This is a genomic window from Collimonas sp., assembly GCF_035566555.1.
Taxonomy (GTDB): Bacteria; Pseudomonadota; Gammaproteobacteria; order Burkholderiales; family Burkholderiaceae_D; genus Collimonas.
Map to the genome: position 1 here is coordinate 1 of NZ_DATMRB010000124.1, position 48,075 is coordinate 48,075.

A 48,075-nucleotide genomic window follows, 5' to 3' on the forward strand; every position below is an offset into this window, starting at 1 on the left:
TAGCCACCGACTGGAGCAAAGAGCCGGACGCCGACCAGAAAATCACGCAGTTGAACCAGACGCTGGTCGCGGTCAGTCCCTTGTATTCGCAAATCCTGCTGGCGGTCCAGAAGAAGCTCAACCTGCTGCCGCCAAGCGCGGGCATGGCTGGCATTTACACCATGATCGATAATACCCGCGGCGTCTGGAAAGCGCCAGCCAACGTCAGCCTGAATGGCGTGGTGTCGCCGGCGGTGAACATCACCCATGACGACCAGGAAGACCTGAACGTCACCACCCAGGGGAAATCCATCAACGCCATCCGTTCCTTCATCGGCGAAGGCGTGCTGGTATGGGGCGCGCGCACGCTCGACGGCAACAGCCTGGACTGGCGCTATATCAACGTGCGGCGCACCATGATCATGATCGAGGAATCGGTCAAGCAGGCCAGCAAGGCGTATGTGTTCGAGCCGAATGTCGCCAACACCTGGGTCACGGTGAAGAGCATGATCCGCAATTTCCTGACCAGCGTCTGGAAGCGCGGCGGCCTTGCCGGCGCCAGCCCTGACGACGCTTTCAGCGTGTTTGTCGGACTTGGCGAGACCATGACGGCGGACGATATCCTGGAAGGCTTGCTGAAAGTGTCGGTGCTGGTGGCGGTCAGCCGGCCGGCCGAATTCATCGAGATCACGTTCGAGCAGCAGATGCAGAAATCCTGATGCGCCGCACTGGCACGCAGCATTGCCGGCATCGATGTTTTCGTAACCTTTACAAAATAGACGAGGTTTAATATGGCAGATGATGGATCAAAACAATCAACCACGGTCTGGCCGCTTCCCAAGTTTTACTTCCAGGTGAAGTGGGATTCCCAGGTCATGTCGTTCCAGGAAGTCAGCGGCCTGGACGTGCAGTCGGAAGAAATCAAGTACCGGCATGGCGACAGCCCGGAATTTTCCGTGATCAAGATGCCCGGCATGAAAAAGGTCGGCAACGTGACCATGAAAAAGGGTACCTTCAAGTCCGATAACAAGTTCTGGGACTGGTTCAACCAGATCAAGATGAATACCATCAAACGCCTGCCGGTGACCATCAGCCTGCTGGACGAAACCGGTGCGCCGACCATGGTCTGGACCCTGACCAACGCCTGGCCGACCAAGATTACCGGCACCGATCTCAAGGCCGAAGGCAATGAAGTGGCGATTGAAACCATCGAGATCGTCCACGAAGGGCTGACGATTGCCAATTCATGACGGCTGCAGCTTCAGCGCAACCGGCAATGTGACTCAGAGCGGATAGCTAAGCATGTCGATCCCCAATCTGTTTTCGGATGGCTATCCACCGCCGGCCTTTTATTTCAAGGTGCTGTTCGGGGCCACCCTGGGGCTGACCGACACCTCTTTCCAGGAGGTGTCGGGCATCGGTGCGGAAATTCAAACCGAAACCCTGGTCGAGGGCGGCGAGAACCGCTACGTGCATACCTTGCCGAAAGGCGTCAAGCATCCCATGCTCGAACTCAAGCGCGGCATCGCGCCGATGACCTCGCCGCTGGTGATCTGGTGCCGCTCGGTATTTGAAATGGATTTCATGCTGCCGATCGTGGCGCAGCCGATCACCGTGCAGCTGATGAATGCAGAGAAACTGCCGGTGCGGGCCTGGTCTTTCGCCAATGCCTATCCGGTGAAGTGGGAAGTGGAAAGTTTCGGCTCGACCAAGAACGAGGTCGTGATCGAAAAAATTGTGCTGAGTTATACCTATTCAAACAGGCTGGTATAGAAAAAATGTCCATCGAAATCAGGCAGTTGAATATCAAATCGAATATTGTCCAGGATACGCCAGGCCAGGCGCCGCCATCGACAGCCGGTGGCGCTGGCGCGCAGTTGCTCAGCGATGCAGCGAGAAGCGAGATCCTGGCCGAATGCAAGACCATGCTGGCTGACTTGCTGAGCCGCGGCCGGGAGCGCTAGATGCCGATCAGCACCGGCCTCAAGAAGAAGCTCAGCATCTATCCATGCAACGTCAGCGCCGGCACCATCAGCGTCGACAAGAGCAAGACGCCGTTCGAGGCGATGATCAATCCGGCCAGCTACAAGCATCAGCTGAAAATCGACTACAGCACCAAGAAGAGCCTGGGACAATCCAGCGCCGAACCGAAGTTCAGCGCCATCTCGCCGGAAGTCCTGAGCCTGCCGGAACTGGTGCTGGACGGCACCGGCGTGGTCGCATTGATCGGCATGGAAAGCGTGCAGACCCTGGTCGAGCGGCTGCTGTCGGTGATCTACGTCTACGAGGGCGACAAGCACGAACCCAACCATGTGCGCCTGTTGTGGGGCAGTTTCATTTTCTTCGGGCGCGCCGAATCGATTTCCATCGATTACACCCTGTTCAAGCCCAGCGGCGAGCCCTTGCGCGCCAAGGTGCAAATGAGCTTTGTCGGCTGGATGAGCAAGGAAGAAGATACCTTGAGGGCGAACACCAGCTCGCCCGACCTCAGCCACCTGGTCGAAGTCAAGGTGGGCGATACGCTGCCCTTGCTTTGCAGCCGCATCTATAACGATTCGTCGTATTACCGGGAAGTTGCACGCATCAACAACCTGACCAATTTCCGCAACCTCGAGCCCGGCATGCAGCTGCGCTTTCCACCACTGGTATGAACCATGGCTGATTCCCCAAATCTCAACAGCAGCGCCGTCCTCAAGCTGACGATCAGCAGCAATGGCACGGCGCTTGCCGACACCATCAAGGTCATCGCCGTCACTGTCAGCAAGGCGGTCAACCGGATTTCGACGGCGCGCATCACGGTGCGTGACGGCGACATGCCGCAGGACGAATTCCCGGTCAGCGACCTCGATGTGCTGGTGCCGGGCGCGGACATCAAGATCAGCGCGGGCTATGGCAGCGCCGCCAATGTCATCTTTGAAGGCGTGGTGGTCAGGCACGGCATCCATATAGTCGGCAATAACGAGGCGCAGCTGCAGATCGAATGCAAGCACAAGGCGATGGCGCTGACGGTCGGCCGGAAAAACGCCAATTACGTCGATCTCAAGGATAGCGACATCATCAGCAAGCTGATCGCCGCCAGCGGCGTCAGCGCCGATGTCGCCAGCTCCGACACCCAGCACAAGGAGCTGGTGCAGTATTACTGCAGCGACTGGGACTTCCTGGTGACGCGCGCCGAGGCCAACGGCTTCCTGGTGATCCTGGAAGACACCAGCGTGGTAGTCAAGGCGCCGCAAACCGATGCCGCCGCCGTCTTGAAGCTGACCTACGGCGTCGACCTGATGGAATTCCATGCGGATATCGATGCGCGCACGCAATTGAGCTCGGTGCAGGGCGTGTCCTGGGATCCGGGCACCCAGGCAGTGGTTGAGCAGCAGGCCGCCCCGCAAGCCATGAACCCGCAGGGCAACCTGGATGCCGCCACCCTGGCCAAGGTAGTCGACCTGTCGTCCTATCGCATGCAGACCACGGCGCCCCTGGAGAGCGGCGAACTGAAGTCATGGATCGCCGCGCGCCAGATGAAGGCTGGCCTGGCGCGGATCCAGGGCAGCATGAAATTCCAGGGCAGCGCGCTGGCGAAGCCGGGCTGCATGCTGGAACTGGCCGGCGTCGGCAAGCGTTTCAGCGGCCAGGTGTTCGCCAGCGCCGTCAGCCACGATATCGCGCAGGGCAACTGGATCACGGAAGTCGATTTCGGCATGGCGCCGGAATGGTTCAGCCAGCAGGACGGCACGGCGGCGGCGCTGGCTGCCGGCTTGACGCCGGGCGTCAGCGGGCTGCAGATCGGTATCGTCAAGAAGCTCGACGAGGACCCCGAGGGCCAGTACAAGATCCAGGTATCGATTCCGGTGCTGCAGGCCGAAACCGACGGCGTATGGGCCAGGCTGGCCAATTTCTACGGCTCGACCGGGGTCGGCGCCTTCTTCATTCCGGAAATCGGCGACGAAGTGGTGATCGGCTATCTCAACAGCGACCCCTCGCATCCGGTGGTGCTGGGCAGCCTGTACAGCAGCCAGCGCAAGCCGCCCTATGAGCTGACGGCGGATAACTTCATCAAGGCCATCGTCACCAAGGGCTTGCTGAAAATCGAATTCGACGATGACAAGAAGGTCATCACCATCATTACGCCGCAGAAAAATAGCATCGTCCTGAGCGACGACGGCAAATCGATCTGCCTGACCGACCAGAACAGCAACAAGATAGAGATGAATCCTGACGGCATCCTGCTCGACAGTCCGAAAGATATCGTCATCAACGCCAAGGGCAAGGTCAGCATCACCGCGGTGGCCAATATCGAAAGCAGCGCCACGGGCGATATCAAGAACGAAGCGCTGAACATCAACAATAACGCCAAGGTCGGCTTCGTGGCCAAAGGCTCTGCCACTGCCGAACTGTCGGCCGCAGGCCAGACCACGGTGAAGGGAGCGATGGTGATGATCAATTGAGCGCCGCCCTTAATCTCGCATTTTCTTCGCTTCAGGAGCCATCATGCCGTTAGCCGCGCGAATGACCGACATGCATGTCTGCCCGATGCAGACGCCCGCTGTGCCGACGCCTATCCCGCACGTCGGCGGGCCGATCATCGGCCCCTGCGTGCCGACCGTCCTGATCGGCAAATTGCCGGCGGCGGTCGTCACCGACAGCTGCGTTTGCGTCGGGCCGCCGGATACCATCGTCAAGGGCTCGGCCACGGTATTCATCGGCAAGATGCCGGCGGCCAGGGTCGGCGACAGCTGTGCTCATGGCGGCAGCATCGTGATGGGATGTCCGACCGTGATGATCGGCGGCTGACGATGGGCCTGGATAAATCTTTCCTGGGGACCGGCTGGAGCTTTCCGCCGACGTTCGGCAAGAGCAATAGCGCTTATCAGGCTGGCGGCAGCGTCGCCATGGTGGAAGCCGAGCAGGATATCCACGAGAGCCTGACCATCTTGCTGTCGACCACGCCGGGTGAGCGCATCATGCAGCCGACCTACGGCTGCGGCCTCAAGGCGCATGTGTTCGACGAGCTCAATGAAAGCGTCGTCACCGAGATCAAGGATGCGATCGAACGCGCGATCCTGTTCTTCGAGCCGAGGATCACGCTCAATGCGATCCGTGTCGATGACCTCGACATGCTGGGCGGTCAGTTGAATATCCATGTTGATTACACCATCAGGGGCACCAATACCCGCAGCAACATGGTGTATCCGTTCTATTTCCTGGAAGGCAGCAATGTGCCGAACAAATAGGGGCGGCCGTACCGGTGCGCCGGACGGCGGCTTTGCCAGGACTGCCCGTCAATGAAGAATCTGATCATCAGGGATGGCACCAGCCAGCAGATGCGCGTGCTTGCGGCGTTGCAGGACGGCTATTTCAATCTCGATGAGATGCATTTTTCCGATCTGCTGGCGATGGCGACCGAATTTGCCGGCCTGGTCAAGTTTTACAACCTGGAGAATCAGGAAGAGGGCGACTGGACGCCATATTTTTGCGCCGACGAAACCATCGTGATCAGCCGCATATTGTCGACTGACCTGGCGGCCGCCGGCACCCGCTTCGAGCACTGGTGGGGCCAGACCTTCGAGCATGGCAGCGGCGTCGGCGACCGCGGATGGCGCGTGCAGGACTTGCCGGTCAGCCCGCTGGCGAACCTGATCAATGGCTGGTTTATCGCCCTGGAAAGCGTCAGCAACGACAGCGGACAGAAGTTGCGCTCGCTGATTGCGGAAGTGATCGAACAGCTGTGCTCCGACAAATCCAGCCTGACGCATTTCCTGGTGCGTGCGGCAACTGCGGGAGACGGCGTCGGCGGCATCGCCTTGCATCCGCTCTGGTCAAGCAGTGGCAGGCAGGCATCCGCAGCGCCGGAGAAGATCAGCAAGGCGACGGTGCGTTCCAATTTCTATGCCTTCGTCAAGGCGATTGAAATGATCAAGAAGGATGCCTTGCAGCGTCTGCCGGATTCGCTGACGAGCCAGCATCACGATCCTGCGATCGGCTTGCTGATTGCCTTTATCCGCCAGTTCCAGAAGCTGAAAGGCAAACTCAACCGCTTCACCCGCAACTACCTGGATTTCTATTACGACAAGGTGCTCAGGTGCGCGCCGCTGGCGCCGCTGGCGGACAAGACCTGCCTGATCGTCGAGATCAATGCCCCGGGCCGCGAGGTCAGGATTCCGCGCAACACCGAATTCCTTGCCGGCCTCGATGCCGACAAGCGCGACATCATCTATGTCTCCGACGACGAACTGATCGCCAGCGATGCCAGAGTCGCCGCTCTGCAGACTGTTTTCTTCGACCATAACCGCTACAGTTCGCCGGAAAACCGCCTGTTTGACGATTTGCCGCCACCGCCGCAGGCGACCGCGCCAGGGCAGCCGCAGGCCAGCGGCCAGGGACCTAGCTGGCCGACCAGCGCCTGGCTTAATCCGATCGCGCTGGTGGCCGGCAGTGATTACGATAATCCCGACAAGCTGCGCGCGCAGCCATTGTTCGGTGCGCAAAAACATGCCAACGAAACCTGTGTCTTCGCCGATGCCCGCCTGGGCTTCATCCTGTCGAGCAAGGTGTTGCTGCTGAAAGAAGGGCAGCGCAATATCAGCGTGACCCTGCAGTTCGAAAGCGGCGTCCTGGAGCAGCGTATCGCGGCCCTGGCTGCAGTGATGGGAGACGACAGCAGCCAAGCCAGCGCGGAGCTGCAAGAGATCTATTGCCAGGATGTGTTTCTCAAGGTGTTCCGCCACATGTTCCGGGTGGCGTACACCGGCGAGCAAGGCTGGATCGAAGTGCCGGACTATATTCCTTCACATCCCGACGCCAAGGCCAGCGCCGGCGGCTACTGGCTGAATATCGAATTCGAACTGGCGCCGGAAGCGGCGGCGGTGACGACCTATGATCCGCTGCTGCACGGCGAGCGCTACGACAGCGCGGCGCCGCTGCTGCGCTTCGTGCTCAACCCCGGCGCCTACCTCTACCCCTATGGCATGCTGCGCAAACTGCCGCTGGCCGGCGCTGTCATTGAGGTCGACGTCAAAGGCTGCCGCGACCTGGTGCTGCACAATAATATCGGCCAGCTGAGCGCGGCCGCGCCGTTCGCGCCGTTCGGTCCTTTGCCGAAGATCGGCAGCTATCTGATTGTCGGCGGCGCCGAGATAGCGGGGAAGCAGCTGAGCAGCTTTGGCGTCGATATCGAGTGGGCGGATCTGCCGACGGTCAGCGGCGGCTTCAATACTTATTATCGCGGCTATGAGCGCGCAGTCGAGAATAGCGATTTCGTGGTCAGCGCCGCCGTGCTCAGCAATGGCGCGTGGGGGCCTGCGGATGCCCGGGGGCAGCCGCTGATGCCGCTGTTTCACACCATGGTGCGGCCCGGGCAGGGCGAAAAGATCGGCAGCTACATCCGCCTGGGTTGCGACAGCATCGCTCGTTACTTCCATCCAGCCGAAGCTGCGCCGGGGGCAGCGCCGCTGGAGTACAGCAGCAGCGCCAAGAACGGCTTTTTCAAATTTACGCTGGCGGCGCCGGCGTTTGCTTTCGGCCACGAAGAGTACCCCAACGTACTGGCGTCGACCCTGATTTTCAATTCCAGGATCAAGCGCGCCGGCCGCCAGCGCGCGGTCCCCAATCCGCCCTATACGCCGCAAATCAATGCGATAGCGGTACGCTACAAGGCGCGCGCCAGCATCCGGCTGGACCGCAATCCGGTCGACGGCCCCACACGCGACGACAAATTCATCCATCTGTATCCGTCCGGCTGGGAAGTGCTCGGCCCGGCCAGTTCGCCGGCGCCGACCCTGCTGCCGCAGTTCGACTATAGCGGCAACCTGTACATCGGCATCGAGGCGGTCCGGCTGAATGGAAAGATCACGCTGTTTTTCCATCTGCGCGAGGATTCCTTGCCATTGAAAAGGCCGGCCGAGCTGCATTGGTGCTACCTGTCGGGGAATACCTGGAAGGCGCTGTACAAGAATAATATCGTGGCGGACGGCACCGAGCATTTCATGACGTCCGGCATCGTCACGTTGAACATCCCATCCGACATCGGCGGCGACAATACGGTCATGCCGCCCGGCCTTTACTGGCTCAGGCTGAGCGCCGACACCGATCTCGACAAATTCTGCAGCGTCTACTCGGTGCACGCGCAGGCGGTGCAGGTCAGCCGCCATCACGATGTCGCCGCCGCGGTGCCGGTCATCCTGCCTGCCGCCAGCATCAAGCGCAGCAAGCAAGCGATTCCCGGCGTGGTCAAGATCACGCAGGTGATCGCTTCCGTCAGTGGCCGTCCGGCGGAGCGGCGCGAACAGCTGCGCACCCGCATCAGCGAGCGGCTGCGCCACAAGAACCGGGCGGTGTCGGCGGCCGACTACGAATTGCTGATCCTGCAGCAGTTCCCGGATGTCTACAAGGTCAAATGCTTCGCCAACATGGCCACCGACCTCGGTCCTGAGCAATGCGTGCGTCCGGGGCGGGTGCTGATCGTGCCGTTGCCCTATCTGTCGGCCGTCGGCCGGGCGCACCAGGCCAGCATGCTGAACGGGAACGTGGTGCGCGAGATACAGGAGTTCGTCGAGACCCTGGCGTCGCCATGGACCACGATTTCGGTGGAAAACCCGGTCTACGAGCATATCCAGGTGCGTTGCACGGTGAAGCTCAAGGACGGCCTCAGCGGCGGCTATTACATCAACCGGCTGAACCAGGATATTTCCGATTTTCTGACGCCATGGAACGATGCCTGCGGCTACAGCGCGCACTTCGGCTGGTGCGTCCGCCAGCATGACGTCGAGGCCTTCATCGTCAAGCTCGGCTATATCGACAGCGTCACCGGTTTTTCCATGTTGCGCATCAGTTCCGCCGATGCCTACAGTTTTTCGCTGTTCGATACCGCTGCCGGCGCCGCCGGCGGCCAGGACGATACCGATATTACGCCGTTGTATCCGTGGAGCGTCGCCATCCCGGCGAGCCGGCATGTAATCGACGTCGTCGCTGATTCCGCGAGCGCCGCGCCGACCAGGACGGCGCTCAGCCAGCTTGAGATCGGTTCCACATTCATTATTTCACCGGGGGAGGATGATGACTAAAGCCATGGTCAGGCGCAACAGAGAGTCGCTGAAGCGCAAATTCTATGAGGGCGAGATGCCGTCCGCCAGCGCATTCGCCGATTTGATCGATTCCATGCTGAACATCGCCGATGAGGGCTTCGACAAGACGCCGGTTGACGGCTTGAAGGTGTCGCAGCTGAATCAGGGAAAGTTGCTGAGTTTTTACCAGAACATCGATATCAAGAGCCCGATCTGGTCAGTCCAGCTGGACGGCAGCGGCAGCGGACTGGCCTTCGGCACCACCGGCAACGCCACCGTGATGACGCTGCGCGAAGTGCTGCGTGACGACCAGGCGGGTGAGCCCGGACGCGACAATCCGCGTTCTTTCGAACTTGACATGGCCGGCCGCATCGTCGCCGACGGCAGGCGCGGGCGTGGCGGCAGCAGGCTGGTCGAGGCCGACGGCAAATGGCACGACATCAGCGATACGCTGGAAGGCTGCAATGCATTCGAGATCACCGCCGGCGTCGGCAAGAAGGGCAGCGGAAAATACGCCGTCATGCACGCCTTCGCCGTGATGGCATTTAACGACAACGGTGAAATCACCTATCACCAGTCGCATTACGGCAGCAAGTGCAACCGCCTGCAGCTGCAATGGATCGCAGCGCCGGACGGCGCGCGCAACGGCTATCGGCTGCAGATGCGGGTTGGCTGTTCTTATGACGACATCAAGCTGTCCAAGGAAAAGACCTGGGTCCGCTATTACCTGACCAACCTGTGGTTCGATCCGCTGATGCTGGAATGTGCGGACAACCCAGAACCGGTGTTCCAGCCATGATGGCGGCCGACGAGCTGCAGTTCAACATCAGCTGGCGGCCGGAAGACGGCAATCTGATGATCGAGGCGCTGGCAGAATGCCCGTTCAAGCTGGTCTATGAGCTGATCGGCAAGCTCAACCGGCAGGCCAATAGCTTGTTGCCGCCGGCAGGCGCAGGCGTTGCACCGCAGGACCTGATCTTGACCGCGGCGGAGCTGAAACTGCTGATCCATGCTCTGGGGAACCTGCCTTTCAACCGGGTGCACCTGCTGGTGCACGACCTGCATCGGCAAATGCAGAAGCAGATGCAGCAAGCCTTCCAGCATAATGCCGTGCAGCAGAAGCAGGCTTGATGAAGACACCCGACTACATCGATAAAATCGTACCGGACCGGGACGGCCTGGATTTCGACGCCCTGCGCAAGTCGGGCATCGCCATGCTGCAGGAGCTGTGCGGCGAGAACTGGACCGATTACAACCTGCACGATCCCGGTGTGACCATACTTGAGCAGCTATGCTACGGTCTGACCGATCTGGCCTACCGTTCGGAGTTCGCGGCCGAGGATTATCTGGCCGGGGCGGCGGGGCAGATCGATTTCGAGCGCCACGCATTGCACTCCGCAGACCAGGTTTTTCCAAGCCGGGCTCTGACGCAGGACGATTATCGCAAAATAATCTATGACGAAATCTCTGAGATAGAAGATGTCTGGGTGATGGCGGCCGAACCCGCGCACGGGCCGCGGCAGGGCTTGTACACGATGCTGGTCAAGCTCAGCGACAGTGCGCTGGCCGACCTCTCGGCCCCCGCGCTGACAGCGCTGGAACAGCGCGTCCGGCAGGCGGTCTGTGCAGTCTTCATTGCGCATCGCAACCTGGGAGAAGACATCCACGATGTACGGATCGTCAGGACGGAAGCTTTTTTTCTGCGCGGCGACATCCAGATCCACAGCCTGCGCGATCCCGCCGCGATCCTGGCGGACATATTCTTTCGCTGCGCCAAGCAAGTGATTTCGGGCTTCCGAGTGGACCGCTACGAAGACATGGTAGCGCAGGGGATGAGTCTGGAACGGTTGTTTTCAGGGCCGCAAACCGCGCACGGCTACCTGGCGAATTCAGTCTTTTCCGAGTCGGGGAACGACATTCCTGTGGTCAAGCTGATCGCCTTGATTCAGGCGGTCGACGGCGTCGAGCATGTGCACCGGCTTGGCTTGTGCGACCAGGATGGCAAAAGCGTCGCCGGCGTCGCCGCCAGCGGCAGCGTGCCGCGTCTGCAGTTTCCGGCCACGCCGCAGCAAAGCCTGTTCCTGCGGCTGCATTTTGCCAGCAGCGCGGGAGGGCGTCAGGCATCGGCGGATGCGCATGACGATGAGCTGCACGTGGAAAAAGCGCAGATCGTTCTCGACGACGCTCGCATGGAGCTGAAAAAAAGGCAGTTTGAATTCAATGCGGTAAGAAACAGCATGCAGTCGCTGGAACAAGTGATTCCCGCGCCAGCCGGGGTGCGCCGTCCGCTGCACGACTACTATTCGATCCAGCATCAGTTTCCGGCGATATACGGCATTAACCAGTATGGCGTGCCGGGTTCGGCGCCGCTCAAGAGCAAGGTCAGCGCGCGGCAGCTGAAGGCATATCTGTTCCTGTCGGAGCAGTTGATGGCCAATTACTTGCAAAACCTGGAGGAAATCCCGCGCATTTTTTCCATCGACAGCCTGCAGCAATCTTATTATTCGCAAGTGCTGGATAACCGCTCCTTGCCCGACATTGAAGCGTTGTACGTGCGGCCGATGGCGCAGATCGGCAGCATCCTGGCGGCCACCGTCGGCAAATACGACAAGCTGGAAGACCGCCGCAGCCGTGTCATCGATGTCTTGCTGGCGATGTTCGGCGAAGAGTTTTCGCAAAAATCGCTGCGCCGTTTCAACTATTACGAGGAGCGGCATTCCGGACAGTGGATGATAGACAACAAGCTGGCGTTCCTGCGGCATATCGTGGCGCTCAGCCGCGACCGCGCGAGCGGCTTCAACTACCGGGAAAAATCCTGGGCCAGCGAGAATGTGGCCAGCGTCCAGAAGAAGTGCCATATCCTGCTCGGATTGAAAGCGCGCCCGCTGTTACGTTCCTTGAGCCATGAACTGGTTAGGCACAATATCAAGCTGGTACCTGATGCCGCGGATGCCGTCGCCAGCTATGAGAGCGCGAGCCGGCATCTGCTGCAAGGCGCTGCCGCTGCACCGGGAAGCGCATGGGCGAACGTGCCGGCGCCCTTGTTTACCAAGGGCGTCAACCTGGAAAACTACGTACTGGAACGCGTCGGCGATGCCGTTGTCGTGAATTTCCAGCCCTACGGCCGTGCAAAAAAAGTCAGCCTGAGTCGCCATCGCGATGCCGGCGAGGCGGAGCAGCAGGTGCAGAAACTGCATCAATCGCTTTGCCGGCTGAATGTCGCCTCTGAGGGATTCCATATCGTCGAGCACATATTGCTGCGGCCTCGCGGCAGCAGCGCCGACGCCAGCCAGCCAGCAAGAACAGTCCCGGACGATTTCTGCGGCTTGCGCGTCAGCGTGGTGTTTCCGTCCTGGACGGCGCGTTTCAGCGACCCGGATTTCAGGAACCTGGCGCAGGAAACGCTATGCCGCAACCTGCCGGCCCACATCTACCCTGAATTCCACTGGCTGGATTTTCTGCCGATGCGCGATTTCGAGGAACGCCACCGGATCTGGCTGGAACGCCTGCAGCAGGGCGCCGCCAGCGGCTTTGCCGGCAACAGCCGGGAAGCGCTGGACACGGCCGCCGGCAGCCTGGTCAATTTCCTGCTTCGCCACCGCCAGGCAGATGATGCCCAGGATCATTGGGTATGACGCCATGAATGCACACCATCGCATCGACCAAATGGATTTCACCATATCGTTCGATTCGATGGCGATCCCGCACGCCCGCGAAAGCGCGTTGCGGACCTTGCTGGTGGATGAATTGCTGCCGCTGATGGACCAGGTATTCAATCAGTTTGCGGATGGCGACACGGTGTGGCAGATCGATACCCTGGACATCGACGTCGGCGACGTCCCTGCGCAAAATTTCAACGCCGAGATGGCTTCCCGTCTGAGATCGGCATTGGAGAGCGCATTAAAGGAAAAACTGGGGGCGCCGGCTGTCGGCATGGCGCCAGGCGGGGCGTCTGCGGCTGCCGTGCCGGAGGCCGGATTACGCGTAGCCTCGCGGCGCCGGATTGATGCCGAGCAGCTGCTGGCTTACCTGGCGCATGGCAATTTGCCATGGCAAGTGGACGTCAGCGGAGAGGGGCAGCATGAGCTGCTGTTGCAGCGCTTGCTGCAAGACGATGTTGACCAGTTCTTGAGTACGCTGCGACAGTCGCCGCAGCGCGGCAACATGCTGCTGCGCCTGGTGCTGCAGTTTCCAGAGCCGCAACTGCAAGAGATATTGCGCCGGCTGGCGCCGGCCCCAGCCGACCGGCTGCAGCGCTTGATGGCGGAATTGCGCCAGGTCCTTGACGTGGGTGGCCTGGATGGCACCAGCCAGTTGCAGACGATGCACCAGGCCTGGCTGACGCTTCTGGAGGCCGCTTGCGGCGCGCCGGACTGGCCCGCCGTGGCTGGCATCATCGTCAAGCAAGTGGCCGCAGCTATGCAATTGCCGGATGGCGCGCCAGGACAGGCCATACTGGCATCTCTAGCGTCTCTGCCCCCTGCAGCCGCGCACCAGCAGGCGAACTTGGAACAGTACGGTGAAATTGCCGCCGCACTGAGTTATCTGGATGCGCGTAGTTCTGCCACGGCCGCCGCGCGGATTCCGGCGCTAGCCGCTGCGTCCCGGACGGACGACGCCAGCGGCGCCGGCAGCCGGGAACAGCAACGTCTCAAGGACCGGCTGGTGCAGGCCATCTTGAGCGGCGATGCCGAGGATATCTATCTGTACTGGGAACACATGCGGCGCAACTATCCTGACATGTTGCGCGCAGCGGTGCAGCGCTATTGTGCATATGGCGATGTCACGGAACGGATGGCTTCAGGTTTTCCCCAATCGCTGCTGCGCGATATCGGCCATCTGTTGCAGCCGCAGGCGGCAGTCTGGATGGCAGCGATCTGGACTGACGCCAACCTGTTCCGCCTGGCGCACGGCAACACCGGACATGGCGACTGGGGGCACTGGAAACGTACACAATGGATAAGCAGCATCAAAGTCCTGCTGCAATCCGAAATCGGCGCTGTTCCGGTTATGGCCTTTGATTACAACGCTTTCATCAAGACCATGTTGCCAACGCTGGCCGGTAGTCAGCGCGAAGCACAGCAACGCATGGCTGCGGCCTGGATGGCTGCCGTCGATACTGGCCGAAACATGGCTGGACTGGCATCGCTGCGGCAGGATCAACAAGCCGAGTCCGAGCAGGCGCTGCCGGCGGGAAAACTGGCGGCAATGACACGGGCGACACTGCCTGCCGAGCCGACGCCCGCGGATCTGCAGCATGTTGTATCTGTACCATTCCAGGGCGAAGCTACAGCAATCGCGGCTGCCGGAGATTTGCCGCTGCTGCTTGAAAAAATACGCACGAAGCAGATAAAAATCAACAGGGAGTTGTTCAACCCCGGGCAACTGGCGGAGCTGGTCGCCGCCGCTGTCAGGCTGGCGGCCGCGGGCGACAGTCGGCCGGAAGCGGACAAGGCCTCTTCGCAAGTCGTGTTTTTGCAGGCAATTCACGCTCGCGCTGCGACGGCGGGCGATAGCCATCGCTATTTTTCACTGCTGCTCGAAGCCCTGCTGCACGATCGTCCGGTCGATATAGAGGAAATAGCGCGTGACAGCCGCATCGACAATGGCGCCGGGCCTGCCCGCGATGGTGGTCAGCCGTCGCTGCAAAGCCTGGAGCAGACGCAGGCCAAGGAACTGGAGCGGGAGCAGCGAGAGGAGCGGCAGACGCAAGCGATACAGGAATATGCGTTTGTACCAGCCGACGACACTGAGACGGATATGGCAGCTTCGACGCAATTGCCGGATTTACAGCGCTTGCGAGAACGGCTGGCGCAGGCGCTGCTGCGCGGCGATGCGGCTGCCATTTATGCGCAATGGGACATCTTGCTGCAGCAGCATGCCGACCTGCTGCGCGCAGCCTTGTCTCGCTATGGCATGCATGATGATGTTCTGGCGCGCATAGCGGCCGGTTTTCCGGATTCCTTGCTGCTGGATATGACGATGCTGCTGCAGTCCGAGGCAGGTCAGGCCATGCGTGTGCTATGGAGCCGGCCGGAACTGCGTGGCATGGCAGGCAGCATCGGCCTGCAGATGGATAGCAACGGATGGCTGCGCTTGTTGTGGCAAAACGGCCTGCGTCATTTGCTGCAGGCCGGGCGAACGGAGAACGCCGTGCGGCCGTTTGAAATCGGCCGCTATATCGATGCAGCATTGCCGCAGCAGCCGTGGCTTGATTCCACTCTCCGGCAGCAGCTGAAACTCGCCTGGCAGCAGAGCCTTGCGCCAGTCTCCATGAGCGGCGGCGCGGCGGCCGTGGGCGCAGTGCATGCTGATGCGGGCCCGCTGGCGTCGCCTGACGGCACTTTCGCAGATGCGCCGAGCGCTCTCCCGGAGCAAAGACTTCCGGTGATTGAATCTGTGCCGGAACACATCGTAGCCATTCTGCAGCGCCATGGCGGCATGCCGAGAATCCCGGCAGCAGCACGGCCTGATGCGGACGACACCGCCACGGCGCTGCCAGTCCGTGCATTGAAAGCGCAGCACCGGACGCAGCTACAGCCGTTTTTCCGGCAGTTGCGCGAGGCCGGCCGGCGCCATTGGGAATCGCAGATTACGCTGGCTCAGCTGGAGCGCATGGTGTCCGCTTTCATCTCGCTGGATACGCGCTCCAGCGCCGGCTCTCGGCGCGATCTGATATTGGCAATCGCGTCCCGGGCGCATGCGGCCAGCAATCGCCATGGCTATTTTTCCGCGCTGCTGGAGGCATTGCTGGCAGGCCGCGTCGCCGACCTCGACGCGCTCGTGGCGCAGCAGCAGGCCGCCAGTGCGCCGGGAATTGGAAATGAGAATGCAACGCCGCCATCATCTGCATCGTCCGATGGCGTTGCTATGCCGACGCAAGCCGCCATGCAGGAAGATGAACTTGGCGCGGGCGGATATGTCCCCGCAAATATTGCTGCCGTCCTGCTGCATTATGGCGACGGCCACAAGCAGCGAGGGCAAGCGCCGAGCGAATTTGAACAATCCTGGGCCGCGTTTCGGGTCGAGGGATTGGCCGCCGGCGAGCATGAACAATTGCAATTGTTTTTCCAGCAATTGCGCCATGCCGACTGGCGTCCGCTGACATCGAGCATCGCGCCGGCACAGCTGGAACGCCTGAGCGCCGTCTTGAGCGCGCTGGAGTGGCGCAAAGATGCCGGAAGCCGGGGAGATTTCATGCAGAAAATCGCCTCCGCGGCGAAGTCCGCCGGCGACCGTCACGCATATTTTGCGGCGGTGTTGAAGGTTTTGCTGGAAAATGGCGCTGCCGATTTCGATGCGGTCATCGAGAAGCTGGCAGCTGGATCCATTGCTGCCGCCACGGCGCCGCCTCGTGTGAGAGCCGCATCCAAGACGGCGCCCGGCGTTCCGAATGCCAACGCTCAGGGGCCGGATGGCGACCAGGCCAGGCTGGAATATCTGCTCGGCCCGGATTTCGCCGCCGCGCAAGTTCTGCCATCCGGTTTCGTCGACTGGCTGACGGCCGTGCTCCAGGCTGCATCAGTTGCCCCGTTTACCTTGCGCGCGGCCCTGAGCGGTCTGCTGCGGGACGAACCGGCGGCCAGGCGCCTGTTGGAACTGCTGCCGCCATCTCGCTGGCCGCAGCTGCTGCAGCTGGCGCCGCATCCGCAAGCACAGCAGGCGCAACGCTGCGCCGACGACGTCATCGATACCTTGTCGCCCCTGTATGCCAGGATTGCCGCCGAACGCATGGCGCAGCTCAAGTGGCAATTCATCCTGCGCTATTTTTTTACTCAAGGACACAGCTTCCATGCCGCGAATTTTGCACGTGAACTGCTTGACTATCTGGGGGCTCATGCCGATGGTGCGGTCACGCCCGCGCTGGCGCAGCTGTTGCGCAGGCGTACCGGACTGACGGTGCCGTCGGCACAGGCCGGCAACGCCGCAGCGCCATTGTCCACTGCACAACATGCAAAGAACGGCCCGCCAGCGGGCAAGAAAGCCAGCGGCGATTCCGCACCGGAAGCCGGCGCCGAGATCTATCTCATCAATGCCGGCATGGTGCTTGCCGCACCCTACCTGCCACGTCTGTGGAGCATGCTGGAGCTGACTGAACATGGCGCTTTCAAAAGTCCCCAGGCAGCCGAACGGGCAGTGCATTTGCTGCAATTCATGGTGAATGAAAAGACTGCATCGCCGGAATACCAGCTGGTTTTGAACAAGTTGTTGTGCGGCGTCGGCGGCGGCTTGCCTATCGTGCGTGAAATCCGGATCACGGACCATGAAGCCGACGTCATAGAGCAACTCATCAAGGCCATGATCCTGCACTGGAAAGTCATCGGCAATACTTCCGTCAAAGGCTTGCGCGAATCGTTCTTGCAGCGGCCGGGCTGGCTGCATCTGAAAGACGATGCCTGGCATCTGCGCGTGCAGGAAGGGGTATTCGACATGCTGCTGGACCAGTTGCCTTGGAGTTTTTCCATCATCAAGTATCCGTGGATGGAAAGGGCCGTGCATGTCAGCTGGCGCAAATGAACTGGAACCAGTGGACTGTAACAGCCGAATCAAGAGGGCCTGCCACGTATCCGACGCGCATGGCGGCGTTGCACATGCTCGCAATAGTCCTGCTATTGCTCCGCTGTGCGCCTTGCACTGCGCATCGGATACGCGTCCTTCACTCTCGATTCGGCTGTTACAGTCCACTAGTGAACCGATATGACGCTAACAACCTGGAGTCGATGCTGGCATGAATGACCTACAAGCGAATGCACGTAGCCTGGAGCGAGAAATCGCCTGGTTCAGCGCGGTGCTGACGACGCGTTTCAACGGCTATTTCCTGCAGCAGGACAGCCAGCACGATATCCATAGCCATGCGCCGCCGGATTTGCGCGACGATGCCTCGATATTTGCGCAAACGGTGCGCCAGCATGAAATGGGTTTCGATGAGCGCATTGTCCTGATTCTGGCTTTGCTGCCGCATGTCAGGCCGCAAGCGCTGGACATGTTCTACACCCAGAACAAGAATACCGAACGCAGCTATACCGAATTCGGCGGCTGGAAAGGCGGCAGCCATGGCGGCCTGCTGCCGACTTGCGAAACCGCGGCATTCATCCTGGCCGGCGACGACCTGCAGCGCCGCTTCGAGATCACCAGGCTGTTCGAGCCAGACCATTTCTTTGCGCGCCATGCGATTATCCGCTTTGAAAAAAAGAGCGGCGACGAACCGCTGCTGGGCGCGGCGCTGGTGATCGAAACCGATTACCTGAACCGTTGCACCACCGGCCAGCGGCACAAGCCGGATTACAGCGCCGGCTTTCCCGCCAAGCTGATCGTCTCGCCGCTGAGCTGGGACGACCTGGTGCTGGCGCCGGAAGTCATGGATGAAATCGAGAACATCAGGACCTGGCTGGCCGGCGGCAAGGCCGTCATGCAGCGCTGGGACCTGGAGAAGACGGTCAAGCCGGGCTACCGCAGCCTGTTCTACGGGCCGCCAGGGACCGGCAAGACGCTCACGGCGACGCTGCTGGGCGCGTCGGCCGGCGTCGACGTCTATCGCATCGACCTCTCCAAGATCGTTTCCAAGTATATCGGCGAGACTGAAAAGAACATGGCGAACGTGTTCGACCAGGCACAGAACAAGAACTGGATCCTGTTTTTCGATGAGGCAGATGCCTTGTTCGGCAAGCGCAGCGAGGGCAGCACCTCCAACGACCGCCATGCCAACCAGGAGATTTCCTACTTGTTGCAACGTATCGAAGATTTCCCCGGCGTCGTGATCCTGGCGACCAATTTCAAAAGCAATATCGATGAGGCATTTTCACGCCGCTTCCAGACCTCGATCTATTTCCCGATTCCGGACGCCCTGCAGCGCTTGCGCCTATGGCAGGGAATCTTTCCCGGACGCCGCAACCTCGCTGCCGATGTCGACCTGGTGGAACTGGCCGAAGACAATGTGCTGTCTGGCGGCGCGCTGACCAATGTGGTGCGCTATGCCGCCATCCGGGCGGAACGCTATGGGCGCAGCGCCATCGGCAAGGATGATCTGCTGAGAGGCATCAAGAAGGAATTCATCAAAGAAGGGCGTACGCTCTAACATGAAGAAACATTCAATCCATCCGTTCTTGCGCGTTGTCCTTGTGGCAGCCGCCGCCTGCCTGTTTTCTCCCATGGCGGCGCCAGCGGTCAAAGCGGCGCCGGCCAGCGCCACCGCCAGCGGTATTGCCCTGACGCCCGAAGCCGCACGCGTCATCGTCAGCGGCGTCAAGATCATGCCCGCCGGCGGCAGCGGACAATTGCTGTCGCAGGATGCGCTCAAGAAGTTCAATGCCGCGCTGCGTAAAAACATCCAGCAGGCGCTGCTCGAAATTTATGCCGGCGATCCTGCCTACATGCAGGCTTATCGGGAAATCGCGAAGCCGCTTTCCGATAATATCGTCGGTCCGATCACCTTGTCCTGGCTGAACCGTTTCTGGCTCGATTTCAAGCTGGAGCCGGTGGGTAACCTGACGGACGCCTCGGTGCACGCCTTGCTGGGTTTCGCGGCTATCGTGAAAGCCCATCCCGAATGGAAGACCGACCTGGTGAGCGCCGACCTGGGGCGCTGGATCGATCGCCAGGAGGCGGCAGACAAGGTCCGCTACTACCAAATCCGGCTGGCCGGCACGGATGAGCAGATCAGGGCCATGCTCAAGCTGTATCACTATGACACCGACAACAGCAGGAATAGCGTCAGCCCCGACCGCGACCAGGTGCTGCTGAAGATGTTCATGTACAGCCTGACGGCGGACGACCTGGCGCTGCTGCAGGCGAAATCGCAGATCGTCGAGAAGCTGTCGGCGCTGCAGGACACGACTTTTGCCAACAAGGTCATGTTTGATGCCGCCGTCAGCGTTGCCCTGAAAGACCTGGGCGGCCAGGTCAAGGGCTATTTGCCGATGATCGAGAAATATGCGCACGAAACCAGCTACAAGCTGAGTCCCCGCTCAGTGCAGGCGCTGCGCGCCGACAAGCAGGTGCCGGACGGCATCCTGGCTGCGATCGAGGATCTCAACGATGTCTATCCCGACAAGGATGCATTTGTCGAAGCCCTGACCACGGCGACCGCCGCCATTGCCGACAACCATATCGAAAGATATGTGCCGCTGATCATCGAGGTGTCGGAAGTCGACACCAGCTACACGCTGAGTGAAACCGCATTGGATGAAATGAAGGCCGATCCTGCCAATGCCGCGGTGCCTGCGGTCGTCATCGACATCCTCAAGGGCTTGCAGGGACTGGAGTATCCGCAGCAGTCGCTGTTCGACAGCGCCGTCGCCGCACGGCTGCGGATGGCGCTCGGCGCCTGTCCCAGCGGCTTGGTCAACAACGTCGTCGACCGCCGCAAGCTGGGTGCCGAGGCCATGCAGCAGCTGAAGGACAGCATCGGTACGCCGCTGTTCGAGCAGCTCAACAAATTCTGGCAAGGCGCAGCCTGCAGCTCGGACGACCTGATCGTCATGCATCAGCAGATCGATGCGCTATATCTGCTGTACCGCTCGTCGATCCGGGACAGCGCCCGAAAGCAGCCGCTGTACGATCCATCCATGCGCGTTCTGTGGGATGGCAATTCCTGCGGCTGCAGCGAGGACCAGTTTGTCGGCGAAGTGGTTGGCTTCTATCCATTCTGGCTGGCCGGCCAGCCGCAGCAGATCAATTTCAGTTCCCTGACGCGGGTTGGCTACTACGGCATCACTTTCGACGACAGCGGCAGCCTGCGCCAGGCCAATGACGGCCGCGACATCAACGCCGCCTTGCTGAACGGCGATCCGGCGCAGACCGCGTTTGTCGGCGTCGCCCACAAATATCGCGTCAAGATCGATTGGGTGATCCAGAGAAACGACTGGCGCAGCTGGAGCAAGCTGGGCAAGGACCGCAAAGAACAGATATTCGACCAGCTTGCGGCCAGCCTTGCGCGGATGCTGGCAACCCGCGTGAGCGACGGACTAGCGACGAAAGTATTGCCGTACCTGCCGCTCGGCGCGAACGCGATACCGACCAACGGCGATGGCGTTACCCTGTATTTCGACGATTATCCGGCGGATGAAACCTCGGTTGCGGTGTTTGCCGCGTTTCTGCAAAAACTGGAAAGCGGCTTGCGCAATGCCGGGGTCGGCCATGCGGTCAATATCCTGATGCGGCACTCCGCCATGGGCAAGGGCATCTACGATTACAAAAACCTGCTGGCCCTGATCAACGCCAGCGACAGCAATGCCGCCAAGGGCAGCCTGGCCAGCTTCGGCAGGGATCCCGACATCTGGCCGCGTTACCTGGTCTTCATCGAGGAAGAAACCACCGACTCCAAGAAGCAGTTGCGCTTGCAGGTGGAAGCGGCGCTGCACGGCGCAGATCGCGAGCGGGTGCTGCGGCAGATTATCCCGGTGCTGACCTTCGACCGGCAAAACTGGCAGCAGCTGGAAGACGATATCATCTATTCCAAGGACAATTTCGGCGGCATCGGCTTCTGGCCGCTGGCCTTCACCAGCGCAGCTGCAGCCGGCGCTGCGCCGCCAGCGCCGCCGGCCGCACCGGTGGCGACGGCGGGGGTGCAACGCTGCGAGGTCACCAAGGACATCAATCAGTGCCTGGTCGATCAGTACCAGGTAAATCCGGGCGCGGAGGCCAGCAGCGTATGCAAATTCGTTTGCGAAAACCGCTGGGCCTTCCGTCTCAGCTGGGACCTGTGCTTTTTGCTGCTGCTGGGATTCGGCGCCCTGTATTACTGGTCTTGCCGCTGGCGCGAACTGATGCACAAATATTATTACGCACCGCTGCTGGTCACCGGTGCGGCGGTATTTTTCATTGCCGTAGCGCTGCTGTTCTGCGATCCGTTCCTGCAACGGCTTACCAGCGGCTACCTGATTCCTCTGTTTCTGTTGCTGGTTATCGTGATTTTGATCGTGGTGTATCAGTATCGGCTCAAGGCGCGCGATGAGCAGCCTTGAATCTGGTCCGATCAAGCAGCCGGCCTTTTTGAAAGCGAGCTGACATGAAATTATCGGTAACGCGTCAAGCAGAACCTCAGCTGGCCGGGCGCAGAAGCGCCGTTGCGCGGCAAGCGCCTGCCTTTATCGATAATCGCCCGTCGGCGCACGACCAGAGCGAGCTGATGCAGCGGATGGCAAGCAGTCCGCGCAGCAATGCCAGCCTGGGCGCCGTGAACGGGGCTGCGCCTATCCAGCGCTACAGCATAACGGCTGCAAAAAAGCCAGGCGCTTATCTGGAACCTAAAGCGGCGGGCAGCGCGGAAGAACAGCTTGCCGCCAAGACCGCGTTCAGGCAGCGCATGCGCGACGAAATGGCAGCATTGCGGGCAGGCATGGAGGCAAAAGACAAGCTAGCGGTCGGCGCACGAGCCCCGAGCGACAATTACGGTCCGGCCTGGAAGCAGGAGTGGCCGGACTATGCGCCCAAGGCAGTTAACCCGGAAAAGCGGAAGCAGATTGACGCGGCCCTCGCCGCGCGCACCGAGCTGAAGCCAAAGGTGGCGATCAGTTATCGCGAAGGATTTGGCTATGATAAAAGAGCCTTTTCTGCCGGCGCCACACAAGCAGACGCCATTATGGCGCCATCAGGAAACAGAGAGGTCGGACGCGGCGAGGCCTCTCTGTCCAAAAAGGAACTGGAGGCGCTGCATCTCGCACGGGAACGCGTTGATGACAGTTCCGCAGACCCTGAAAAGGCTGCGGCGGCGCGTGCACAGCTGAGAGGCGATCTTGTCGGCGCCAATGGATTGTATATCCCGGGCGGTCAGGACGCCGTCGACGAAAGCACCGCGGGCGGCGCCAAGGAAAAGACGTCGCGCGAGACCTATGAACAGGCAATGATCAAGCACGCCCGCAACACCGGCTTGCCGCTGCTGGCGATATGCGGCGGATCGCGTTCGATGGCGCGCGGATTCGGCGCCAGCGAAGCGGAACTGGGCGGAGCCGACCTGGTAAAGCACAACCAGAAAGGAACTACCGTCATGTCGCATGCCTTGAGCTTTCCCGATCCCCACACGATTCTTGGCGGCGCGGCGCCGAAGACCGAATTGGCGACGCCGGGAGCGTGGCCGGAAGGATCGCGTTCGCCTGGCGTGGATGCTGTCAATTCCACCCATAAGAAAGTCATCGCGCTCGATCCCGGGACGCATGACATCACAGGGGGCAAGCGCCTGCCTGCCGATAACAAACCGGAGTTGATCGTGTCGGCCTTGAGTCCGGGCGACAATCACGCGGAAGGTTTCGAAACCCGGCATGGCGCGCCGATGGTCGGCGTCACTTCGCATCCGGAGGCGATCCACGGCGCCATCAAGGCCGCGTACGACAACGCTACGGATCAGGGTGGAGAATGGTCCGATAATGTCTTCGAGGCCTTCGAACAATCGATGCAAACCCACGGCAGACGGCAGGCGCTCAACAAGGAATTGTTGTCGAAAAAAGGGGACTTCGGGCTGGAGGGGCCGGCGGTGATACTGCCTCCCAGCATGTTGCGCGATCGGGATCCGGATTATTGGAAGCAGGCGCCGGCATTCTTTGGCTCTGCGCGGCCGGGAACGCGCCGCGGCGGGCATGATTTTTAAGTCGCCAGCCGGAGCTGTCGAGGGGACGGACCTGCTGTTCAGCTAGCCGTCATTCGCCACGGCTGTACGGATTTTTTCGATATCCACGGCAGCCATGTACTTGGGAATGTTTTTCCACAGCGAGTGATAGCCGTAGCCGCCCTCAGTCAGTTCTTCCAGCGCCTGCTGCTTGTTCCAGCCCTGGAATACGACGCGATACATGGCGCTGACCAAGCCGGTGCGGTCGGCGCCGTGCCAGCAATGCAGCAAGACCGGGCCTTGCCTGGCGCCGGCGCGTATCGCGCGCAAGGCATCGATGACATTCTTGTCGTTGATTTCCCAGGTGTTGATGCCGACATGCACGGTCTTGATGCCTGTATTTTTCAGCAAATCGTCATCTGCGTGAAATGCACGCAGATTGATCACCGTTTTGACACCGAGCGCATTGAGGGTCTTGATATCCTTGGGCTGCAGGGCGGCGCTGCGATAGAAATTCTTGTCGACCAGATAGAGATTGGCGGAACTGTCGACCGCCTGGGCCCATTCGGGTTTTCGTACGGCCGCCTGGATTGTTTCTGCCTGTGCATATGGCGTAAAGACCAGCGCCGACTGGATCAGCAGAGCGGATTGGAGCAGACGCTGCAAGAAAGGGTATTTCATTGATTGCCGTTCGCGGTTGCGGGAGTTTTGATGCGGTCGGGAATCGTAGCATGCCGTTCATCCGCCAGGCCGGCCAGCAGCGCCGTGCCATCGCTTGCCACGCGGAAGATCGCGTAGCGGGCCTGGGCGAAGCGGGCCGCTTCGCCCTCGGCAAAGAAATAGCTGTTGCTCGGCAGGTGTGCGCCATTGTCTTCCCATTTCAGGCGCACCAGGGTTTCGCTGGCTGGCAGCTGCTCGCCCGGCTTGGCCATCCGCAGAAACTGCGCGACGCCGTCACTGTCCGTGCCGAGCACGACCGCCAGCGCCTGCCCGGCGGCCGGCGGCGCGGCCATCAGGTCGTGCGTGAGCTGTTGCGTCAGCTGGTAGTCGAGCGCCATGTAATCGCCCTGCATCAGCGAGCGCGGGTCGACCGGGCGTAAAGGCAGCAGTACTGCGCGGCCCTGGGCCAGGGTCTGTTCGTGGCGCCAGACGATGCCGTTCAAGAAGAGTAGGGTGATCAGTGCGGCGATAATAAAAAGGGGCAGGCGCCAGCGCATCATGGGGTCCTCCTTGACATGAACAGCCAGACCGACAGCAGCACCGCGCCGCTTGCCATCAGCAGCAGGCCCTTGTGCAGCAAAGGCCAGCTCAAGTTGTAATAGAATGCGCTGAAACCGGCTAAGGCGGCGGCAATACCGAGCGCGGTCAGGTAGCTGCGGCCTTCAGCCAAGCCTATCCACAGCACCAGCGCCGCTGTCGCCAGAATCGGCGACAGGGCGCAGAGCGGCAACAGCACCGCCAGCGGCCAGACCCTGGCGGCCAAGCCAGTGTTACGGCGCAGTGTGATGAATACAGCCAGCAGCAAGGGCAGCAGGTCCAGCAGCCGGTAGGCCAGCCAGAGCGCAGTTGGCGCCAGCCATTGATCGGCGTCGGGCCGTAGCGAGAACAAGGCGTTCAAGTCGACCGCCTGCCATGTTTGCACCCCAAGCCAGAACCACAGCAGGGCATGGCGTACTGGCTGCCAGACTGCCGGGCCAAGGCCGAACAGCTTCAGGGGATGAGTCCACAGCCACCACAGCGCCAGCGAAAACAGCAGATTGCGCAGCGGCGCCAGCTGCCACAGCCATGTGACCTGCTCGCGCAGGCCGTAGTGGTAACGTCCCAGCCATGGCGTCATCCAGTACCACAGCACCGCCAGCATGGTGCCGGCCGCGATGAAGCGCAGCAAACGATGTCCGGACAGTGCGAACAGGATCAATGCCAGCACGAAGGCCGTCAGTTCCCACGAATCCGGCTTGAGACCTGCGCCGATCAGGATGGCGCCGGCAATCGCTACCGGCACCGCCATCTGCGGCAAAAAAAACGATTGCCGATTGAGACGCATCACGGCTGTCGCGGCGGCGATCAGCAGTACGCCGCACACGATCCAGGCGCTTTCGTTGCGAGCGAGGAAGGCCGGCACGATCACCGCCGCCACCAGCAGGGCGGCGGCAATCCAGGCGGCGATGGTTTGCAGGATCATGACCGACCAGGGCAGGGCGTTGTCGAGCTCAGGCAGCACGGCCTCGTGGCGCAGGGAGCCGCTCTCGCGCAAGCCGGCGATCACGTCGTCCCAGCCGGCAATCTGATTCGCTGTCTGGCTCATTGTGCGGCCTCCGTTAACCCTGGCAGCGGCGCCGCTTGCCATTCAAGATGGCGAGCGTGCAGCCACCAGCCGATCAGGCCGAGGCCGGCAATCGCCAGCAGGGCAACCGAATACAGCTGGCTGTCGCCGCCGGTGAAACCGACTATCCAGGCCAGCACGGCGACCCAGACAGAAAACAAAGGCAGCGCCAGCAGCAACAGATCGCGCCGCTGCAGATAAAAATAAAGCGCGGCAAGCACGCAAGCCAGCCACAAGCTCACGATCACAGCACCGCTGGCGGACGAAGACAGGTTGAAAACATGCTGATGCGCGCCGGCCAGCACCAGGCTGGCCTGGACGGTCAGCAGCAGCGCCAGTCCCAGTCCCAGCAGGCGCGGCAGGATGCGCGCGGTCCATGGCGCTGCCGCGCTTTGCAGCCGTTCGGCCAGCGCCAGCGCTGTCAGCCAGAAGCCGATCAAGGGCAGGTTGATTTCATCGAACAGGCTCCAGGCCGACAGCGCCGGACGCCACGGCGCATGCGGCAGCCACAGCTGCAGCGCCAGCGATACGACGACGATCCACAAGCCCCACAGCGGTGCGAAGTTGGCCAGCAGCGCCCATGGCAAGGCCAATGCGGCCCATAGTGCAAACAGCTGCCAGGTATCGGCGCCGGTCTGGTAGGTTTGTCCGATCACCGCCAGCCAGATGCCAGACATGGCAGCCACCGCAAATAAGGCCCAGCGCCGGCCCTCGCTGCCGGGCTTGGCCAGGAAAGCCCAGGCCAGCAGCGCCAGCCAGCCGGCTTCGGCGATGCCGACCCGCATCAGGCGCGGCCAGGTCAGCCAGTTGGAGGCGAATGCCATCAAGACGCCGGCCAGCAGGCACAGCGCGCCGCCGACCAGCAGCAGGCGGGCGGCCAGCTGGCGCCAGCGTTCCGTATCCGGCGCCAAATGCAGCGCCAGCAGCGCGCGCCGGTAGCCTGCCTGGTCGAGTTCGCCGCTGTCCTGCCAGTGATCAAGAATGCTGCGTGCATTCATCGTCAGTCTCCATTCTGGAATGGTGGGTGGCGTTGGCGCCAGAGGCGGCGGATTCCCTGAACCGGCCGCGATTGGGATTATATTAAGCTATTTGTTTTTGCTTGTTGTGCTTTATATGCGAGCGCTTCATCAAATCTTCATGTTGATGAAGCGCGGTCGCAAGATGCTTTTGACCTCAGTCCGACAGCAAGGGAATCCGGCCGGCGCTGCGGTTAATTTCCCTGCGTTTCGAGCCAGCGCGTGAGATACCGTGTCACCGCCTCGCCGTCTCCTGCATCGGCAATCAGCGCCACGTAAGCGTCCGGGCGCACCAGCACCAGTTGCCCGGCGCGCAATCCGTAGGCGTCGCGCAATCCGTAGGCGTCGCGCAAATGATTGTCCGCATCGACCAGATCGGCAACGCGCTCCGCATCGGCTGCCCGGACAGTTTTGACGGCGATGGCGGCGCCCTTGAGGTGGCCGGGAATGGCCGGCGCTTCCGACTGGTATGCCAGCAGCGTAAAATGCGGGCCCTTCAATATGTCGAACAGGCGCACCACGCCGTCCTGCGGATCACGCAAGCGGGCATCCGGCGCGCGGTCGCCGGCGTGCAAATCGCCAGGCGCGGCGCGCAATTCCTGCGTCAGCACAGAATCCCGGTAGGCCAGGTCCAGCTGCTGGGTATCGCGGCCGCGCTGCATCGGACGGTTTTCCTGCATGGCTTTCAGATAGCCCATGCTCAAGCGCAGCATGCCTGCGGCGATCGGACGGCGCTCCGCTTCGTAGGTGTCGAGCAAGACATCTGGCGCGCCATGCACCACCGCCGCCAGTTTCCAGCCAAGGTTGTAAGCATCCTGGATGCTGGTGTTCAAGCCTTGTCCGCCGGTAGGCGGATGGATATGCGCGGCGTCGCCGGCGATGAAGACGCGGCCGACGCGGTAGCGCTCCGCCAGCCTGGCGCTGACGCCGAACACCGAGCGCCAGAGCGGCGGGTGCAGGACAAGATTGGCCAGGCCGCTGCGTTGCCGGATCAGGGCGTGGATATTCTCATCCGACAGGTCCGCTTCTTCTCCCTCCGCCAGCTGTGCGGTCATCTGGAAGGTGTCGCCGCCCGGCAGCGGGCATAGCGCCAGGTGGCCGCCTTCCGCTTTCGGCCATTGATGCCATGCATCGCGGGCCAGCTTGTCTACGCGCAGATCGGCGACGATGGCGCGCTGGGTTGTGCTTTCGCCGGGAAAGTCGATATCCAGCGCACGCCTGACAAAGCTGCGGCCGCCATCGCAGCCGATCAGGAAGCGGGCGCGCACTTGTTGCACACCGTTTCGCGTGTTCAGGCTGGCTGTCACGCCATCCGTATCCTGCTCGAACCCGGTCAGCTCAACGCCGAATTCAGGGGCGTGGCCAGCGGCTTGCAAATGTGCGCGCAAGACTTCCTCGGTGCGCCATTGCGGCAGCATCAAAGGGATGACGTAGGGCTCGGCAGGCGTTGGCGAGCGCTGCGGGCTGATGGCGCTGGCGCTTACCTGAGCGCCATCGTAGGTGTGAATCGGTGGGTAGGGATTGCCACTGGCGAGCAGATCAGCGAGCACGCCCAGGTCTTCGAAGATTTCCATGGAGCGCGGCTGCAGGCCCTTGCCGCGCGAACCGGCAAACGGCGCCTCCAGCTTTTCCACCAGGCGGAATTGCACGCCGCGCCGCGCCAGGTCTAGCGCCAGCACCAGGCCTGCTGCGCCTGCGCCAACGATCAGTACCTCAGTTGTTTCGGGATTGTGACGATTGCTCATTGCATTCTCCAGTGGTATTACGTGCAAAATGCACGGATATATATGTGTATAATACACGGATATGGCGCATGCGCAAAAAAAGAGTGCATAATCCACGGAATGGAAAATCCTCTACACGAAGCGTTGCTCGACCTGGTCGGCGTATTCAACCGTCCGCAACCCGATCACATGCTGCTGCAGCGCGCCAATGTCACGCTTGACCGGGCCTTGTTTCCCTTGCTGGTCAGGATTGGCATGCGTGGCCCTATCGGCGTGGTCGAACTGGCCGAACTGGCGGGGCGCGACCATTCCACAGTCAGCCGCCAGGTCGCCAAGCTGGAAGAACTGGATCTGGTGGTGCGCAGTCCGAGCAAGCTCGATCAGCGGGTCAAGGAAGCGGTGGTGACCAAGGCTGGCGGCCGCATGGTGGAGCAGATCGGCGCGGCGCGTAACAAGATATTCGAAGAGGCGCTGGCAGACTGGAGCGTCAAGGACCGGGCCGATCTGACGCGGCTGGTGCGCAAGCTGGCGGATGCGGCAATCGGCTTCACCAGCAGATAGGCTGCATCCAAAGCCTCACGCCGTCGCTGTTTTCCTGAGACGCTCTACATCCCGTTGCGGCGGCATGCCGTACAGCCGGCCGTATTCGCGGCTGAACTGGGATGGGCTCTGATACCCCACGCGGTAACCCGCAGTTCCTACATCCAGCTGCTCGACCAGCATCAGCCGCCTGGCTTCATGCAAGCGCAGCTGTTTCTGGTATTGCACAGGCGTCATGGCGGTGACCGCCTTGAAGTGATGGTGCAGCGACGAGACGCTCATGCCCACGCGCTCCGCCAGTTCAGCCATGCGCAGCTGCTCGCTGTAGTTGGATTTGAGCCAGCCGATGGAGCGGGCAATCTTGTTGCCGGGACTGTCGGCCGTGGCGATCTGGAGCAGTTGCGCGCCGCAGGGGCCGGTCAGCAGGTGATACAGGATTTCCTGCTCGATCAGCGGCGCCAGGGCCGGGATATCGGCCGGCCGGTCCAGCAATCTGAGCAGCCTGAGGGTCGCCTCCAGCAAATCTGCCGATGCCGTGTTGACGGCCACGCCTAACCTTCCGCCGGCGGCGACGGCGCTTGCCGGGAGTGCAATCCGGCTCATCAGGTCGGCCAGCCGGGCGCCGTCGATCGCCAGACCCAGGCCCAGGTGCGGCAGCTGCGGACTGGCCTGGGTGACGCGCGACACCACTGGCAGCTCGAGCGACACCAGCAGGAACTGGCCGACGCCATAGTCGAAAGTGTCGGCCCCCAGCATGATGCTTTTGGCGCCTTGGGCAACCATGGCGAAGCAAGGCCATTGGCTGACGTGCAAGGGCTGGGTGGGCGACGAACGGCGGTTGAAGAACAGGTTGCCGACCGCGGTCGCGTATTCGCTGTCGGCCGGTGCGTGGCGGCCGATGATCTCTGCGATCTCCCGGAAACATTCAGATGGCGGATTCATTGAAGGCTGTCTTTCTCTTTGCGTGGTGGCTGACACGATCCTACCCGAGTCTTGCGGTTGCCGCCTGCGGATGTATCGGTGCTTGCAGGATCGTGCATGAGATGCACAGGATCGGGATAACCACGGACCGGCTCTTCGCCATAGGATTGAGCATATGCCGGGAAGAAGACAATGTGCACTATCGCTTTGTCATCGCTATCGCCGGCGACAACACTGATACAGCAAGGAGCATGACATGAAAGAAGCCATAGAAATCACCACCTTCAAGCTGGCAGGCCATTCCTGCGCAGACTTCATCGCCGCCAACGCCGATGTCGATGCCTGGCTCAAGCGCCAGCCGGGATTTCGCTCGCGTCACCTGGCTGAGCGGGGGGACGGCACCATCGTCGACATGCTGCTCTGGGACACGGTTGCTCACGGCACGGACGCCATGCAGCGGCTGATGGACGAGTTGGCAGACTCACCGGTGCACGCGATGATCGACCAGGATACGGTTTCCTGGAGCATGACGCCGGTGCGGCACCGGATGACACGCTAGTTGACCCGGCGCTTGCCATTGTTGTTATTCCCCGACTGAGAATTATTTGCACTGCCAAGTTTACTTTTTTATGTTATAAACTACACTGTGTAGTGTAATATATTCCAGTTTTCAGCAGAAATCGTCAAATAACCGGCATCCGGACAGGACAACCAGCATGGCAAGCGAAACTCTCAAGGCCTTCGATACGGCCCTCCCGATTCAATATTCAATGCAGCACGACGGCAAGTTCAGGAACCGCCAGCCTATGCGCAAGAACGATTTGCGCAAGACTTTGCGGCTACTGTGGCGCGTGATTTTCGAAAAACCGGCCGGCACCGTGCCGGCGCGGCCGATCCCGGTGCAGGCGATCAGCAGCGCGCAGCTGCTGGCGGCGCCGGACCGTTCGCTGTTCCGCATCGGACACTCGACCATGCTGCTCAAGCTGCGCGGCGCCTTCTGGCTGACCGACCCGGTATTTTCCGAGCGTGCCTCGCCGCTGCAGTGGATCGGCCCCAAGCGTTTCCACCAGCCGCCGATCAGCATCGCCGAGCTGCCGCCTATTGAAGGTGTGATCCTGTCGCACGACCATTACGATCATCTGGACCATGCCGCCATCCTCCAGCTGGCCGGCAAGACCAAGCATTTCCTGACGCCGCTGGGCGTGGGCGATACGCTGATCAAATGGGGCATCCCGGCCGAAAAAGTACAGCAGCTGGACTGGTGGCAAAGCACCCGGGTCGGCGGCTTGCAGCTGGCGGCGACGCCGGCGCGCCATTTCTCGGGACGCAGCCTGAGCGACGGCAACCGTACGCTGTGGGCCTCCTGGGTGATCCTGGATGACGACCTGCGGCTGTTCTTCAGCGGCGACAGCGGCTATTTCGACGGCTTCAAGGAAATCGGCCGGCGCTATGGCCCGTTCGACCTGACCATGATAGAAACCGGCGCCTACGACCATGACTGGCCGGATGTCCACATGCAGCCGGAACAGACCCTGCAAGCGCATCTGGACCTGGGCGGCAAGCATTTGCTGCCGGTGCATAACGGCACTTTCGACCTGGCCCTGCATCTGTGGCAAGACCCGTTCGAGCGCATCGTTGCGCTCGCTGAGGAGCAGGGTGTGCCGGTCAGCACGCCGCAGATGGGCGAAATGCTGAGCGTTGCCGCGCCACAGGCCGGGCGGCGCTGGTGGCGCGAACAGGGCGCCAGTTAACAAGCACAGACATCGACGCTTAACTTTGCTGGGGGAAGATATGGATAAAGCGATTATTTGCGAACAGGACTACCTGCTGATCGTGGCGGAATTCGATCGTCTGTGGGGACGTAAAACCACCACACAGGAACAGGCCAGCATGGATTACATGATCGGCCTGATCAATGCGTTTGACGCGGCCCACGCCGAGTCAAGCGCAAGCATGCTTAATCAGCGTCGAGCAAGCCCAGCCGTTCATGCCATTCAGCCAATGATTCGCGCGGAAATTCAGCGAACTGCTTGTCTTTGCGGCCGGCTTTGACTTCCACCCAGGGCGCCTTGTAGGCCAGCAGCAGGTGAGTGTGTTCGGGAGGAACCGGCAGCGGCGTGTCGATGGCGGAAGCGAACGGATGCACCAGCTCCGGCCATTCCGGACTGAACAGCCATAAGGCGCTGCCGCAGCGCCGGCAAAAATGCCGTTGCGCGGTGCTGGTATGGACCCGGCGCTCGCCCTTGCGCTTGAGCTTGGCGTGGTAGACGCTGACGTCGTCGCCGCCGCTCACTTTCAAGGTCCTGGCGTCGCCGCCGATATTGATGGTGTAGCCGCCGCCGCCCTGGGTCTTGCGGCAGATCGAGCAGTAGCAGCGCTGGTAAGGGTAGGGCGTGGCGCTGTCCAGGCTGAAGCGGACGGCGCCGCAGTGGCAGGATCCCTTGAGTTTCATCGCTATCTCCTGGCGTTGATGGTCATCGGTGTCATGCAGCAGGATCAGCGCGCCGCGCCCGGGCCTGCCAGCACCCGGGCGCTGGCCGGGTTTACTTCATGGTCCAGCTGGTCACTTTGACGACATCCGCGTCAGCATTCTTGAGGTCGGTTTCTCCCAGGCCCAGCAGGGTGCTCCATTCTTTCACGCGGTTTTTGCCGTTAGGCGGCTGGTTGTACTGATTGGTGTCGACGATCTTGCTGCGCTGCGCGTAGAAGCTGGTCATGAAGGTCTTTTCATCGGTGCTCTTGCCTGAGCGCGACAGCACGCCTTCCAGTGAACCCGAATCGCCGCTGGCGCCCTGGTTCAAGGCGGTGTCGACAAACGAGCCTATCGTCAGCGCCGACGTGAAGCCGCGCTGGCGCGCCTGCTGCAAGCTGTACTTGATGTAGACATTGTAAAAAGTATGCCACATGGCTTCGCGCCATGCAGGGTTGTTTTGCAGCGCCTCGATCTTCTTGTAGAAATCGGCCTTGCTGTCGGTGATTTTCAAGATGGCGCCTTGCATGTTGCCATGCGCGCCGGCGCGCGCCAGGCCGCCCGCGATCGAAGGATTGGCGGCGCCGCTGGCGGCGTCGAATTCCTTGAATAGCGCCGGGCCATCCGGGCCTTCGTCGTTGGGGCCGCCGGTGGTGGCGCCGAAAATGCCGATGGTATAGCCGCGGTCGTCATTGATGTTTTCGCAGTAGCCGTAGTATTTGGTCCAGTTGAGGGAATCCTGTTCCGGCTTGTTGATCAGCTTCATGATGTTGTCCCACTGCTCGCCGTCGAGGCCGGTATTGGTCTTCAGGAATTGCAGCGTGGCCGGCGAGAAGTTGGCATCGTGGTCGTTGGCAGCCGCTTTCCCCTGCTGGCAGCTGGCGCCGCTCACCCACGGCTGCGCCGCCGTGCTGGCGCCGCTGCTGCCGGCCGGGTTGTTACCTTGGGTCCAATAGGCGGCGCTGTAGTTGACGCCGCCGTAGCTGACCTTGTTGCCTGCGGTGTAGACGGCGCCCGCCACCCAGGCGGCATCGCAGGGAGCGATCCTGGCGTCCAGCCTGGCTTGGCTGCCGGCCGCCAGGCCGTGCGCTCCGGCGTTGAGGGATAAGGCCAGCAGGCCACAGGAAAGCAGCAGCGCTTTCGATAATTTTTTCATGGGTAAATTCTGCAAGTTATTCTCCAAAGTGAATGATGTCGTGGTTGATCAATTTTCAATTCAACTATCTGTCGACTAAAACAATCCCCGAGCAGGTAAACCCGCGTATTTTTATTGCGCCAGCCGGACCACGCTGGATGCCGCGTTGGCGCTGTTGCCATACTGGTTGATGACGTGCGTGATCTCGCCGACGCCGCCCCCCAGCGAAACTGTGGTCATGTTGTGGAACATGGCGCCGTTCAGGCCGGCGGCGGGCGCTTCGATGGCGCTCGAGACCTTGACGCTGCTGTTGCTGCTGAAGTAGCAGTAGATGCCCAGACCCCATGCCTGATGGCTGGTGACTGTGTCGGCCACTTTGTAGGAGGTGTAGCCGTTCTTGCTGCCATTCATCCAGCTGCTCTGGTTCGGCACATCGTAGGGCAGTTCGCTCTGGTAGAAATAGACGCGGCCGCCGTTGCCGTTCCAGAGCGTCTGGTATTGCTGGAAGTGCTCGACAAACAGGCCGTAGATAGTGACGTTGGCGCCGTTCACGATGAGGCCGTTGGCGGCGGTGTTGCTGGTCCAGCCGACGCCGTAGGTATGATCGGCGCGCCAGATCCAGAAATCGTCGCCGATGACGTCGCTGCTGTTGATCTTGAGGGCCACCGCGGCCTTGCCCACGGCTGCGCCGCCGACCCGGAAGAACAGGTCGTGCAGGGAAGTCGGATTGGCGGCATGGCTGGCGCTGCTGCCGCTGGGTCCGACTTCGAGCAAGATCGGCGAACTGACCGGACCGGCGTCGAACAGGATGCCGGCGATCTTGACGCCGTCGACGTCGGCTACCGACATCGCAGTCACGCCATTATCCGGCAGCAGCGTCGCCAGGCCGAGGCCCAGCACCACGGTGTTGGCGCGCGTGATGCGCAGGGTATCGTTGAGGTGATACACGCCCGGCGTCAGGATCAGGTTCTTGCCCTGGTTCAAGGCAGCGTTGATGCTGGCCGCCGTATCGCTGCCTTCCTTGGCGATATAGAAATTGCTGATGGCGAGCGATTGTCCAGGGGCGGCGCCATTGGTCCAACTAGCACCGTGATTGTTGCTGGCTAGCGTAGGTATGAAGACGCTATAGTTGCCGCTGGCGTCGATGGTGAGGAAAGGTTTTTCCCGCACCACGGGCGTGGCGGCCAGCACGGTATCGGGCGGATTCGGCCAGACTACGCCGCCGGGTGCGCCGTCAACCCCTGCGAACACCATGTTCCAGTTGGCGCCGCTCCAGCTGCCGATCTGTGAATTGCGGGTAAACCATTGCTGCTGGCCGCCGGACTGGACCTGGCCGTCGATCCTGGAATCGGCCAGGAAGCCGCCGCTGGACCAGCCGCCGTCATCCAGCGCCAGGTTGCCCTTGATGTGCATGCGGCGCAACGGCGAGCCTTGCGATACGGCCCAGCGGTCCAGGCCGCCGCTCGGGCTGACTGCGAGGTTCTCGGCGCCGCGCCAGAAATTCTGGGTGGCGTTGCCATTGTCCCAGTCGGCTTCGGCGTGCACGGCGCCGGTGATATTGACGTCGTCCGGCGAATTGCCCAGGCCCAGCACCTGGGTGTAGAAGCCGACATTGACGTCAACGTTATAAGCGCCGGGTTTGAACAGCAAGGCATAGCGGGCATTGCCGAACTGATTGCTTTGCTGCTGGCTGAAGACCGTGTCGAGCCGGCCCTGGATGGTGGCGGCCGGCATGCCAGGATCGAAGATCAGCACATTGGGGCCGAAGTCAGGCGCGCCGCTGCCGACCGCAAGCCAGTTGAAATTGCCGACCGCGCCGCTGCTGCCGGCGCTATCCATGTAGAGCTGGATCACGTGCTGGCCTGCTGTCAGGCTGATGCTGGAGGAAAGCGTCTGCCAATTCTGCCAGCCCTGGGTATCCGGGATCGTCAGCTGCGCTGTCGCCGCCACGCCATCCACGTTGACATGGAATTGCCCGCCCTGGCCCAGGCTGGCGACGCGCACCTGCAGCGCATAGCTGCCGGCTGCTGCGACGTTGACGCTGTAGTTGAGCCATTCGCCAGCCGTAGTCCAGCCGACGTCGTAGCCGGCGCCGCTGTCGCTGGAGGCTTCGATGCCGACGCCTTCGGCGCTGCGGTACTGGCCGCCCTGGTTGGTGTTGGCGGCGTTGTAGTAGCCGACATTTTGTCCGCCGTTATCGAAGTTCTCGGCCTCGATGGTTCCCGGCAGCGCCCATGGCGTGCCGCCGTAAGGAGCGCCCGTGGTGGCGGCTGCGGCGCTTTTTGCGCTGCTGCCGGCTGTATCTGAAGCGGCGCTGCCGCCATCGCCGCAGGCGACCAGGATGCAGGCGCTGGCAAGGACCAGCGTGAAGTTTTTGAATAAATATCCGAGGGTGTCAATGTTCAACATATTCTCCAGTCGGTTGGATCGCACACGGCAGCGGGTTGCAGAACGCAATTCCCGTGACCGGCATCATTTTGCGGGGCTGCCGCCGTGCGTCAGGGTTTCCAGGACGACGTCGTGCAAATCGTCCGGGACGGCTTGCGGCCGGACATCATTGACCAGGTGCTTCAAGGTCTGCGGCAGGGCAACGCCGAGCCGGTTGTGATAGGCGTTGTAGGCGCGTTCCATGGTGCCTTTCAGCACCGGGATATAGCTGCCGTCGCACAGTCCAGGGAAGCCGGCGGGGATGGGAACGCTATCGGTCTGGGAGGTGTTGCGTACGCCTTGCAGCATGCGCGCATGGTATTCCAGCGCCGTCGTCAGGCGCGCCTGCATGGGCGTGAACAGATCAGTGCCCTGGATGTAGGCGGTCTCGGCGCCGTTGAAGGTCGCCGCCATGCCAAGCTGTACGTGCTGGGTATCGCGGCAAGTCTCTTGCGAGACGCCGCTGGTGGCTGCGTTGAAGACGCTCTGTCCGTTCCAGTTGCTCGGGCTGCCGCTGAATTTCACCGGCGCGCCGCCATCCTGCGTGTAATTGTAGAAATAGGCCGGTACCCATTTTTTCCACAAGGCGATGGCTGACGTGAACAGCGCCTTGTCTTCGGTGAATACGGCGATGCCGAGCATGCCGTCGATCATGCTCAGCTCCCAGTTGCCGTTCTTGCCGGCGCCCTGGTTGTTGTTGATGTAGGGCAGGTACTGGGTGGTCAGCATTTTTTGAAACGCAGCGACATCGGCCGCTGCCCAGCCGCTATAGGTATAGCGGATGATTTCTGCCGCCGCCGGCCATTTTTCCGCGGTCCATGCCGATTGCAGCGGTGCGTTGGAATTTGTATGCCCGCCGCTCAAGTTGCGCGCATAGGCGTTCATGATGGCGATCGCATTCTTGGCGTAGGTGGCGTTACCCGAGATGAACCACAGCAGCGCCTGGGTGTAGGCGGCCGCGGCATCGCTGTCTTCGGTCGAGCAGCCGTGATCCGGCACTGAACCGGAGCCGCATTCGATCACGTGGCTGGCCGGTGGCCCTTGCACCCGGTAGCTGAGCGATCCTTGCGCCGTGTTTTTGGCCGCTTCATAGGCCGAGGAAAAGGGCTCGGCGCCGGCATTGACCTGGCTCTTGATGTAGTTCAGGCGTGCAAGGTCGACCAGCACGCCGGGATGCTTGAAGGTGGCCGCAGCGGCTGCTGGCGCGGTATTCAGCTGCGCCGCTTGCGAGAGGGAATCATCGGCGTTTGCTTGCGCCGCCGCATGGACGAGGGAAAAGGCGGTGGCGATGGCGAGATATTTGACGGAGGTGGTTTTCAAGACGATTCCAGTCGAAAGTAGGCTTCCAGTTTCAGAGAAGCGCCGCGGGAAGCAGCGCGCAAGCAGGGCTTGCCGTTCCCGGCTGCTTGCCGGGAACGGATACGCCGATGCGGTCGATGACTGCGTTGCCTAGAAGCCGAGCGCAGAGAGGAACTTGTTGGTGTAGCCCAGGGTTCCGGCCTTGCCGTAGTTATTGCAGGTGTCGGAGGAATTGTTGTCCGATTTCGCCGGGGCGCAATCGCGGTCGCGCGAGAACGACCAGAAATGCACGCCGCCCAGTTTCTTCGACAGGACATAGCTGGAAACGGTAGCGGCATCGGCCAGGGTAAAGGTTTCGGCTATGCTGTCGTTGCCGCCGATCATGGGCGTCACTTCAATCTGGCTGTAAGGGACTTGCCAATGGTTGTGCAGGCTCTCGGCGGCGCTGATGGTCGATTGCCCCATATCGCATTTGCCGCTGCTGTTAAGCGTGCATAGCGCGGAATTTTCTTGCCCGGAATTGGCGAAATCCATGGTCATCAGGTTCACGGTGTAGTTCTTCAAGCCGTAATTCTGGATCGCTGTCATGACCTTCACGCCCATGTCGCCCAGGCTCTGGCTTTCATTGCCGCCATCGGTCGCCAGCGTAAAGCTGTAGCGCAGGTTGGGATACGCCGCCTGCGCTGCCGCCACCCGCGCGACCAGGTTGTTGATGTCGCTCTGGGTCTGGGTGTTCTCGATGTCGAAGTCGATGCCGAGCAGGTTGGCGCTGTAGTAGGTCTTGATGAATTTGGTGAAATTGGCATCCGAGGTGCAGGTGAAATTTGCGCCGGCGCCGCCGGTGGAAACGATGTACTTCTTGCCGGCGCTGACGAAGCTGGCCACATTGGCCTTGGCAAACGCCGCGGCCGATACGCCGTTCCAGTTTTCGCTGCCGCAGCTGCCGGTGGCAAATGCCCAGGTCACTGCTGTCAGCTTGGCCGGCATGGCCTTGAGCAGGGTTTGCGAGCTGCCGGTCACGGCCGTATTAAGCTGGTCGCCGCCGGTGTCGCCAGAGTAAAAGTAGGGGCTGTAGATGAGCCCGCTCGAGGGTGGCGGCGTCGACGAACCGCTGCAGGTGGTCGGCTGCCAGTACCAGGTGCTGATGGTCGGATCGGTGCCGTCGCTGCCGTTGGTGCCCGCGTTCACTTCTTTGTAGAAGGCGCCGTTGGCCGGATACTGGACGATGGCGCCGATCGCATAGTTGACGCCGGCAGTCCAGCTGCTGTACTGGCAGCTGGCTGCCGGCGTTGCGTTCGCAACAGCTTGCGCGCTGGCCGCACTGGCCCCCGCGACACCTTGCAAGCTGGCGCCGTGCGCCGCCAGGGCTGTGTAGGAAAGACAGATTGCCAAGCCTTTTATCATCTTCAGTTTCAATTTCTTCTCCTGGGTAGAGTGAAGCGGCTGGTGCAGCACGGTGCGCTGCCTGTAGCCGCGATGTGAAATCGTGTCAAAAACTGCCGCAAACAACCGCGCCTGAGGAGGGTGGGGTGTCCGCAGATGTCCGTTTAATGGCGGAATACCAATTGCAATGAAATGGCAGAAGCTGGAAGCGAGAAGGCGAAATTTCCATATGGAAATATCTTGTTGATGGACTTTAGGGACCCGAAAAGTGGTTGTCAACCTGTATCAAAGTGGTATTAGCATATAAAAATATTGCTTCTATCCCGGTTTTTCAAATGCACTCATAAACCATTGTTTGGATTGGTTTTTGTTTAAGTCATCCGACCTGTTGTTTTTGCAAGTGGTCTTGCCGCTATTTTTGAGGGATGGAAAGGAAATGCCGAGATATATGGGGATTTCTGAATGAAATGGCTTGCTGGCTTTTTTTGGAGCCATTGGTGGAGCAATGATTAATTGTTTTTTTAATTAGTGATCACACGACATGCCGGCGGATTTTGACAAACGACGCGCCTGCCGGTGGGCGTAGAAACGTGGCCGCTTTACGGCGTTGTGGCATTTCAGCCTTGAAATGCAAGGCAGGGATTTTGTTGATTGTCCTGTCAATTTTCTGTCATGATTTGAGCCGAATCCTTCATGCGGCATGAGAAATGCTAAGCTGCGCTGAGAAATTTTCCTGCCCTGACGAGGGGTAGCGAAACATGGCGGCAGGCGATCCTTGTCGGCATGCAGTGCGCTGAATATGATGTTGCCTTGTCAACGAAATTGTGACAGCATTGGCCCGGCATTTTCGCCTCGCTTCAAACCGCATGCTTGAAGCGTGTCATTGATTTTTATTGGCAACCCTGGCATTTCTGCCTTCTCCCCGGCACGACTCTGCACTGAAATAATCCGAGGTGTAAGCGATGCAAGTGGCAATACGTTATTCTTAACTATTGCTGCATGGTAATTTTGTTGCCGAATTTAAGCAGATGCCTCACTGCGCAGGGAGGCCGCAAGTGCGGCCGTGGGTGCAGCCTGCCTTGCATCCGTCCCGGCAGTGAAGGCCGTCCTGCAAAGCGCCGTTGCCGGCGTCGATACATGTTTAAGAAACGAAAGGAAATAGATGATTAACTTGGATACCCTGGAAACATTAGTCGCAGCATCGCTGGTCTTGCTGTTGGGACGCAAGCTGGTGTCTTCTTCCTCGCTGCTAAGAACCTACAGCATTCCCGAACCGGTGGTTGGTGGCTTGCTGGTGGCGTTGCTGCTGTTCGGTTTGCGCAGTTTTTCCAGTGTCCAGGTGCAGTTCGACAATACCCTGCAAGGGCCGCTGATGCTGGCTTTCTTCGCCACCATCGGCTTGAACGCCAATCTCGCCAGCCTGAAGGCGGGTGGCCGCACCCTGGCTTTGTTCCTCGGTGTGGTGGTAGGCCTGCTGGTCCTGCAGGACGCCATCGGCATCGGCATGGCCAAGCTGATGGGACTCGATCCGCTGATCGGCTTGCTGGGCGCATCGGTGACTTTGTCGGGCGGCCACGGCACCGGCGCCGCCTGGGGTAAGGTATTTTCCGAGCGTCATGGCCTGGTGGCGGCGACCGAGATCGCGATCGCCTGCGCCACTTTCGGCCTGGTGCTGGGCGGGCTGATCGGCGGGCCGGTGGCCGGTTTCCTGGTCAAGCGCGTCAAATTGCCTGGAGTGCAGACGGCGCCGGTCGATCACACGCCGCTGAGCTTCGAGCAGCCCAAGGCGGAGCAGCTGATTACGCCGCAAGCCTTCATCGAAGCCCTGGCCCTGATTGCCGTCAGCCTCTCGGCCGGCACCTTCATCGCCAGTCAGCTGAATGGCACGGCGTTTGAGTTGCCGACCTTTGTCTGCGTCCTGTTTGTCGGCGTGGTGCTGAGCAACGGTCTGTCGCTGCTGGTCGGCTACAAGATTTTCGAGCGCGCCATCCTGGTACTGGGCAATGTCAGCCTGTCGCTGTTCCTGGCGATGGCGCTGATGAGCCTGCGCCTATGGGACCTGGCTTCGCTGGCCTTGCCGGTGCTGCTGATCCTGGCGGTGCAGGCAGTAGCGATGGCGGCCTATGCGGTTTTCGTGACCTTCCGCGTCATGGGCAAGAATTACGATGCGGCGGTGCTGGCGGCCGGCCATTGCGGCTTCGGCCTGGGCGCGACGCCGACCGCGATCGCCAACATGCAGGCGGTGACCGACCGCTTCGGCCCGTCGCCGCTGGCGTTCCTGGTGGTGCCGATGGTGAGCGCGTTCTTCATCGATATCGCCAACGCGATCGTGATCAAGCTGTTCCTGGCTTTGCCGATCTATAACTGACTCTTCTGGCGGCGGGGCGGCAGGCATTGCCTGTCGCCCGTTCACGCTGCCATCCCGGCTGTTTTCAATGCTGTCTTCAAGTATGGAAATGAATCCGCAACGGCTTCTTTCTTCAGACTCGCATTGTTTCCATCATTAACCGGTTCGCATATCCAGCTCCGCCGGATGAGGCAGCTCTGGCATCGCAATCCCTGCCAGAGCTGCCGTTCCCGGCTTGTCCGCAATGCGACAAATTCCAATCCGAAGCAGATATAAAGCCGTGCGCTTGCCTTGTTGCTATTGAAATCAATTAATATATATTCCTTCAGTATCTGGCATCGCCGGATGCAGGCTTGCTGTCGATTCTGTATTGTTGATTGAGGGATGTGCGATGGATTTAGGTGTGCTGGTATATGTTGACAACAGGGCGGAAACGATAGAGGAATTTCATTGGCTCTACAAGAGCATGATTTATTCCGGTCTGTTTGCCCGCGCGGAGATTATCGCTGTCTGCCATCCGGACGCCATCGGCGCGTTGCCGGCGGATGCGCGAATCAAGCTGCTGCCAAGCGCGCCTTATGCCGACAGCCATGGCGAATGGGCCGGTTATGGCTACATCAATTCGGTTGCAAATCTATGCCAGCCGGAAGTCCTTGATCTGTGCAAAAAATATCAATACATACTGAAAACCGACTGCGATACCTTCGTCACCTCCGCAATGGCTGATTTCCGTCCGACCGGGTTGTGTTTCGGATTTGGCGCTTACGCCTATACCGAAGAAGTCCGCAAGAAATTGGTTGAATGTAGCCTGCGCTGGGGTTTTCCGCATTCCGGCGTGCATAACGTCGGCGCCTCGCTGCTTGGGCCAAGCGAATTCGTCGGCAATTTTGTTACCGCCCAGATGGACTATTGCCAGAAACTGCTGGATGAGGAATTCCGCGACTTCGAAGGCAGCTGGCCTGGCTGGTGCAAGAACGTCCTCACCATGTACGCCGGAGAGCTGGCGCTGCGCCGCACTTATCCGCAGCGCTGTTCGCAGGGTTTCCTCGATCATTTTCCGCACGCAGGCCGCAGCGTGGGCAGCGACGTCCTGCATATCCATGCGTGGCATACCGAGGAATATTGGTCCAAGCGCGATTTCCGCGCCGGTAAATATGCTCATATGCCGCTTGATGAAATCGACAGGAATACGCTTGCCGGCTATTGCCACTGGCTGGCGGCAGCCAGTGTCGAGCAGGTGCAGGCCAGCGTTTCCTCAACCCCCGGCTGAGCTGCCGCGATACATTCTCAAGCGCATTCCGATAATTCTTTTTATTCAGTCAGGATATTGATCATGCCATTTTCCGCGAGTTCTTTTGACGAAGTCAGCGCTGCGCTGCTTGCTGCGCTTGCACCGGAGCGCATCCTGGATATCGGTTGCGGCGAGGGCAAATACGGCCGCCTGGCGAAACAGGTTTTGCCGCAAGCCGTAGTGGAGGGCGTGGAAATAGAACGCAGCTACGTAGAGCGATTCGGCTTGCAGAATATATACTCGCCGCTGCATGTGATGAGCGCGGTCGATATTCCTGCCACGATGACTGATGAAATGTTCGATTTGACCATTATCGGCGACTGTATCGAGCATTTGCCGAAATCGGCGGGGCTGGATCTGCTGAATTTCCTTACCTATCGCTCTGCTTATACGGTGGTCGTCCTGCCTGAGGCGGCGATTCAGAATTCGGTCGAGAATGTCCGCTCCGAGGCGCACATATCGGTATGGTCGGAACGTGATTTTTCCTGGCACGACAACTGGGCCTGGGCTCAGGTGTGGCAGATGCAATACTACATTTTGCGCGGTTATGCGCCGGCGAAAATCAGCCTTGCCGATCTGATCGCCAGCCTGCATGCCCGCCAGTTCACGCTGCATTACGATACCGTCCAGGTTCCGCTGGCCTTCAACCATGTGAACCACACCAAGCTGTACCCGGGCGCCGGCGGCGGCAGTGTCTATTGGCGCCAGCAATAGCCGGGCTTGCGCTATCGGGGTTGATGGCCTGCTTTATCAGGGCGATGATGGCAGAGAGTCCAGGCCGCTGTCTCGTATCGCTTCATGCGCTGCCGGCGAAGCCAGGTAGCGGATCAATTTTCTGCCGGCCTCTGGATGCAGGGCGTTACTGGGAATGCCGGCGGCAAAGGTGGTGATGCTTTGCGCCTGCTCCGGGATTCTGCCGGCAAAATCGACGCCGCTCACCGGCAGCAGCTCGCTGACCTGCTGGAATCCCAGTTCATATTCACCCTTGGCCACCAGGCTGGCGACCGGGATTTTTTGAATCATGCGGGCCTTGCTCTTGACCTGCTCTTCGATGCCGAGCAGCTTGAACAGCTTGCTCTCGATATAAACACCGCTGGCGCTGTCCGAATAGGCGATCGATTTCGCATTCAGCAAAGCCTGGCGCAAGCCGTCCATGGTGCTGATGTCCGGTTTTGCGGCTCCTGCCTTGACCACCATGCCGATGCGGGAATCGGCCAGGTTCTGGCGGCTGTCGGCGCTTACTTTTCCTTGCCGAATCAGATCGTCCAGGGCATAGCCGACCATGATCACCACGTCGGCCGGCTCGCCGCGCTGCAGCCGGTTGGGGATCGCCTCAGGTGCGGCGCCCATGGACGGCCCCCAGGCTGTGTTCAGGGTGTCGCCGCTGGCCTGTTCAAAGCCGGGCGCGAGCGCCTTGTAGGCGGCGCTGAAACCGCCGGAATTCATGACGTCGATCCGTTCCGCGGAGGCGTTCCCCGGGCTCAGGGCGATGGCGAGGATAGCTGCTGTCAGGTAGCGGGGAAAATGAAATTTGGATTGCATGGCGAGTTTCGGTGGATGACGGTCGCGACCAGGATTTTCAAAATCCGATGCGAGGATATATCATTCGGGTCTGGTACAGACACACTACCGTGTTCCGCAAAAAATTTCTAGGCAAACCAAAACCAAGGAAAATTCATGTCTACGCATATCGCTACCGTCGCATGGGAGCGGGGCGCCGCCGCCTTTGTCGATAACCGCTACAGTCGCGCCCATCAGTGGCGCTTCGATGGCGGTGCGGTGGTGCCGGCCTCCAGCTCGCCGCACGTGGTCAGGGCGCCTTTGTCGGATCCGGCCAACGTCGATCCCGAAGAGGCCTATGTCGCCGCGCTGTCCAGCTGCCACATGCTGTGGTTCCTGGATATCGCCAGGAGTGCCGGCTACCTGGTCGAGCGCTATGTCGATAACGCCCAGGGCCATATGCAGCGCGGCGCCGACGGCAAGAGCTGGGTGGCGCTGGTGGAGCTGCTGCCGGCCGTGACTTTCGGCGGCGCCAAGGTGCCGGACGATGCGGCGCTGGAACAGCTGCACCACAAGGCGCATGAAGAATGCTTCCTGGCCAGGTCGGTCAAGAGCGAGATCACGATCCAGGGCAGCTGGAGCCATCAGGCCGGGTGAAATTCAAGAATTCAAGAAAGGAGATGGCCATGCTGTTGTTGAAACCGAATTGCGAATGCTGCGACCGCGACCTGCCGCCGGACTCGGCGGACGCGCGCATCTGCACCTTTGAATGCACCTTCTGCGTGAGTTGCGCCGACCAGCTGCTCAAGGGCGTATGCCCCAATTGCGGCGGCAATTTCGCCGCCCGCCCGATCCGGCCGCCGGCCATGCTGGCGCGCCGTCCTGCCTCGACCGAGAGATATTTGCGCGAGCAGCCCTGCCAAAGTCTCTCTTGAGGTACTGACCGGCCCGGAGGCGAGTAAAATACCGGCGGCAGAGAACTTGCCGCCGGCGTTTGGTCGCGGGCGGGTTTGTTGTCAGACTGCCACAACATGATGGTTTTGACTGGAAAAATAATGGCAAAGAAGAATGAAGAGCTGGATCAGGAAACGCTGGCTCTGATCAACTGGTGTATCGAAGTAGAAGGTTTCCTGGTCGCCGGCGGTGCAACGCTGGAACAGGCGCAGGAACATATCGAAGAGCAAGTGGAATGGTTCACCGACCAGTTTTACGACGGCTTGACGCCGGAGCAGGCTGCCAAAGAAGCGTTGGCTGATTGAAAGCCGCGATCAAGCCGGCTACTCTGACTCTGGGCCGGATGCAATGAGCCAGCATGAAATAGGGCGCGGCATCAGCCTCTCGGTTGGCGCATCGATGCTGTTCGCTCTGCTATCCGGCTATACCAGGCTGCTGGCGCCGCTCGATGGCCTGGATATCTTTGCCTGGCGCGTGGTGTGGACGCTGCCCGGCGCGCTGGCGCTGCTGTTCCTGCGGCGGCGCTGGCCGCAGGCGCGCGAGCTGCTGCAGCGCCTGCGGCGCGAACCGCTGACTTGCCTGATGCTGCTGGTGGTAGCGTCCCTGCTCGGCGTGCAACTCTGGATTTTTCTGTGGGCGCCGCTGCACGGGCGCGCGCTGGAAGTGTCGCTCGGCTATTTCCTGCTGCCCTTGAGCATGGTGCTGGTCGGCCGCTTCTACTATCACGAGCGGCTCGATGTCTTCCAATGGCTGGCGGTGGCTTGCGCCCTGGTGGGCGTGTTGCATGAGCTGTGGATGACGCGCAGCTTTGCGTGGCCGACCCTGGTGGTGGCGCTCGGCTATCCCCCTTACTTTATCCTGCGGCGCAAGATCAATGCCGATCCGGTGGCCGGCTTCGTCCTCGAAATCGCCTTGCTGCTGCCGTTTGCCGCCGCCATGCTGTATGCGCGCGATTCCCTGGCGCTGGTAGCGCAGCAGTCCGGCCTGTGGCTGTTGCTGCTGCCCGGCCTGGGTTTGCTCAGTACAGTGGCGCTAGGCCTTTACCTGGGCGCCAGCCGGCTGCTGCCGATGGCCTTGTTCGGCATCCTCGGGTATGTCGAGCCGGTGCTGCTGGTCGGCGTTGCGCTGGTGTTCCTGGGCGAAGCTTTAGCGCCGGGCCAGTTGTTTACCTATATCCCGATCTGGTGCGCGGTGGCGCTCACCGCCGTGCACAGCGTGCGCCTGTTGCAGAAGGAAAGGGCGCTGCGGCGCCGCTGATTTGATGCGCTGTCAGGCAGCGCTATCCAGCGCGATTGCCGGCATGGCGCCGCGCCAGTGCATTCAAGGCGGCCAGGGCTTCGGCGGCGCGTGCGGCCGGCACGAAGATGTGATCGTGAAAACAGGCAGCCAGCACATTGGCGCTGATGCCGGCTTTGGTCAACTCGGCCGCCACCGCGGCAGTCAGCCCGACGGCCGCCAGGCTGGAATGGACGTTCAGGGTAATCATGGCGAACACGCCTTCGTAGGCCAGCCCGGCGCGCTCGGCTGCCTGTTGCGGCAGGACCAGCGTCAGGCCTTCCTGTTCCTGGAACGAGGCGACCGGCGCCAGCTCGGCATGCATGCCGTAGCGGCCTTCGGCAATGCAGCAGAAGACGAAGCGGCCGTCGCCGGCGCACGGGCTCATGGAGCCGAGCAGGGTGTCGAGATCGGTGATGGCGCTCATGGTCGGGGCTGATCGGGTTGGCGAGCCGCTATCATACCTGACAGCCGGGCGACGGAAGTCATCGTGCTGTCATAAGACTGCTATATGTTGACGTCAAGAATTGCGGCATCTCCTTGACGGATAGACAATGTACAAAAACAACAAGCGATTAATCATTCTCGATGCAGACGGCACCACCATCGACGCCTACAGCGCCATCGACAAGACTTTTTCCCGCCACGGCATGGAGATCGGCGATGAAGAAAGATTCCAGAAGCGGCGCCGCCTGTTCAAATATCTGGGCGGCCTGAAAGAGTTTCCCTCCAACCTGAAAAAGCAGATCGGCAAGCAGAACCGCAAGCAGCTGATTGCAACCCTGACCGAGGTTTACCGGGAAGAAGCCCGGCTCTACCCCGGCATCGCGGAACTGGTGCAAAGCCTGATCGCCGCGCCCGATATCGCGGTCGGCCTGGTGACGCGGAATATGACCAACGATCCGGAACAGACGCTGCGGCTATTGTTCCGGCGCCATGATATCGATCTCGACAGCTTCGATTTTTTCGCCCATGTGCCGCTGCATATGGAAAAGATGCAGGAATTCCGTTCGATCCGCGAACGCATGGACATCAATCCGGCGCGTGGCTACATCTGCGGCGACGAACACAAGGATTACCTGGCGGCGATCGGCTCCGGCATGCACCCCTTCATGGTGTCCTATGGCTTTGAGAGCCACAAGCGCCTGATCAAGAAATTCAGCGTGCCGGAAGAGATCATTTCCCGTACGCCGGAGGAGTTTTGCGGGCGGGTATCGCATGCGATGGGGCTGGAAACTCTGCAGGCTGCCGCAAGCCCGACGACCTGAGGGCGCCACTCCCTGTTAGAATTTATCTTCCAAGAGATAGAACGACGGGGACTCATGTACACACTCTATGGCTTCAAGCGCTGCGGCTCCGTGGCGGCGGAAATCGCACTGGAGTGGGCTGGGCAGCCTTACCGGCTGGTCGACGCCGCTTCCTGGGAACCTGGCTCCGCGGTTGACGAGCTGCAGCAATGCAACCCCCTCAAACAGATTCCCACCTTGCGGCTGGCGGATGGCAGCGTGCTGACCGAAAGCGCAGCGATCCTGCTGCATCTCGGACTCAGCCATCCTGCCAGCCGATTGTTACCCGATAACGAAGCGCGGCGCGCCCAGACTATCCGTGGCCTGGTGTTTATCGCGGCCAACTGCTACGCCGCCATCGGCGTGATCGATTATCCCGAGCGCTGGTGTGTCAACCTCGACGAGACAAGCAGGGAGCAGATTCGGCAAGGCGCGCACGAGCGCCTGTACAGCTATTGGGAAATCTTTGCCGATACCTATGCGGCTAGCCCGTTCCTGGACGGCGCCGAACCCGGCGCACTCGATCTGCTGGCGGCTGTGGTGTCCAAATGGTCAGGTGCGCGCACCCATCTGGCAACGGCCAGGCCGGCTTTCCTGGCGCTGATCGAAA

Annotated in this window: 41 protein-coding genes; 28 read left to right on the top strand and 13 right to left on the bottom strand. The window is 60.9% G+C overall.

All coding sequences use genetic code 11. The features are described 5' to 3' along the window. The 16 genes from VNZ65_RS15850 to VNZ65_RS15925 all read left to right on the top strand — a co-directional run. Positions 1-698: phage tail sheath family protein (locus VNZ65_RS15850; RefSeq protein ID WP_325670643.1), on the top strand; the 698-nt coding region annotated here is incomplete at its 5' end. 72 nt (positions 699-770) lie between these two features. Continuing rightward, positions 771-1,229, top strand: a complete 459-nt coding sequence (locus VNZ65_RS15855) for a phage tail protein (RefSeq protein ID WP_325670645.1) — start codon at positions 771-773, stop codon at positions 1,227-1,229. 52 nt (positions 1,230-1,281) lie between these two features. Then, positions 1,282-1,752, top strand: a complete 471-nt coding sequence (locus VNZ65_RS15860) for a phage tail protein (protein WP_325670647.1) — start codon at positions 1,282-1,284, stop codon at positions 1,750-1,752. Between the two features lie 5 nt (positions 1,753-1,757). Continuing rightward, positions 1,758-1,943: a DUF5908 family protein gene (locus VNZ65_RS15865; RefSeq protein ID WP_325670649.1), complete on the top strand. Its 186-nt coding sequence runs from the start codon at positions 1,758-1,760 to the stop codon at positions 1,941-1,943. Beyond that, on the top strand, positions 1,944-2,630 hold the full coding sequence (locus VNZ65_RS15870) for a peptidoglycan-binding protein (RefSeq protein ID WP_325670651.1): 687 nt from the start codon (positions 1,944-1,946) through the stop codon (positions 2,628-2,630). Between the two features lie 3 nt (positions 2,631-2,633). Then, positions 2,634-4,421 (top strand): type VI secretion system tip protein VgrG, encoded by a 1,788-nt coding sequence (gene vgrG / locus VNZ65_RS15875; RefSeq protein ID WP_325670653.1) that lies wholly within the window; start codon positions 2,634-2,636, stop codon positions 4,419-4,421. Positions 4,422-4,464: 43 nt separating this feature from the next. Next, on the top strand, positions 4,465-4,767 hold the full coding sequence (locus tag VNZ65_RS15880) for a PAAR domain-containing protein (protein ID WP_325670655.1): 303 nt from the start codon (positions 4,465-4,467) through the stop codon (positions 4,765-4,767). Further along, positions 4,740-5,207 (top strand): GPW/gp25 family protein, encoded by a 468-nt coding sequence (locus VNZ65_RS15885; protein WP_325670657.1) that lies wholly within the window; start codon positions 4,740-4,742, stop codon positions 5,205-5,207. Before VNZ65_RS15880 ends, VNZ65_RS15885 begins: the two co-directional genes overlap by 28 nt. A 51-nt stretch (positions 5,208-5,258) precedes the next feature. Then, positions 5,259-9,035, top strand: a complete 3,777-nt coding sequence (locus VNZ65_RS15890; protein ID WP_325670659.1) for a baseplate J/gp47 family protein — start codon at positions 5,259-5,261, stop codon at positions 9,033-9,035. Next, complete coding sequence (locus VNZ65_RS15895; RefSeq protein ID WP_325670661.1) at positions 9,025-9,834, top strand: hypothetical protein; 810 nt, start codon at positions 9,025-9,027, stop codon at positions 9,832-9,834. The genes VNZ65_RS15890 and VNZ65_RS15895 overlap by 11 nt, the downstream gene beginning before the upstream one ends. Then, complete coding sequence (locus VNZ65_RS15900; protein ID WP_325670663.1) at positions 9,831-10,166, top strand: hypothetical protein; 336 nt, start codon at positions 9,831-9,833, stop codon at positions 10,164-10,166. Before VNZ65_RS15895 ends, VNZ65_RS15900 begins: the two co-directional genes overlap by 4 nt. Further along, positions 10,163-12,670 (top strand): hypothetical protein, encoded by a 2,508-nt coding sequence (locus VNZ65_RS15905; RefSeq protein WP_325670665.1) that lies wholly within the window; start codon positions 10,163-10,165, stop codon positions 12,668-12,670. Before VNZ65_RS15900 ends, VNZ65_RS15905 begins: the two co-directional genes overlap by 4 nt. Positions 12,671-12,674: 4 nt before the next feature. Beyond that, entirely contained in the window at positions 12,675-17,552 is a 4,878-nt protein-coding gene (locus VNZ65_RS15910) for a contractile injection system tape measure protein (RefSeq protein WP_325670667.1), read from the top strand. 211 nt (positions 17,553-17,763) lie between these two features. Beyond that, complete coding sequence (locus tag VNZ65_RS15915) at positions 17,764-19,110, top strand: ATP-binding protein (RefSeq protein ID WP_325670669.1); 1,347 nt, start codon at positions 17,764-17,766, stop codon at positions 19,108-19,110. 1 nt (position 19,111) lies between these two features. Next, positions 19,112-21,997: a hypothetical protein gene (locus VNZ65_RS15920; RefSeq protein WP_325670671.1), complete on the top strand. Its 2,886-nt coding sequence runs from the start codon at positions 19,112-19,114 to the stop codon at positions 21,995-21,997. 164 nt (positions 21,998-22,161) lie between these two features. Then, positions 22,162-23,616 (top strand): gamma-glutamyl-gamma-aminobutyrate hydrolase family protein, encoded by a 1,455-nt coding sequence (locus VNZ65_RS15925; RefSeq protein WP_325670672.1) that lies wholly within the window; start codon positions 22,162-22,164, stop codon positions 23,614-23,616. A 42-nt stretch (positions 23,617-23,658) separates the two neighbouring features. Here VNZ65_RS15925 and VNZ65_RS15930 read toward each other — a convergent pair whose 3' ends face one another. The 5 genes from VNZ65_RS15930 to VNZ65_RS15950 form a co-directional block, all read right to left on the bottom strand. Next, positions 23,659-24,255, bottom strand: coding sequence for a tyrosine-protein phosphatase (locus VNZ65_RS15930; protein ID WP_325670674.1), 597 nt, complete (start codon positions 24,253-24,255; stop codon positions 23,659-23,661). After that, on the bottom strand, positions 24,252-24,794 hold the full coding sequence (locus tag VNZ65_RS15935; RefSeq protein WP_325670676.1) for a GDYXXLXY domain-containing protein: 543 nt from the start codon (positions 24,792-24,794) through the stop codon (positions 24,252-24,254). The genes VNZ65_RS15930 and VNZ65_RS15935 overlap by 4 nt, the downstream gene beginning before the upstream one ends. Then, on the bottom strand, positions 24,791-25,879 hold the full coding sequence (locus VNZ65_RS15940; RefSeq protein WP_325670678.1) for a DUF4401 domain-containing protein: 1,089 nt from the start codon (positions 25,877-25,879) through the stop codon (positions 24,791-24,793). Before VNZ65_RS15940 ends, VNZ65_RS15935 begins: the two co-directional genes overlap by 4 nt. Beyond that, positions 25,876-26,895, bottom strand: a complete 1,020-nt coding sequence (locus VNZ65_RS15945) for a DUF2157 domain-containing protein (protein WP_325670680.1) — start codon at positions 26,893-26,895, stop codon at positions 25,876-25,878. Before VNZ65_RS15945 ends, VNZ65_RS15940 begins: the two co-directional genes overlap by 4 nt. Before the next feature lie 212 nt (positions 26,896-27,107). Then, entirely contained in the window at positions 27,108-28,658 is a 1,551-nt protein-coding gene (locus VNZ65_RS15950) for an FAD-dependent oxidoreductase (protein ID WP_325670682.1), read from the bottom strand. A gap of 99 nt (positions 28,659-28,757) precedes the next feature. Here VNZ65_RS15950 and VNZ65_RS15955 point away from each other — a divergent pair, with 99 nt between their 5' ends. Continuing rightward, a complete protein-coding gene (locus tag VNZ65_RS15955) occupies positions 28,758-29,198 on the top strand; it encodes a MarR family winged helix-turn-helix transcriptional regulator (RefSeq protein ID WP_325670684.1) in 441 nt (146 codons plus the stop codon). Positions 29,199-29,213: 15 nt separating this feature from the next. Here the strand turns inward: VNZ65_RS15955 and VNZ65_RS15960 are convergent, their stop codons facing one another. Next, a complete protein-coding gene (locus VNZ65_RS15960; protein WP_325670687.1) occupies positions 29,214-30,119 on the bottom strand; it encodes an AraC family transcriptional regulator in 906 nt (301 codons plus the stop codon). Between the two features lie 235 nt (positions 30,120-30,354). Here VNZ65_RS15960 and VNZ65_RS15965 point away from each other — a divergent pair, with 235 nt between their 5' ends. Both VNZ65_RS15965 and VNZ65_RS15970 read left to right on the top strand, forming a co-directional pair. Next, positions 30,355-30,657, top strand: a complete 303-nt coding sequence (locus VNZ65_RS15965) for a hypothetical protein (protein ID WP_325670689.1) — start codon at positions 30,355-30,357, stop codon at positions 30,655-30,657. 157 nt (positions 30,658-30,814) lie between these two features. Further along, positions 30,815-31,849, top strand: a complete 1,035-nt coding sequence (locus VNZ65_RS15970; protein ID WP_325670691.1) for an MBL fold metallo-hydrolase — start codon at positions 30,815-30,817, stop codon at positions 31,847-31,849. 206 nt (positions 31,850-32,055) lie between these two features. Here VNZ65_RS15970 and VNZ65_RS15975 read toward each other — a convergent pair whose 3' ends face one another. From VNZ65_RS15975 to VNZ65_RS15995, 5 genes are all read right to left on the bottom strand, one after another. Continuing rightward, positions 32,056-32,550 carry a GFA family protein gene (locus tag VNZ65_RS15975; RefSeq protein WP_325670693.1) on the bottom strand — a complete coding sequence of 165 codons (495 nt, stop codon included), beginning with the start codon at positions 32,548-32,550 and terminating at the stop codon, positions 32,056-32,058. A 91-nt stretch (positions 32,551-32,641) separates the two neighbouring features. Continuing rightward, positions 32,642-33,724: a chitosanase gene (locus VNZ65_RS15980; RefSeq protein WP_325670695.1), complete on the bottom strand. Its 1,083-nt coding sequence runs from the start codon at positions 33,722-33,724 to the stop codon at positions 32,642-32,644. A gap of 111 nt (positions 33,725-33,835) precedes the next feature. After that, positions 33,836-36,112, bottom strand: coding sequence for a carbohydrate-binding protein (locus tag VNZ65_RS15985; protein ID WP_325670697.1), 2,277 nt, complete (start codon positions 36,110-36,112; stop codon positions 33,836-33,838). A 63-nt stretch (positions 36,113-36,175) separates the two neighbouring features. Then, entirely contained in the window at positions 36,176-37,450 is a 1,275-nt protein-coding gene (locus VNZ65_RS15990) for an alginate lyase family protein (RefSeq protein WP_325670699.1), read from the bottom strand. A gap of 129 nt (positions 37,451-37,579) precedes the next feature. Beyond that, complete coding sequence (locus VNZ65_RS15995) at positions 37,580-38,845, bottom strand: glycosyl hydrolase family 18 protein (protein ID WP_325670701.1); 1,266 nt, start codon at positions 38,843-38,845, stop codon at positions 37,580-37,582. 1,129 nt (positions 38,846-39,974) lie between these two features. Between VNZ65_RS15995 and gltS the strand changes: the two genes are divergently transcribed. The 3 genes from gltS (at position 39,975) to VNZ65_RS16010 (ending at position 43,164) form a co-directional block, all read left to right on the top strand. Beyond that, positions 39,975-41,180: a sodium/glutamate symporter gene (gene gltS, locus VNZ65_RS16000; protein WP_325670703.1), complete on the top strand. Its 1,206-nt coding sequence runs from the start codon at positions 39,975-39,977 to the stop codon at positions 41,178-41,180. A 445-nt stretch (positions 41,181-41,625) separates the two neighbouring features. After that, on the top strand, positions 41,626-42,429 hold the full coding sequence (locus VNZ65_RS16005; protein ID WP_325670705.1) for a DUF7164 domain-containing protein: 804 nt from the start codon (positions 41,626-41,628) through the stop codon (positions 42,427-42,429). Between the two features lie 63 nt (positions 42,430-42,492). Beyond that, positions 42,493-43,164: a class I SAM-dependent methyltransferase gene (locus tag VNZ65_RS16010; protein WP_325670707.1), complete on the top strand. Its 672-nt coding sequence runs from the start codon at positions 42,493-42,495 to the stop codon at positions 43,162-43,164. Positions 43,165-43,200: 36 nt separating this feature from the next. Here VNZ65_RS16010 and VNZ65_RS16015 read toward each other — a convergent pair whose 3' ends face one another. Further along, positions 43,201-43,992 (bottom strand): substrate-binding domain-containing protein, encoded by a 792-nt coding sequence (locus VNZ65_RS16015; RefSeq protein WP_325670709.1) that lies wholly within the window; start codon positions 43,990-43,992, stop codon positions 43,201-43,203. A 135-nt stretch (positions 43,993-44,127) separates the two neighbouring features. Here VNZ65_RS16015 and VNZ65_RS16020 point away from each other — a divergent pair, with 135 nt between their 5' ends. The 4 genes from VNZ65_RS16020 (at position 44,128) to rarD (ending at position 46,161) form a co-directional block, all read left to right on the top strand. Further along, positions 44,128-44,607, top strand: a complete 480-nt coding sequence (locus VNZ65_RS16020) for an OsmC family protein (protein ID WP_325670711.1) — start codon at positions 44,128-44,130, stop codon at positions 44,605-44,607. A 29-nt stretch (positions 44,608-44,636) separates the two neighbouring features. After that, a complete protein-coding gene (locus VNZ65_RS16025) occupies positions 44,637-44,885 on the top strand; it encodes a DUF1272 domain-containing protein (protein ID WP_325670712.1) in 249 nt (82 codons plus the stop codon). Between the two features lie 120 nt (positions 44,886-45,005). Further along, positions 45,006-45,209 (top strand): hypothetical protein, encoded by a 204-nt coding sequence (locus VNZ65_RS16030; RefSeq protein ID WP_325670715.1) that lies wholly within the window; start codon positions 45,006-45,008, stop codon positions 45,207-45,209. A gap of 43 nt (positions 45,210-45,252) precedes the next feature. Further along, a complete protein-coding gene (gene rarD / locus VNZ65_RS16035; RefSeq protein ID WP_325670717.1) occupies positions 45,253-46,161 on the top strand; it encodes an EamA family transporter RarD in 909 nt (302 codons plus the stop codon). Between the two features lie 22 nt (positions 46,162-46,183). On the opposite strand, the gene VNZ65_RS16040 is transcribed toward rarD, so the two are convergent. Further along, positions 46,184-46,606, bottom strand: coding sequence for an ACT domain-containing protein (locus VNZ65_RS16040; RefSeq protein WP_325670719.1), 423 nt, complete (start codon positions 46,604-46,606; stop codon positions 46,184-46,186). A 127-nt stretch (positions 46,607-46,733) separates the two neighbouring features. Between VNZ65_RS16040 and VNZ65_RS16045 the strand changes: the two genes are divergently transcribed. Both VNZ65_RS16045 and VNZ65_RS16050 read left to right on the top strand, forming a co-directional pair. Then, entirely contained in the window at positions 46,734-47,447 is a 714-nt protein-coding gene (locus tag VNZ65_RS16045) for an HAD family hydrolase (RefSeq protein WP_325670721.1), read from the top strand. A gap of 54 nt (positions 47,448-47,501) precedes the next feature. Further along, the coding region (locus VNZ65_RS16050; RefSeq protein WP_325670723.1) for a glutathione S-transferase at positions 47,502-48,075 on the top strand (574 nt) is incomplete at its 3' end.

Coding starts and splice junctions, on each gene's coding strand:
- VNZ65_RS15960 (WP_325670687.1), bottom strand. CDS start 30,119: ATGAATCCGCCATCTGAATGTTTCCGGGAGATCGCAGAGATCATCGGC.
- VNZ65_RS15920 (WP_325670671.1), top strand. CDS start 19,112: ATGAAGAAACATTCAATCCATCCGTTCTTGCGCGTTGTCCTTGTGGCA.
- VNZ65_RS15910 (WP_325670667.1), top strand. CDS start 12,675: ATGAATGCACACCATCGCATCGACCAAATGGATTTCACCATATCGTTC.
- VNZ65_RS16030 (WP_325670715.1), top strand. CDS start 45,006: ATGGCAAAGAAGAATGAAGAGCTGGATCAGGAAACGCTGGCTCTGATC.
- VNZ65_RS15915 (WP_325670669.1), top strand. CDS start 17,764: ATGAATGACCTACAAGCGAATGCACGTAGCCTGGAGCGAGAAATCGCC.
- VNZ65_RS16010 (WP_325670707.1), top strand. CDS start 42,493: ATGCCATTTTCCGCGAGTTCTTTTGACGAAGTCAGCGCTGCGCTGCTT.
- VNZ65_RS16005 (WP_325670705.1), top strand. CDS start 41,626: ATGATTTATTCCGGTCTGTTTGCCCGCGCGGAGATTATCGCTGTCTGC.
- VNZ65_RS15855 (WP_325670645.1), top strand. CDS start 771: ATGGCAGATGATGGATCAAAACAATCAACCACGGTCTGGCCGCTTCCC.
- VNZ65_RS15900 (WP_325670663.1), top strand. CDS start 9,831: ATGATGGCGGCCGACGAGCTGCAGTTCAACATCAGCTGGCGGCCGGAA.
- VNZ65_RS16015 (WP_325670709.1), bottom strand. CDS start 43,992: ATGCAATCCAAATTTCATTTTCCCCGCTACCTGACAGCAGCTATCCTC.
- VNZ65_RS15970 (WP_325670691.1), top strand. CDS start 30,815: ATGGCAAGCGAAACTCTCAAGGCCTTCGATACGGCCCTCCCGATTCAA.
- VNZ65_RS15965 (WP_325670689.1), top strand. CDS start 30,355: ATGAAAGAAGCCATAGAAATCACCACCTTCAAGCTGGCAGGCCATTCC.
- VNZ65_RS16040 (WP_325670719.1), bottom strand. CDS start 46,606: ATGAGCGCCATCACCGATCTCGACACCCTGCTCGGCTCCATGAGCCCG.
- VNZ65_RS15975 (WP_325670693.1), bottom strand. CDS start 32,550: ATGAAACTCAAGGGATCCTGCCACTGCGGCGCCGTCCGCTTCAGCCTG.
- VNZ65_RS16025 (WP_325670712.1), top strand. CDS start 44,637: ATGCTGTTGTTGAAACCGAATTGCGAATGCTGCGACCGCGACCTGCCG.
- VNZ65_RS15980 (WP_325670695.1), bottom strand. CDS start 33,724: ATGAAAAAATTATCGAAAGCGCTGCTGCTTTCCTGTGGCCTGCTGGCC.
- VNZ65_RS15865 (WP_325670649.1), top strand. CDS start 1,758: ATGTCCATCGAAATCAGGCAGTTGAATATCAAATCGAATATTGTCCAG.
- VNZ65_RS15890 (WP_325670659.1), top strand. CDS start 5,259: ATGAAGAATCTGATCATCAGGGATGGCACCAGCCAGCAGATGCGCGTG.
- VNZ65_RS16045 (WP_325670721.1), top strand. CDS start 46,734: ATGTACAAAAACAACAAGCGATTAATCATTCTCGATGCAGACGGCACC.
- VNZ65_RS16020 (WP_325670711.1), top strand. CDS start 44,128: ATGTCTACGCATATCGCTACCGTCGCATGGGAGCGGGGCGCCGCCGCC.
- VNZ65_RS15860 (WP_325670647.1), top strand. CDS start 1,282: ATGTCGATCCCCAATCTGTTTTCGGATGGCTATCCACCGCCGGCCTTT.
- VNZ65_RS15925 (WP_325670672.1), top strand. CDS start 22,162: ATGCAGCGGATGGCAAGCAGTCCGCGCAGCAATGCCAGCCTGGGCGCC.
- VNZ65_RS15945 (WP_325670680.1), bottom strand. CDS start 26,895: ATGAATGCACGCAGCATTCTTGATCACTGGCAGGACAGCGGCGAACTC.
- VNZ65_RS15950 (WP_325670682.1), bottom strand. CDS start 28,658: ATGAGCAATCGTCACAATCCCGAAACAACTGAGGTACTGATCGTTGGC.
- VNZ65_RS15985 (WP_325670697.1), bottom strand. CDS start 36,112: ATGTTGAACATTGACACCCTCGGATATTTATTCAAAAACTTCACGCTG.
- gltS (WP_325670703.1), top strand. CDS start 39,975: ATGATTAACTTGGATACCCTGGAAACATTAGTCGCAGCATCGCTGGTC.
- VNZ65_RS15930 (WP_325670674.1), bottom strand. CDS start 24,255: ATGAAATACCCTTTCTTGCAGCGTCTGCTCCAATCCGCTCTGCTGATC.
- rarD (WP_325670717.1), top strand. CDS start 45,253: ATGAGCCAGCATGAAATAGGGCGCGGCATCAGCCTCTCGGTTGGCGCA.
- VNZ65_RS15895 (WP_325670661.1), top strand. CDS start 9,025: ATGATGACTAAAGCCATGGTCAGGCGCAACAGAGAGTCGCTGAAGCGC.
- VNZ65_RS15940 (WP_325670678.1), bottom strand. CDS start 25,879: ATGAGCCAGACAGCGAATCAGATTGCCGGCTGGGACGACGTGATCGCC.
- VNZ65_RS15870 (WP_325670651.1), top strand. CDS start 1,944: ATGCCGATCAGCACCGGCCTCAAGAAGAAGCTCAGCATCTATCCATGC.
- VNZ65_RS15955 (WP_325670684.1), top strand. CDS start 28,758: ATGGAAAATCCTCTACACGAAGCGTTGCTCGACCTGGTCGGCGTATTC.
- VNZ65_RS15935 (WP_325670676.1), bottom strand. CDS start 24,794: ATGATGCGCTGGCGCCTGCCCCTTTTTATTATCGCCGCACTGATCACC.
- VNZ65_RS15880 (WP_325670655.1), top strand. CDS start 4,465: ATGCCGTTAGCCGCGCGAATGACCGACATGCATGTCTGCCCGATGCAG.
- VNZ65_RS15885 (WP_325670657.1), top strand. CDS start 4,740: ATGTCCGACCGTGATGATCGGCGGCTGACGATGGGCCTGGATAAATCT.
- vgrG (WP_325670653.1), top strand. CDS start 2,634: ATGGCTGATTCCCCAAATCTCAACAGCAGCGCCGTCCTCAAGCTGACG.